This is a genomic window from Lelliottia sp. AC1 (assembly GCF_023278595.1).
Classification (GTDB): Bacteria; Pseudomonadota; Gammaproteobacteria; order Enterobacterales; family Enterobacteriaceae; genus Enterobacter; species Enterobacter nimipressuralis.
In genome coordinates this window covers 926,498-984,168 of the sequence record NZ_CP025699.1, presented here as the reverse complement: position 1 = coordinate 984,168, position 57,671 = coordinate 926,498, and the positions used below count along the sequence as shown (strand labels likewise).

The following is a 57,671-nucleotide window of genomic DNA, read 5'->3' as shown; positions in this document are numbered from 1 at the left end:
GGCGCTCGCCAGCATGGCGCGCGGCGATGAGAGACAGGCCGTGATTCTGCTCTACAGTAAGCCCTACGAGCAGGAGCTGGAGCGGGTGCAGAATCAGATCGACCATTTCCGCCTGATGCTGGATCGCCGCGCCCACAACGCCGTGGAAGAGGCGACAAAAAAGTCCCGCATTCTGCGCACCCTGTCAGAAGTGATGGTCGGCCTGACCGCCCTGCTCTTTTTGTTTGTAATGGGCTTTATTTTAAAGCGCCGCGTGCTGCGCCCGGTGGTGCGTCTGAGCGATGTCGTGCATCGCCTCGCGTCGCAGGATTACGCGGTGGAGACGCCAAACTTTAGCCAGATCGATGAGATCGGCGATATGGCCCAGGCGATCCGCATTTTCCGCGAGAACGGCCTGGTGCGGCAGCAGCTGGAAAAAGAGCGCGACGCGGACTGGGCAATTCGCGAACTGCTGGCGCGTATGACGCAGCGGCTGCAGGGCTGTGAGAATTTCACCGACGTGATTAACGTCGCCCAGCTGTTTGCGCCGAATATCGCGCCGGGCATTAGCGGGCAGCTGTATATCCTCGATCGCGATCCGTGGCAGATGCGCTGTGTCGCCCAGTGGCTGACGCCTGAGGAGAAACATCCCCCCTTCCATCCTGATGATTGCTGGGCCGTGCGTCGCGGCCAGAGCCATCCGCCGGTCAACGGTGAGCCGGATATCGCCTGCTATCACCTGCCGGAATCGGCGGCGGATCGGTCGCTCTGCGTGCCGCTGATCGCTCAGGGCGAGGCCATCGGTTTGCTCTCGTTCCAGAACATCACTCCGGAAACCGCCTCGTCACGCGCCTATCTTGAGCTGATGGCCGAAGCGCTCGGGCTGGCGCTCGCCAACCAGCGTCTGCGCGACGCCCTGCTGGAAAAAGCGCTCTACGATCCCTTAACTGGCCTGCGTAACCGCCATCACCTCGAAGATAAAATGCAGACGCTGATGAGCCAGGCAATGCGCAACAACGAGCCGTTGAGCTGCCTGATGATCGACATCGATCACTTCAAAAGTATTAACGATCGCTTTGGCCACGAGGCAGGCGATCAGGTGATTAAAAGCGTGGCGGCGATTGTGCAGCGTGCGGTGCATGACAACGGCATCGCCTTCCGTTACGGCGGCGAAGAGTTTCTGGCGCTGCTGACGGACACGGGAGAAGAAGGTGCTCACGCCTGCGCCACGGAGATTTACGAAGGCGTGCGCGCCCTGGCGCTGCGCTACGGTCTGGCGGAGATTGGCCCGGTCGATGTGTCGATCGGCATCGCCAGCTATCCGCAGCACGCCCAGAGCGACAACCTGCTGCGTGCGGCAGACGTGGCGCTGTATCGCGCCAAAGAGCTGGGGAGATCGCGGATTGTGAGCTTTGGGATGCTGGAGGCGGGGTGAGTCTTACCGGGCCTGGCACAGCCAGACCGAGTGCCCGCCGCACTCCGGATCCTCAAACATCACCTCAATCACCGCAAAACCGTTATCCGCCAGCCGTTGCCGGTATTCGTCAGGCGACAGGCTGGCGTGATACAGCGGCTCGCCTTCAAACTCCCCCATGGCGATCCCGTTGTCCGTACCGCTGGTGAACATCAGCACGCTGCCGGAGCGGCTGTGGCGGGCAAAAATGGGGAACATCTGACGCTGATCGTCAGGCGAGAGGTGGAAAAAACTGTCCCAGGCGAGCAGCCCGTCGAAGGTCTCATTGAGCGCCATCTGGCGCATATCCAGATGCAGCCAGCGCTGATCGGGAAACGCCTGTTGCGCCCGCGCCAGCATGCCGGGCGCACCATCAACGCCCGTCAGCCGATACCCCTGGCGGATAAAATGTTCCGCTATCGGCACCCCGTTGCCGCAGCCGATATCCAGAATCGCCCCCTTGCCGCCGATCAGCCGGGTAAACTTATCGAGCCAGCCTTTTTCCATCAAATGACGCGAACGTAACCGCGCAAATGCATCGGCATGGGTGTCGTAGATAGTCAGGATATGTTTGGCAGCGGCATCAGACATCGTGAGTCTCGTGTGCAGAAGTTTCTGGAACGGTTATACCTTACCCGGCGGGCTGAAAACAAAAAAACCGGCGTAGATGCGCCGGTTTGTAGGGACTCAATTCATCGCTTATCAGGCGTTGGTCACCGGTTTTGACTCTGTTTTGGTCTGCGCGTTTTCCAGCATCCGACGCACCGGCACAATCAGCACCGCCAGTACCGCGGCACAAATCAGCAATGCGATGGAGCAGCGTGCGAAGAGATCCGGCAGCATATCCAGCTGATCGGCTTTCACGTGACCTCCGATCAGGCCCGCCGCGAGGTTACCCAGAGCGCTGGCGCAGAACCACAGGCCCATCATCTGCCCGCGCATTCTTTCCGGGGCCAGCAGGGTCATGGTCGCCAGACCAATCGGGCTCAGGCACAGTTCGCCGAGGGTCAGCATCAGGATACTGCCCACCAGCCACATCGGAGAGACACCCGCGCCGCCGTTGCTGAGGACGTTCTGCGCCGCCAGCATCATCAGGCCAAAGCCCGCCGCTGCGCACAGAATACCGATAACAAACTTGGTCATGCTGCTTGGACGCACACCTTTTTGCGCCATCATCGGCCAGGCCCAGCTAAAGACCGGTGCCAGCAGGATGATAAACAGGGCGTTGATCGACTGGAACCACACGGCAGGGATTTCAAAATCGCCGATCATGCGGTTGGTGTAGTCGTTCGCAAACAGGTTGAATGAGGTCGGTTTCTGCTCAAACGCCGACCAGAAGAAGGCCGCCGAAACCAGCAGGATGAAACACACCAGCAGGCGCGCACGCTCTTTGCGGTTCAGACCGGCAAAGACAAACAGCCAAATAAAGTAGAGCGCGACCGAGATAGCAATCACGTACACCAGCATGCTGGCAACCGCGACCGGGTTGATCACAATGATGCCCTGGGCAATCAGCGTGACGATCACCGCCACACCCACCGCCAGTGCCAGCAGCCAGGCGCCGACGCCGTTTTTCTTTGACACCGGGCTGTTCCAGGTGGAGTCCAGACCGACTTCGCTGTCGTAGCGTTTCATCGAAGGAACGGCAAACAGACGGAAGATCACCAGCGCCACCAGCATCCCGATACCGCCGATGCCGAAGCCCCAGTGCCAGCCGTGGGTTTTAATCAGCCAGCCGGAGATCAGCGGCGCGATAAATGAACCCATGTTGATGCCCATATAGAACAGCGAGAAACCGCCGTCACGACGCGCATCGCCTTTCTTGTAGAGCGTCCCGACCATCACTGAGATACAGGTTTTGAACAAACCGGAACCGAGGACGATAAACATCAGGCCGATAAAGAACAGGTTGTTGCCCATGAAAGCCGAGAGCGCGATGGAGAGATGGCCGAGCGCAATCAGAATCGAACCGTACCAGACGGCGCGCTGCTGCCCGAGCCAGTTATCCGCAAGCCAGCCACCCGGCAGCGCGGCCAGATACATGCTGCCTGCGAAGATCCCGACAATCGCCGACGCATTTTCGCGCGCCAGCCCCATCCCACCGTCATAAACGGTCGCGGCCATAAACAGAATCAGTAACGGACGAATGCCGTAGAACGAGAAGCGCTCCCACATTTCCGTAAAGAAGAGCGAGCCAAGCGGATAAGGATGGCCGAAGAAAGTTCGGCTTTCTTTTTGATTAACAGTGGATTGCATAGTTCTCCCGAAAAGGTGTGTCGTGTTGCACGTCAACGCTGGATTGTTTGCTGGCCTTTCAGGTCCAGGGCCACTTCTTTACATCCAGCGAAATATTATTTAACCATTTGATAACCGGACGATGGTTTTGTCTAGTGCCCGGAGGGGGACTTTAAGATGAAAATTCGACAGATGTCTAGTTTTGTAGACTTTTTGTTTGATGGAAAGGGGGAAATATTGACATCGTTGCAGAAGATGCGGCCTGATTTGTGCCCTGAAATAAGCCGGAAAAACAGTGCATTTCCCCACTGATTTAGCCCGTCAATTCCTGGAGGAAAACGATCTGCATGAGTGCATCAGGAAGAGGAGGCATCGAGCCTTCATTATTGAGGGCTCAATACAAACATCCGTTGTATAAAGTGAACTGGCCTCAGCGGAAAACGGTTGAACGCGACTGGCCGCTTAGCGCGAGGAACGGTCGCGCGCAATGGGGATTATTCAGCCATGCGGGGCCTTTAACAGGGTAGAAGGATCGTTTGAGAATTCACCGTTTTTGATTTCTCCGGCGATAAACGGCAGAGGTTTACTGAACAGATAGCCTTGTGCGAAATCGCAGCCCAGCGCCTGAAGACTTTCCAGCTGTTCCTGGGTTTCAACACCCTCGGCAATCGTTTTCATACTGAGGGATTTCGCCATGCCGGTGATGAGTTTAATGATATTAAGGGCGTCTCCCTGTGTGGATATCGAATTCACAAAGGATTTGTCTATTTTGATTTTATCAAAGGCAAGTCGGCTCAGACGGGAAAGAGAGGAGTAGCCCGTACCAAAATCGTCGATGGAGATTTTCACGCCCAGGGCTCTGAGCTTATTAAGCGTATTCAGAGGCGTATTGTTGTCAGTAAAGAGAGAGGACTCCGTCACTTCCAGCTCAAGACGGTCAGCCGCAAGCCCTGTTTCTTTCAGGATAGACATCACTATTCCTGCAAAGGTTTTGCTGCTGAGCTGGACAGGAGAAACGTTTACTGAAATTTTAACCGGAACAGCCCAGGAAGCCGCTTCCCGACAGGCCATTTCAAGCACCGATTTGCCCATCTCGCTAATCATTCCGGTTTTTTCAGCAACAGGAATAAAGGTATCAGGCGACAAAAGCCCCTTTCGCGGATGCATCCAGCGAATAAGAGCTTCATAGCTGTAAATTTCCCGACTGTACGAATCCACAATCGGTTGATAATAAACCACGAATTCTTTATTCACTAAGGCCTGCGCCATATCATGCTCAAGCGTTCTGCTTTCCAGCAGCTTATCTAACATGCGCTGGCGGAAGACTTTAATTTTGCCAGCGCCTTCATTTTTGGCTTCATAAAGGGCCAGGTCAGCAAATTTATAGAGATAGTCGGAACGGCGCTCAGTTTCTGAGTTAACAATGCCCACACAGGTGGTTATGTTTATAACCGCGCTATAAATTGTGTAGGGCTGGTTAATACAATCGCATATCTTTTGCGCCATCGAAACAGCCTGACTTTCTGCCAGATCGCTCGTGAGGAATGCAAACTCATCGCCCCCTAAGCGATATAGCATATCCGAAGGAAGCCCCATCGAAATAAGTCGCTGAGCGATCAGACGCAATAACATATCACCGGCATCATGACCATAGGTGTCATTGACCTCTTTGAATCGGTCTAAATCAAACAACATCACGGTCACAGAGCTTTTATTAGCGTCTGCCAGCTTGATGGTTTTGTTTAAATTATCCCAGAAAAACAGTCTGTTACTCAGCTCCGTGAGCGGGTCATGGTAGACGTCATACTCCAGCTTGGTATTCTGGATTTGCAGTTTTTCTTTAGATTCCTGAAGCTCTCCAGCGAGGCTCTTAACCTGAATATGCGCTTTGAGAATATTTCTGTTTTGATAAAAAATCAGCACGCCCAGTATCGCACTCAGTATTATCAAAAGAACTGAAATCGCTGAATAAATAGAGTACAGCGTTTGAATTTTACTGTTGGCGTTGTTAATCAGATTCAGATCTTTGTTCAACGCACCGGATGAAAGGCGGCTTAATGGTCCATCAAGCGAATACATTACCCGTAGATATTTCTGAAGTTCTGGACGGGTCATTGTCTCAAGATGTGTATCCAGATAATTAAGGGTATTGTCGAGTTTTACAGCAAGTTCATGAAGTGATTCATTGCTATTTATATACTGCCCTAAATCTCCCTGCTTTAATAAATCACTCTGGCTGAGCATAATATCGAGGTGCAGGCGCACATCGTCGAGTGTCATCGACTCATCAATAGTGTAAAGACTGAGCCATGATTCGAACCGATAATACTCCGAGACCAGCTGTCCAGCAGACCATGAACTGGCGTAGTGCGTCAGTTTCTGCAATTCCTGCTGTCTTTCGTGCACAAGAAAAGAGATATATCCTGTAAATATAAAAAGAGAGAATATTATGGCAGCCAGTATTCTGTTCATGTTGTTCTTCTGAAATCCTACTCAATGCTCATTTTGCTGACCTGCCATGCTGACCTTGAATAAAACACCTGATTATTCAGCTCGGGTTCGCTGTCATAGGGATAGACGATGAATAGCGGACCTTTGTCGCGAACCCGCATGTATTCGCCATTAATTTTTAAGGCAAGGATCACATTGTATTTTTGGAAGTCACTGAGAGGGATAACGGTGGTGTAGTCATTAAGTGCAGTAACCTTAACGATAGAGCCTTTGGCGCCTACATAATCCATGAGTTTTTTCAGCGGAATACCCGTAAAGGTTGTACGCCCATTGTACCAGGGAGAGGCGGTCTGGAAACTGACCATACCCAGCTTTTCAAGGCTGGCGACATCAAAAACGGCTTTGCCCTCTTCGTTTGTATTTTCGATATTACCTGACATGGTTAAAAGGACTTTCCCGGTAGGTTTGGGAAGCTCCCCCGCCATAGCCTGCGACGCAATCACTAAGCTGAACAACATGACAATTAACTTCATTTTATCTACCCATCCGTCAAATATAAAAGAATTATAATTTAGTTATTATGCTATTTATACATGCTGTCTGGAGAATAACAATGCATTAAGAAAATTATAATTTAATGCATAAAATCAATGTGTTATGAAATTTTAGTTGTTTAGTGATGATTAATCAAGGTTGATACTGTTATTTTAAGTGCATTAAATCTAACCATGTCTGTACAAACAATAATCTATGTGTTTGGTTAGCGCAAATAAACCCACACAAATATTAATGCTTAGTGTTTGGTGCAGGCCCAGGGCCGTGTTGTGGTAAAGAGAGAGGGCTTTGATGCAAGCCTGACGTTTGTCAGTTTGTTGGATAAAATTCCACATTATTGAGAAAAAAATGTCTGGCTGACTTCTGACTCACTCGCAACAAAGCCTTCATCAACGGCAGTTCCGGTACTTTCCGGCTGAACGGCAGGTGCATTCAGTTACCTGTCCACGCAGGAGTAGCTGACACGCCCCTATCATGGCACAACGAAGGCTACTCCCAGGCGGAAATCCTGCGACATTTTTAGGGCAGGAGAGCACGACAAGATAGCGCAACCGGGGCTGATCTTCTGACATATTTCACCTTTATGTGCTCCTGTATAAGGAGGAACGACTGTGGCAAATGCGTTTGTTCTCTAAAGGCTTTAGGACTCATAATCATCATTCATAGACGAAAAATCTTATGCTAACATCTTATTTATAAATGCGAATCAAAGGTTAAAAGATGAAAAATACAACGCCACATTATACGTCTGTTGATTTATCTCGTTGGGCAAGGAGAGAGCATTTTGAGATATTTCAGACCTTCGCCCAATCGACATTTAATCAGACTGTTCAATTAGACATTACGGCGTTGCTAAAACATATTAAAAAGGCTGGCTGGAAATTTTATCCAACGATGATTTTCCTCATTTCCAAAATCGTAAACCGGCATCCGGAGTTCCGTATGGCGATGAAGGACAATGAGCTTATCGTGTGGGATGAGGTTCATCCAAACTATACCATTTTCCATAATGAAACAGAGACCTTTTCATCATTATGGAGCCATTACGATGGCAATATTCATCACTTCCAGAAAGTATATTCAGAAGACATGGCTCGCTACAGCAATAATACTGCTTATTGGCCTAAGGAAGAGTCGCGGGAAAATATATTTTTCATATCCGGTATTCCCTGGGTAACTTTTACCAGCTTTAACGTCAATGTGGCTAATATGCAGAACTTTTTTGCCCCTATGTTCACGCTTGGAAAATACTTCGAACAAGATGGCAAAGTATTGTTGCCTTTCGCCGTTCAGGTGCATCACTCCGTATGCGACGGTTTCCATGTAGCAAGACTGGTCAATGAGTTACAAGAACTCTGTGACGACTTGCAGCACCACCCAGAAAATTCAAGTGATTGATAGTAATGATATTTTCGCATTCGTCTTTATCCGAGATGGGCAGCAACTTTCAGGCCTGTGTAAAGCGAGGGGACAAATGTTCACAGGGTGTGAAGGCCCGTTAACGCTATGGCAGCAAATATAAGCGCAACACCCTCGCCTGCACCCGAACGGATACTTCGTGTCGCCTTGATAAGGAAAATGATTGCAGGACCGTGACAAATGAAAAATACGATCTAAGATTTTGGGGAAGAAAGCTGATTACATGGAGTTTCTGATGACTATTATTGTGGTGACAGTTCTGTTCTCCCTGCTCATTGTGCTGGGGCTAAAATACATCCTGGTGCAGTTAATGAATGCCTGGTGTGATCCTGATGGTCATTAAGCAGTAGTAACACACTGCCCCGGCGCGAACCTGTAATACCGTCTCATCCGTGGTTCGCGCCGGGAACGCATCCTCACTCACCTCCCCCTGCTCATCTCCCCTCCCCAGCAAATCTGGCTTGACGCACTGCGCGAACACAATTTTATGGCGTAAATCGACAGCACTTTCCGGCTTGACCTGAAGTTTACTTGAGCTTTTAAGATGCTTATCTGGAACTCAGACAGAAGGACTCGGTTTATGAAACAGGTGGACGTTGGATTTACCCACGTGGCGTTTGTCGTCAGGGATTTGGATAAGAGTATTGATTTCTATCACCGCTACGCCGGAATGGAGGTTGTTCACAGACGCGAGCCTGATGTACCAGAGGCACGCAAAGTGGCATGGCTCAGCGATCGAACGCGTCCATTTGCACTGGTCCTCGTACAGGCGGATGTCGTGACTGATACCCCTTTGGGAAGTTTTGGTCATCTTGGCGTCGCTTGCTCAAGCATCGAAGCGATCGACCAAAAAGTGGCGATGGCGCGAGCAGAGGGTGTGCTGCGAAAAGAGCCGGTTCAGGCTGGTGATCCCGTGGGATATTTTGTCTTTTTCGCTGACCCTGACGGCAATACGTTAGAACTTTCATACGGGCAAAGAGTTGGGCTGGAAGCTTCTGGAACGCATACTGAACCCAAAAGTAACCTGACAGGCCAGTAATTACAGCGCTAAACATCCTGGCTCCCGCATCGTTTAAACGCAAGATGACCGCTGGCTATCGATGCACCTCTCGTGCCGGATTAACGAGCAAGGCGCCAGGATGAATGATTGCCTTTAAAATGAAGGATAAACAGGGCGCTCATCAATTTTAGCGCACACGGACAGTTTCTCTTCGCCCGCATATTGAAACCCAAATGAGTCACTGGATATTGAGTGGAAAAGCGTATCGCCATTCGCAAAAGGGATGATTTCGGTATCACCAGCGCGTTTATGCCCGGCCCCCGTTTCGAAGTTTCCTCTCCACCTTTCCTGCGTGTGACCGTAGACGTGAAGAATGATCTCCACCAGACCCCGTTGTGGGCAATTAAGGCGTAAAAAGGTGGAGGAGAAATTTAAGGCATTTGCAAAGCAGGAGAATGACAGAAGGCAAAACAGTAAAGCTCTTAAAAACATAATACCGATATAGGCTCGTTCAAATTTGGATAACAATTTAGCTTAAGTTGCTAATGTTGACATTGCCCTGGATCAATATCACATAATTTTCAACAAGATAGATTATTTGGCGCGAGTGAATGTCTGTTTGTTCCTGGATTTTACTTATATGCGCTGGCTAATTTTGCCTCTGCTCCAGTAAACATGTTCGCATTCGGCTTTTCCAACCCAACCGTTTAAGGGAAAGGCCACACTTACTGTAATGTATTGAAATGCCCCTGCTGAGCTGTAGTTTGTTCAGATGTCGGATGCCGAACAGCAACACCGCGGGAGATTTGTCGCCGATGGGAAGACCGGCCGCAGAAGCCTGCCAACCCTTTGGCAGACTTCCTTTGGTGCCGTTCTTTCCTATCGTTTACTCATCGCCAGTTTGGCGGCGAACAGCAAAAACACCACGCCGGTGGTTCTGTCCATCCACTTCACCACGGCCGGCTTTTTCAGCACGCGAGACGCATAGCCCGTGGCGATAATCAGGGTTAATGACCAGAGCGTGCCTATCAACACATGAATGGAAACCAGCAAAAAGGTCCAGGCAAAGGGCGAATGCCCTGCGGGAATAAACTGGGGAAGGAATGAGACATAGAAAATGCCCATCTTCGGATTGAGCACGTTACCGAGCATTCCGCGCATAAAGCCGTTACCACTGCCCGCATTCTCCCCGGCGGTGAGCGTAAATTGCTGACGCGGACGAAGCAGCAGCTGAAGCCCCAGCCAGCAAAGATAGGCCGCACCGCACCATTTCAGTAGCGAGTAGGCCACGTCAGAAACAGCCAGTAACGCTCCCAGACCAAACGCCACCAGCGCGCCCCAGATAAAACAGCCCGTATCAATACCCAGCGCCACGTGCACGGCTTTTTTACTGCCATCTGCCGCGGCGGTTCGCAGGATCAAGGCGGTGTCGAGACCGGGGGTTAGCGTCAAAAGCGTGGCGGCAAGAGTATAGGCCAGAAGGGCATCGGTGACTGACATTGTGCTTCTCCGAAAACGAAGATCCTACTGAAGATTTAACAATGCTGCAACACCCCAAAGTTCGGTAGGGACTGTCAGGCTCTGTATCTTCTGATATGACCTGTCAGTCAGTAAGGGGGAATACGCATGGGTGGCCATGAGGTTAGAGTCCATCATCATTTCGGTGCTTAAGCGTTTATAAGACCCTTTATGAGAGAAAAATTTTGTCGCTACCTTTGCTGGTCAAAACGATTAACAAAGAACTATTAAACACAGTGACTATATAGCCGGTAATTGTATTTCCTGCTGTTACGCTCTTATAATCTTTTTGAAGGGAATTTGGCGGGCAAGAGAAATCAACCTGGTCATTTTGTTTCTTAAGTAATTATATTCTCTGCAAGGATATGCAATGCGCTATACACCCATTTTAATTGTTCCTTTTTTAACGGCCTGTAGTGTCGGTTTTATTAAGTTTGATAATGACCCTGTGGTGCAAGCAACCTATGCGGCTGATGCGACAAAATCTTCAGTTATTACGGCAGGTGGAAAACCAGACAGTGAGATAAATGTTCCAGAAATCAATGGGACTTGCATTAACTACACGCTAAAGAAAGGTGAAGAGACGATGCCTTTCTATGTGGCGTTCGATAAGAATGGAAAGCGAAAACATTATGGCTATATCTCCTGCCAACAGGCGAGAGCGAAGGGAGTTTTTAGTCAGTAAATTTGCTTAGAATACCATTCCTCTTCTGTTGAAAATACAAGAAGAGGAGTGTCTTAATCACCTTGATATCAGTAGCCTGCAGCCCTGTTGGCGTCTTTTATGCGCTGATTTCTTGTGTCTTTTTCGTGTTGATCGTTAGCCTGCATTATCCCACTTGCAGCATCAATCCAATCATTTGCGGTACAACCTGACAATACCATACTCAACATTAATGCAAACGCATACTTCATTTTGGCTCCATCACTCATTATTGTATAATTAGCGCCGGTTTACTACTCAATGTATTTGACGCTAATGCGGATAATTTAACAAATTATCACCTCTCGGGCAAGGTGAGGGTTTCGAACCCGTTCATAAATAATTTATAATGATTAGCTTAAAACTTAAGGTGCAAGATAGAAAATAGTGCGGTATGTAAAAAATATTATATTAATAAAAAGCGGATTATTTCCCTCAGCATATCGAGCCGATATCACTGTTATTAATGAGCGCCGTTGCTCCTTGAGTATCAGTGATGTTGATGGCCTGTGGCTGGCAAAAAGCGGACTACCCTCCCCATTCAATTAATGAATTCATCTAATAAACCCTAACTAATTATCCCTCTAATAGAATAAATACGTTTGCGTTATGCTTAACCAACACAACAGTTAAAGGATAACGTCATGCAAACAGTAAAACTCAATAACGGTATTGAAATGCCCCTGCTGGGCTTTGGTGTCTTCCAGATGACGGATGCCGCCGAGTGCGAAAGAGCCGTTATTGATGCCATCGATACGGGATACCACCTAATCGATACCGCCGCGTCTTACCAGAATGAAACCCAGGTCGGGAACGCGCTGAAACAGACCGGCATCGCCCGTAACGAACTCTTTGTCACGACCAAACTTTGGCTGCAGGATACCCATTACGAAGGCGCTAAAGCACAGTTCGAACGCTCCCTGAATCGACTACAACTTGATTACGTTGACCTCTACCTGATTCACCAGCCATACGGCGATGTGCATGGGGCCTGGCGTGCCATGGAAGAATTGCAACAGGCAGGCAAAATTCGCGCCATCGGCGTGAGTAACTTCCACCCTGACAGACTGGCCGACCTTATCGCCTTCAACAACGTGGCCCCGGCGGTAAACCAGGTTGAAGTTAACCCCTTCAACCAGCAGCTGCATGCCGTGCCTTGGATGCAAAGCCGTGGTATTCAGCCGGAAGCCTGGGCGCCGTTTGCTGAGGGTAAAAATGGTCTGTTCCAGCATCCTGTGTTAACGGCAGTTGGCCAGAAGTACGGCAAAAGCGTGGGTCAGGTTGTGCTGCGTTGGATCTTCCAGCGAGGCATCATTTCACTGGCGAAATCGGTGCGCAAAGAACGCATGGCAGAGAACATCAATATTCTCGATTTTGAACTCAGCTCTGAAGATATGCTGCAAGTTGCTGCCCTCGACACCGCAATCAGCGCCTTCTTCTCTCACCGCGACCCGGCGATGGTGGAATGGCTGACTGGCCGCAAACTTGATGTTTAAATGATTTTTTATATCAGCGGTAACATTTTGATATCGCTGATTTCTAGCTTGGGTTTAAAGCTCACAACGCTAGTCTTTTACTAATTGGGGTACGGGTGTTGTTCGTGGGCGTAAGGAGGCGTGGGGCTGGGTAGATACTTTTTCACCTGCAAACACACATAGAGCCATTAATCCTGTTTTGTTCTACTTATCTGGGATAACGACTTACATACTAACAACGTAGATCTGAATGTAGGAAAAGCCTTTGTCTACAGATTTGAAGGATATTTTGCTGACGAAGAAATGCCATGAAGTTCGTCCATCCGCAAAGAGAAGTGGTTACAGCAATTAGATTGAGATTTTGGAGGATGCTTGAATGGTGCGATAATAGGAACCAACAAACCAACTCAACATACTGATTTATTGTGAAAATTTAAATTCGATAAATAAAACTATACACACCCCTATACACATCAGCGATAGCGTTCATTTTTTGGACCTGATTCTGGGTAAGAAAAAGTTTTTTTACACTTAACTGTTCACACTGTTCACCTCGATTATTTATCATTTAATATCATGTGGTTAGATGGTGATGAATTGGTGAAGAGTGAACAGTCGACTCTTCACCATTGTGATTTTTGCTCGTTCTGGATGTGCCCGGTCAGGCGATGAGCGGGGGGATAAAAAGTTTTTTTGGGTTTGACTGTTCACACTGTTCACCTCTTTTTTTTTATCAATAATTTCATAGTGATAAAGGGTGAGCATATGGTGAAGGGTGAACAGTAGATTGTTCACCCTTCATGGCAGAAAATATAAATTGCAGGTAAGAAAGGTTATCCTGGCGCAGATGAATTAGTGTTGTGTTTTGATATTAAGCAAAGCCTTCTCAATTCTGGCTAGATTTTCAGCAATCTTTTTCTCATTACTGTTATCTGAGGCATCCACCCTAGCCAACGATAACAATTCAATATAACTTTCATTAGTAATATTTTTTGCGAAAGGGTTCTTGCTATTAGCTTTACGGAAAGTTGTAGTTACTCTAATTTTGTGGTCACCTAAAATCTTCTTCGAATCAGCGAAATTCCCAAGCCTCAATATCCTGCATGAACCAGGTGCAAGGAATGGTATGCCTGAAACCAATGCACCTTTCGTTAACGCACTATACTCACCATTAGGCAGTGAATTCTTAAAGGTATTTTCATTAAAACTGAAGGTTACATCTTTTGCAGCACTTTTACCTATATTCTTAATTACAATATTTAAAACAGTTTTGACTTCATTGTTTTGTTCAAGGTAAACAATGACGTCTGGGTAGGTGCTCTCTTTGTAAACAAGGTAACTAATACATGATGAGCCAACGGCAACTAACATTGTTAATATATTTATTAATAACCCACTAGTCTGAAAGTAATCCATTTCCTACCTCTCGAAAAACAGATGAAATATTCGACCATTATACACATCTCGTAAATCGTTATGTTGGTAGTTAAAGTAACAGACCGGCTATAGCCGGTCTGAGTTAGGTTATGTCGCTGCGGGTTCATCGCATTTCAGCAGCCAGTCGCCGTAGCTTTCCTCTTTCAGCGACAGGTTGGTCTGCATCCCCTGCTTTGTGTGTCGCTTCTCATAATTCAGGCCGTACTCTTTCAGCATCATGGGCAGCCCCAGCCCGAACATTTTCAGGCTGAGCACGTTCCTGTACCCGTTGGCCTCCATATAGGCCAGATACGCGTGATAGAGATACTTACGGTAATTACGCGGGACGATGCTGGCATTACCCATAAACATTCCGTTGGTCTGCGGCAGCATTTCCAGATAGCCGCAAAAATCAAACGTCGGGTCAGCATCGCGCTTGATGCTGAGTGCCTCGTCGGAGTTCTGCTGCGACTGGAGCAGTGCGCGGGCGGTCATTGGATCGCTGAATTTCTGCATGAGCTGGCGCACGATGACGGCCAGCTCGCGCGCAATTTTATCCCTGAGCTGCGGGTCGCGTTCTTCCGGGGCAATCTGCTCCGGGAAATGAATAATCACCCGTCGACGGGAGACGCCTCCGCTGCGGTCGGTGAAGCGCATCGGATTATTGTTCACAGCCAGAATCACCGCCGGAATATGTGTTGAGTACGGGTTCTGGTATTTCGGGTCAACCGAGACTGCATCGCCACCGGTGATGGCCTTAAGCCCTGCGCCGTCACCGCTCCATTTTTCCTGGTCTGGGAGACGTATCAGCGAGAAGCCAATCAGGGAGGCACGCTTGCGCGGGTCTTCCAGCGTGTCGATGTCGGCCGACGTGGCGTTATCCTCCCCGGCGAGCAGGGTCGCGATTTCGGCCAGAATACTTTTCCCGCTCCCGCCGGGACCGGTGACTTCGAGAAAGAGCTGCCAGTCGTAGCGGTTCGCCAGCACCATAAACAGCGCGGCCAGAATTACGTCGCGTTTTTCTGGTCTGCTACCGGCAGCACGGTCGAGCCAGCGCCAGAAATTCGGGGCATGGGTCTCCAGCGTTTCCCCCTCAACAGGCGGGGTAAAATCCACGTCGCACAGCGTGCGCAGCCAGTGCGATTTGCTGTGCGGGCTGAACAGGCCGCTCCGGGTATCGAGTACCCCGTTGCGAAAACCAATCAGACGGCGTGCCGGTGCGGCCTGCTGAGGAATAATCAGCTTCAGCGTCTCCACCACTGAGGTGATTCTCCCCGACGAGAACGGGGCGCGCAGGCGCTGGAAAAGCCCGGCTACGTCGCGTTCGAAATTAGACGGCTGAACGACTTTCCATATCCCTGCTTCATAACGGGACAGGAGCTGGCCGTTCGCATCCACCGCCAGCGCTTCGCCGTAATGCTCATGCACCCGCAGAGCCTTGTCGCTGGCGCTCATGGCGGTAAATTCCGCCTCGCTCATGGTGTCGAACGGACTTTGTGCCGGTGGCCGGATGGCATCATAAATGGCTTTCCGGGTGGCCTCCCCGCCGTGCTGCATAAAAGCATCATTCCAGTCACCGAACACCGGCGGCAGGGTAACAACGCCCTCACAGGCGTCTGCGGCCGCAGCGGCTTTGTTCTGGCCGTCGCCGTTCAGGTCACGGTCTGCGGCGAGCACAATCTGACAGGCCGGGTGCTTCTGACGGGCAAGGCTCGCCAGGGAAAGGAGGTTCACGGACGACAGTGCCACCATGACGGTTTCACCGGTGAGGTGATGCACGGTGAGCGCGGTCGCATAGCCCTCCGCAATCCACAGGCGTTTTCCTGCCTGTTTTTTCCCTTCGATGACATGACATGCCCCTTTAACCTGACCGCCCTTCAGGGTGCGTTTGAGACCCTCAGAATTGATGAGCTGAAGGTTTACCAGCGCGCCGGTATCGTCATACAACGGGACAACCACATCGCCGGCGCGGAACGTCACGCCGCCGGTTTTGTGTGTGGCCGTCAGCATGACACACTCATGACCGGGAAAACCCTTTCGGGTCAGATAGGCGTTGCCGGTTTCCGGTCGGGTTTTCTCCATGAGCCTGACGGCCAGCGCGGCCGTCGCTTTACGGTCAGCATCGGTTTCAGCTTCTGTGGCCGCAATCACTTCCGGGGCAATCGGCGGCATGTTGCCGGTCACAGCGCTCACCTTTCCGGCAGCCTCTGATGCGGTCACACCGAACACTTTCTCTACCAGCTTAAGACCATCACCCGCGCCACACTGGTTGCAGTACCACGTCCCGCGCCCCTCTTTATCGTCAAAGCGGAAACGGTCAGAGCCGCCGCACACCGGGCAGGCCTGATGCCGGTTTTTAATCACCTTAACACCCAGCGCCGGGAGAATGCGCGGCCAGTGGCCGCACGCCTGTTTTACGGTTTCCGTTACGTTCATTTTCATCGTTATTTTCTCCCTCAGTGCACAACCGGCGCGGCGATATGTCGGGCGCAGAGTTCATCCATTATGGCGAGCCCCAGAAAGGACAGTGACGGCGCGGCTTTCAGTGGACCGGCTTCCATTAAATCTTCCAGCAGCGCACAGGCAATCTGACGGCCTTTTTCCTCACCGTGCTGGCGCAGGTAGAAGCCCTCCAGCTCGTCGGCAATCGCACTTTCCAGCGCGTCGAGGGTGAGGTTTGGGTAGCGGCGCTGGCGTTCGCATACCGTCAGCCAGGCACAGGCCACGGCGCGACGATACAGCGCAGCGCGTAATACGGGGGGTAATGGCTTTTTCATACTTTGCTCTCCCCGGTCAGCCAGCGCTGATTGCAGCGCTCTACCACGCCGTCGAGCTGGGCGGTCATAAGGTAAATCACGGAGGTGAGTTGCGACTGCTGCGCCGGGTCACGACGAACGGTGGCGCAGTCCTGCACCTGCATCAGCTCATTGACGAGCTGGCCGACGTTGCGCATGTGCTCAAGGCATTCGAGGTCACGGGCGGTAATAGTGGTGTGTCTCATGCGCGCACCTCCGCAACCGGCAGACGACCGGCAAACGAGAGGACGTAATCGCGAACGAGTGAAAGGCGTGCGGCGTGTTCATCACCGGCAACGGTGCGGAGCATACAGATACGGGGTTTACGGTCTGCGCGACGAACGGCGGCAAACACAAAGACGAATTGCGGGTGTGACGGGGTGAGGATCGTAGCCATAAGGGCAACCTCCATTGAGTAGCGGTTATCGCCACCACCGGAGCTGCAAATCTCATGGGTGGTGGCCCGAACAGGGTTTGCAGTACCGGCCTCAATGGATACCGGCCAGCCCGAAGGCTGCCCCGCCCGAACCACCATTATCTGACAGAAGCCACGGTGTAAACACCACAGCCCGAAAAATGGGTGTGCCTGAGCTACGACGTAAAAAAAGACGCATGGCGCGTCTGGTGTCGCCATTGAGTTACACGGGCTGCAAATCCCGGCTGTCGATTTTGCGACAGCGGGAAAACTATACCTGGAAACGGCGAACGGAAGCAAGCCAGAAAAAGGAGCTTCCAGAAGAACGGCCATCATCATGCGTCACAGCTCCGGTTACGGTCGGCGATCCGCTCGGCCATCCATGCGGTAATTTCTGACTGCGCCCACGCCACATTTTTACCGCCAAGTGAGATCTGTTTCGGGAAAGCCTCCCGGCTGATGAGGTCATAAATCGTCGAACGGGACAAACCGCACAGGTGCATCACTTCGGGCAGGCGAATAAAGCGCTCCTGAACGGCGTCAGGAAACGGCACTGGTGGGGCGACTGGCGCAGAAGACGGGGAAGAAAAAGCGGTGTGCATCGGGCTACCTCATAAAGTCCATACAGTGCCGGTCGTGTCCGTCCGGCCTCGGGTAGCTCTCTATTTTGTGAATATTTTCTCTCAGGGCAACAAGTCATTTTGCACCGACTCACTACACAACAAATTGTTAACAGGTGAATGGCAAACACTGGCAAAGCTATTGTATATGCTGGCATTTGGTTGCACCTGATTGCACTATCTATTATTCATTTTTGTGGTTGTTTTAATTTTATTAATACAAAAAAAGTCTAAGTAAAAAACTCAGCTGAACAGGAAGCCGGTGAACAGTGGTGAACAGACGGTGAACAGTCAGCCCCTCAACTGTTCACCCTTTAACATACTGTATTACTTATATTTTTATTGAAGGTGAACAGTGGTGAATAGTTATCAGTAAAAAAACAAACAGAGAGAGGGTTTTCCTTCGACCTTTTTCTGGCCAGCCGGGTTTTACCCCCTTGCTTGTGCCAGAACTGCCACAACCGCAATGAATCGAGATGTTGTGTGATGAAGGGCAGAATCATTTCAGGTTGAACATACGGAGAGCCTGAACATGAAACCCGAAACAATCATTTCCGCCCTGCAGAACGTTGCCGCTAAACAGAACGCGGAAAGCGAGAAGCACATCACCGCTAAACTGACCGTATTCACTGCGGCCAGAGACACCCACGCAGCCAGCATGGAAAAGCTGAAAGAGATTGATACATCGATTGAACGCTGTAAGCAGGAGCGACAGACCGCCCTCGATGAGAGCGCAGAGGCGGAGCAGGACTGCCGCAGTCGCTTCCGTAACCTGCGCGGTAATCTCACTCCTGAAATGAAAGCGGAGCACAGCAAGCGCATCGCCAGTCGGGAGCTGGCCGACGAGTTCACCGGCCTGATTGCGGAGCTGGAGACTGACCGGAGTCGTGCCATGCTGAATGCCTGCTCCACCGGCAATAATTATCGCTCTGCGCATGGCGAAGCATTTACCGCTTACGCCGGGGCGGAATGGGTTAAGGCTATCAACGCTGTTCCCGCTGCGCTCATTCGCGCTTTCCTGCTGCGCATTCGTGCCCTGGAAATGAAGGGGGAAAGCGCACCGCAATCTGTCGCCATCGGTGAACTGCGTGATGCCCTCAACCGTCAGGGCAGTCTGTATCACTTCGATATGAAACAGGAGCCAGTTTTATCCGTGACGGGTATGCAGCGGCCGCAAATTACCGGCGTGGATATGGAGCTGTTACGCAGTCCACTTAAGCGAAACATGCTCGCCCAGAAGCTGGCTGAACATGACAAAACTAAGGCGGGGGCATAAGTATGTTTCACTGTCCGTTCTGCAAAACTGGTGCGCACGCCCGCACCAGTCGTTATCTGTCTGAGAACGTCAAACAGCGCTATCACCAGTGCGTGAATATCGAGTGCTCGGCAACCTTCCGCACGCTTGAATCCGTTGACGGGATTATCTGCTCACCGCCGACAGAGCCGGTCATTCCTGCACCCGCTCCGGCGGCCATCGTTAACCGTGCTGGCGCTTAAGCATGACCAGTCATCAGGAGAAACTTACGTGACCACACTGACGCTACAGAAAGCCTTTGAGGCCTGTCAGGCAAACAAATCCGCCTGGCTGCAACGCAGGGAAGAACTGACGCAGGCCGAACAGGCATACCGCGAACAGCTTGCCGGTGACGGCCACAGCGGCCAGAGTCTGCAAACTCTTCGCGATATTATTGGGGTAAAAAAATGGGAAATTAATCAGGCTGCCGGTCGCTATATCCGGTCGCATGAGGAGGTGCAGCGTATCAGCATCCGTAACCGGCTGAATGATTTTATGCAGGTGCACGGCGCGGAGCTGGTCGCAGCGCTCGCGCCTGAATTAATGGGCTATAGCAGTCAGCATCCCGCCGTCAGAAACTGCGCCATGCAGCACTCGGTCGACTATCTACGCGAGGCACTAAATGTCTGGCTGGCCGCCGGTGAAAAAATTAATTATTCTGCGCGGGATAATGACATTTTGACGGTGATCGGATTCAGGCCTGACGCGGCTTCACGAGATGATAATCGTGAAAAATTCACACCTGCACAAAACCAGAATTACATGAATAAACGCGCTGAACTGGCCGCGCAGTAGCCCGTCAAAAAATCCCCGCAAATCCCGCCCTTTTTCCCGAATTAAGCCATGCATGCATAAGGTGCATGGTTTTGCATGCCTTTTCACGTCCCGGCCTCCCCCGCCAGCGCCAGCTCTGGCGCGGTCTGAGGCTGCTCTTGCACCTGCATTAAAAGCGGTCCCTTAAGCGGGCAGGCGTGGCGGGGAGAGCATTGCGCGCCAGATGTCGTAACACATTCAATAGTTACTGTAATTTCAACGCGCCATAGCTCAAATGCTTCATAAGTTTATAAATTTTAATTAACTGATGAAGTTACAGAAGAAAAATATTTTTCTGCCACTAAGTTAACAAAGCCCTATAAGTTAATTAGGTCAATCGTGGCAATCCACTATTATATATCCAACTATTAACTCTGAGTTTAACCAGAGAATATCTCACAACATATTCCCAATCATAGTTTAGCTCATCATTTTTTTCTATGAAATTATTAAGAATGACATTATACACTGACCTATTAATTAACCCTTGCGTAAAAATCTTTCTATGACCAATTAAATCTTTAGCATTTCTCCAAAAGGAATTACTTATAGACTCATGATGCCAAATAGGAATTTTCACTGCCCTAATATGATAATTAATTTGCTTCTTTATAACAAAATCAAGATTATGATTAGCTGTTATCACATATTCCATATCAATCAATGGATTTGGCCTTTCTTTGAAAATAATATAAATTAAAGGCTCATTTCTTTCAAAGCGTGAATAATCATCATAAAAAGGATTGACAAATCTCCTCCATTTACTAAACGATTTTTTTGAACCTTTATCCTTATTGCAATCTCCACAGCATGGAATTAGATTCTCGGGAAGGAATGAGAATTGAGGGAGCAGAGCTTTGTTATAATAGTGATCTAACGTTCTACAAGGCGATACACCACAGTAAGGGCATAATGTCCCACTTTCCGCATATAGTTTTCGTATGGACTCTATGTAATCTGTTTTTCTTAACTTACTCGGATTGAGATAGAACCACTCAAGAAGTGTTTTGAATTTTGTTAGATTCTTTCTAGAATCATGTGATAGGAATCCATTCTGACTCATCTCATAATGATATTTCATCATTTCGCTGTAAAGTTCATCTTTTTTATTCCTTAAATCAACTATTCCTTTAGGTTCATTAAGAGCCAAGATAGCATCAAGGGAGGATTTCAAATCCAAATTATTAATTAAATCTTCAATACCTTTAGGTTTGGATAAAATCCTCATTTTAATTTTTTCTCCAAAATTATTTTATTTAAGATATCAGAAGGCAAATGAGCGTACTGAACTAATATCTCATTTATTGATTTCCCTTGAGCAATATTTCTTATCTCATCTCTGAATAGTGCATTTGAGTAAAGATCGCCAAAGACATCCATCATAATTTGGTGAGTGTCAGCACCAAAAGTTTCAATATTCGGTGATAAATGCATCGTGAAATCAGATCTTCGTTGCAATATAGTTATTTGCTCTGCAGGAATCTCCCGCAAGACTAAAGCTGAATGGGTTGCTACAATTGCAACTGAATTAGTATCGCGAAGTATTTTTGCCAGTAGATTTATAAAATGTGTTAAGAGACTAGGGTGCAAAAAATTTTCAGGTTCTTCAATCATGACTAAACTATTACTTTCAATAGTAGATATAATGGAAAACATGCTAATTAAAAACGATAACTGACCCGAACTTAAGGTAAATGGCTCACCATTTTTATAAAACTGTATATCTTCATCAGGGAGTGCGTATTCTACTTCAGAATTAGTTATTAAATCTCGATTAGAGGCTAAATTAATGAGTCCATAACGTCCAGTTAACTCTGAAAAATTATTATAGACATTCTCTCCAATATTGGTTTTTATTGAAAATGAAAATCCAGGAATCACATTTTCAGTAACAATATCAAGCAAGTATCCTTGTTCAAAACCACCGCGTTTTCGTGAATCTCTTTTCTGAACTTTTTCTAAAAGGGAGAATAAGGTTACTTTTTTCCCTCTTGGAAAGATTTTGTTATAATACTTTTCGGATGTCAATGAAACAAAATGATAGTTATTAAGCCTAGCTTTATATCTTGTTATATTTGCAGGCCTATAGCATTTATCATTAATTGTATTTGAGATCACTATCATTCGACTAAAAACAGCACCTAAATTATTATACTCCATCTCAGATGACAAAGACTGACTTATAAGTCGGTTCATTAGATACGTTTTACCACTTCCATTTTTCCCAATCAATGAGTGTATAGGGATATTTATATTAGCGGAATTTTCAAATCTTAGTTTATGGAACGAGTTTTTACCTGTATTAATTTTTAATGCATCTGGCGCTTGCATTTGATATACAACACCTTCATCTGCATTAAAGTATTTATACCCCGTATCAAATGCATACGTACTAAATGTACTATCCAATAATAACATAAAGAATATTTTATCTGAGTACTTTTCAAGAAATGTCTTACTTCTGATTATATTATAATTCACTCCAAAATCTTTCATAGACCTTAATAATGATAGTGCATCACCTAACTCTAGTTCATTATTGATATATCTATATCCGTCTTCCGACATTTGGCATATATAGTCAAACTTCAATTTACTCTTAACATCATGTAATGAAATATCATTCATAGATAGTTCATCAAACAACCTCGACTCACTAGTACCATTCCCTATAAATAACATTTTCAATGGACTTTTAATTTCTTCATCTACATGTTTATTGTTTTGTTCACCTCCAAATTGGATGAACATATCAACATCCAGTACATATACATGCTTCCCCATGTGTCCTTTGAGATATTTCCTGACATCATTAACATATAAAACAACATCTGCTTCTATATTATTTTTGCTAAATACTATTTTTTTTGTGGTTATCATAATCCACCTATTGTTATTTATTTGACTCGCCCATAAAATTCAAATGGATACCGATATATGCCTGTTACAGATGATATATTTAAAGAAGCTGATCAGAATACCATTGCATCATATTCCTCCGCTTTTCAAGATATTGAGCATGGTTGTATGTTCCACGAATGCTATTCTTATCTGAATGTGCTAATTGCATCTCAATCCAGTCCGTTGAATAATTATTATCATGCAGTACAGTCGACAGTGTATGCCTGAAGCCATGTCCTGTGACTCTACCTCCATAACCAATACGCTTGATAACTTGGTTAATACTTGCCTCACTCATAGGCTTATTTGGATCGTTTCGCCCCGGAAAAACATAACGATAGTTCCCTGTCATGATCTTGAGTTCATTGAGTAAATCTAACGCTTGAGTCGACAGTGGCACAAGGTGCGCCCTACGCATTTTCATCCTTTCTGCTGGAATTTCCCAAATAGCGTTATCTAGATCAAATTCTGACCATAATGCCGCACGTAATTCGATGGTTCTTACACCTGTAATCATCAGTAATTTCGTTGCAATCAGGACAAGCCGGCTTCCGGTGTAACCATCCAAAGCGCGCAGGAAATCGGGTATCTCATCAGCTTTTAGAAACGGGAAGTGATTTGATTGGTGTACATCTAGGGCGCTTGAAAGATCCGCAGCAGGGTTAAACTCTGCCCTTCCAGTAGCAATGGCATAACGAAAAACTTCTGAGCATCGCTGCCGAACTTTGCGCATTTTTTCTAATGCACCGCGCTTTTCGATTTTACGCAGCACATTAAGCAGTTCTAGCGGTTTGATTTCGCCTACTGGTCTCGAACCCACAAAAGGAAAAATATCGTTCTGAAACGCTTCCATGATGTCTGAAGCATAACCTGCCGACCATTTGGCAGACTTCATCTGATGCCACTCTGTCGCTATCTTTTCGAACGCGCTTTCAGACTCCGTTTGCAAAGCAATCTTCTGCTCTTTTCGAACCTCACTAGGGTTCTTTCCTTCCGCGACCAGTTTTCGGGCATCGTCACGACGGGAACGGGCATCTGCAAGTGTGATCGTCGGATACACACCCAGCGAGATCATCTTGGGTTTACCGGCAAAGCGATAGCGGAACCGCCAACTCTTGCTTCCATTGGGTTCTATAAGCAATGACAGCCCTTGCCCATCTCCAAGTGTATAGGCTTTAGCTTCAGGCTTAGCGCGGCGAATCTGCATATCATTTAAAGGCATGTGTATAGGAATCCAAGACCGAACAGGAACATATACACAATCCTATACACATTCTGTATCGGATTCTACTGGATGGTTACGGACGGCGAGGGACTAAAAAGCAGTATAATCGTTATAAATCAGGGTATTTATGGATGAATACGGACGTTTGGGGAAGTTGAGATGGTGCCGATAATAGGAGTCGAACCTACGACCTTCGCATTACGAATGCGCTGCTCTACCAACTGAGCTATATCGGCCCTGAGAGGCCGGTTACGAGTGTAACCACGGGGCAAAAGGTTAAAACTAACGGGGTGATGCGTCAATAGCCTTGCGAATCAAAAGCCTAATTTTGCATCACCCACGTTTATTTACGCACGAATCGTATCATCGCCGAAGCCGATCCATTTGTAGGTAGTCAGCGCTTCCAGCCCCATCGGGCCACGGGCGTGCAGTTTTTGCGTGCTCACCGCCACCTCTGCGCCCAGTCCAAACTGGCCGCCGTCGGTGAAGCGCGTTGAGGCATTCACGTAGACCGCAGAAGAATCCACTTCATTGATGAACCGATCGGCGTTGCGCAGGGTGCGGGTCAGAATCGCGTCAGAGTGCTGCGTGCCGTGGGTGCGAATGTGGGCGATAGCATCGTCCAAATCGGCGACCACTTTCACATTCAGATCCAGCGACAGATATTCGTCGTCATACTGCTGTGCTTTGACCACTTCTACTTTCGCTGGGCCATCTTTCAACAACGCCAGCGCATTCTCATCTGCATGCAGCGTCACGCCGCTCTCGGCCATCTGCTTGCTCAGCGCAGGTAAGAACGTCTGCGCGATACCTTGATGCACCAGCAGCGTTTCAACGGTGTTGCAGGTACTCGGGCGCTGGGTTTTGGCGTTGACGATAATCTTCAGCGCAGGCGCGATCTCTGCGCTGTCATCCACCACGATATGACACACGCCAATCCCGCCGGTGATCACCGGAATGGTCGACTGTTCGCGGCACAGCTTGTGCAGGCCCGCCCCACCGCGTGGGATCAGCATGTCGATGTATTTATCCATGCGCAGCATTTCATTCACCAGCGCACGCTCCGGGCTTTCGATAGCCTGTACCGCACCGGCTGGCAGGCCGCACTCTTCCAGCGCCTGCTGGATGACGTTAACGGTGGCCGCGTTGGTTCGCCACGTCTCTTTGCCCCCGCGCAGAATGGCGGCGTTACCGGTTTTCAGGCACAGGGAGGCGACGTCGACGGTCACGTTCGGGCGCGCTTCATAAATCACGCCGATCACACCGAGTGGGACGCGGCGACGCTCAATGCGCAGGCCGCTGTCGAGCAGCCCGCCGTCGATCACCTGCCCCACCGGATCGGCGAGGTTGCAGACCTGACGCACGTCATCCGCGATGCTTTTAAGACGTGCGGGCGTCAGAGCCAGGCGGTCGAGCATTGCCTCGCTCAGGCCATTGTTACGCGCGTCGGCCAAATCCTGTTCGTTGGCGAGTAGGATCTGCTGAGATTGTGCTTCCAGATAATCAGCGATTTTTTCCAGAACGCGGTTTTTCTCGCGGCTGGAAAGGAGCGCCAGTTTGTAAGAGGCGGCTTTGGCAGCGGCGCCCATTTGTTCCAGCATGATTGGCTCCTTAGCGAATGATCATATCGTCACGATGCACTGCAACCGGGCCGTATTCATAGCCCAGGATGGCGTCGATTTGCTGTGAGTGATGCCCGGCAATGCGGCGCAGCGCGTCGCTGTTGTAGCGGCTAACGCCGTGGGCAATATCGCGACCTTCAAGATTACAGATACGAATCACTTCACCACGGGAGAAGTTACCTGTCACGCTTTTAATTCCTTTTGGAAGCAATGAGCTGCCTCTTTCCAGAATCGCGGCGGTCGCCCCTTCATCGACGGTGATTTCACCGGCTGGCGGTGCGCCAAAAATCCAGCGTTTGCGGTTTTCCAGCGGAGAAGCCTGCGCGTGGAAACGGGTGCCGACGGAAATTCCTTCCATCACGTCGCCAATCACACCCGGACGGCTGCCCGCTGCGATGATGGTATCGATACCCGCGCGACAGGCCACGTCGGCGGCCTGCAGCTTGGTGCCCATTCCGCCGGTGCCCAGCCCGGAAACGCTGTCTCCGGCAATGGCGCGCAGCGCGTCATCAATGCCGTAAACGTCTTTAATCAGCTGCGCCTGCGGGTTATTGCGCGGGTCGGCAGTAAACAGCCCCTGCTGATCCGTGAGCAGCAGCAGCTTGTCTGCTCCGGCCAGAATCGCCGCCAGCGCAGAGAGATTATCGTTATCGCCGACTTTGATTTCAGCGGTTGCCACCGCATCGTTCTCGTTAATTACCGGAACGATGTTGTTATCCAGCAGCGCACGCAGGGTGTCTCGCGCGTTCAGGAAGCGTTCACGATCTTCCATGTCCGCGCGGGTCAGAAGCATCTGCCCGACGTGAATACCATAGATAGAGAACAGCTGTTCCCACAGTTGAATCAGTCGGCTTTGCCCGACCGCGGCCAGCAGCTGCTTAGAGGCGATGGTGGCGGGGAGTTCGGGGTAGCCAAGATGTTCGCGCCCGGCGGCAATCGCGCCTGACGTGACAATCACAATACGATGACCTGCGGCATGAAGCTGTGCGCACTGGCGGACAAGTTCAACAATGTGGGCGCGATTAAGGCGGCGCGATCCGCCTGTTAAAACACTGGTACCGAGTTTTACCACCAGCGTCTGGCTGTCACTCATGATTCTCTGCCATTCAACAATAAGGGAAAATGATGTCAATCAGACGTTTTAACAGGACTCAGCGCCGTTGCCAACTGCTGGCGCACAAAGCTCGCGGATTTGTTGCGCGGGATCAGGAAGCGTAGCGGCAGATTTTGACAGTTTTATGACTGAAAAATTAAAACTGACTTTTTTAAACATATTCTTACTTTGTCATAAAACGTTCACCCACAGACGATAAAACCCTTCCTGTTTTTCACGGGGTAATAAGCTGAATCTTATTGCTCAGCGAATATTAGCGCGTTTTATAAAACATCAGGATTGAAAATGAAAAAGAGCACTCTGGCATTAGTGGTAATGGGCGTTGTGGCTTCCGCATCTGTACACGCAGCTGAAGTTTATAATAAGAACGGAAATAAACTGGACGTGTACGGCAAAGTAAAAGCAATGCACTACCTGAGTGATGATGATACCAAAGACGGCGACCAGACGTATGTCCGTTTCGGCTTTAAAGGCGAAACACAAATTAACGATCAGCTGACCGGTTACGGTCGCTGGGAAGCAGAATTCTCCGGCAACAAAGCCGAGAGTGATTCCACGCAGAAAACCCGTCTGGCCTTTGCCGGTCTGAAGCTGAAAGATATCGGCTCCTTCGACTACGGTCGTAACCTTGGCGCGCTGTATGATGTGGAAGCCTGGACTGATATGTTCCCGGAATTCGGCGGCGACTCTTCGGCACAGACCGATAACTTCATGACCAAACGTGCCACCGGCCTCGCCACCTACCGTAACACCGACTTCTTCGGCGTGATTGATGGCCTGGACATGACCCTGCAGTATCAGGGCAAAAACGAAGGCCGTGATGCGAAAAAACAGAACGGCGACGGCTTCGGCACCTCGTTAACCTATGATTTCGGTGGCAGCGATTTCGCCGTCAGCGGGGCGTACACCAACTCTGACCGTACCAACGCGCAGAACCTGCTGGCACGCGGTGAAGGCGAAAAAGCGGAAGCCTGGGCAACCGGTCTGAAATATGACGCCAATGATATCTACCTGGCGGCGATGTATTCTGAAACCCGTAATATGACGCCAATTTCCGGTGGTTTCGCGAATAAAGCGCAGAACTTTGAAGTGGTCGCGCAATATCAGTTCGATTTCGGTCTTCGTCCGTCCCTGGGCTATGTCCAGTCGAAAGGCAAGGATATTGAAGGCATCGGCGATGAAGATCTGGTGAAATATATCGACGTCGGCGCGACCTATTATTTCAACAAAAACATGTCTGCGTTTGTTGATTATAAAATTAACCAGATTGATGACGATAATAAACTGGGCGTGAGCAGCGATGATATCGTCGCTCTGGGTATGACCTACCAGTTCTGATATCGATGAATGAAAAAAAACCCGGCGCGAGAGCAGCCGGGTTTTTATTGTCTGTCGCTTTTTTGCAGGTAAGGCGTTAAGCGGAGAGTTTGACCTGCTGGTTAGTAAAATTATCAGCCGGTTCGAGCTTTAAATCTAAGGTCGCCAGCAGATCGCGCGCTCGGTCGTGGAATCCACGCAGCGTTAGCTCCAGGCGGTCGATCACTTCCTGGTCCTTGATAGTTGTCGCTTCCCAGTGGCCATCTTTGTTAAACAGGCCAAAGTGATAGCTATACGTAAAACGCTTCTCTTCCGCGTTCATTTCCATCCACCAGCCCCAGAACTCCCGTTTTTCGGGTGCAGGCTTCACGTTGACGCAAACAGCCAGGCAGTCGAAAAAAAAGCGATTCTCTTCACACTGCTCTTCTCGAATATACGGGCCAAGAGCCATGAACTTCTTAATCAGTCTACTTTTCGGGTGTCCACTCGGTAACGTCATTGCGATCTCCTTTTGTGAAGCCACTGTTTTACCAAACCGTCAAAATTTAGCAATCTCTTAACACAATCTCTTGGTGATCCAGCGTGTAATCTCGTTCAATGCTTTGTCAAAATTCTGATACACCGGACTGAAGGGTATCTCGAGCAGCTTGCCATCGGAAGATGACGAGGTGATTAAACGCGACTCTTCTTCCGGGCTGAAAGGATCGTTTTTCCAGAAACCTGACAGCATTGGCGTCGGACAGCGGCGTCCGAGCAGGCCCTGGGTCTTTAATGAATAACGGTTCAGTTCCACACGCAGCGCTTCGTCTGATGCATCATGCATGCCAAGGCGGCTCGCCAGCACGTCTAAATACATCTCAGGCACGCTCCCCTGACGGGTGGGATCGCTGAGCAGCGCATGAACCACCGGCCCAAGACAGGCCACCGCTTTCAGGCGCGACGATTCCAGATAAGCCAGGCGTACCGCGACGTTGGCGCCAAACCGGAAGCCAAATGCCGCCACGCGGGTATGGTCCACCCAGGGAATATTTTCGAGCGATTTTAACGCATGCTGGTGCAATAAGCTGGAGTCCTGCGTCAGCTTCCACTTCGAGGAAAACCCGATCGACGGCATATCGAGCGTCAGCATCGCGATCCCTTTTGGTGCAAAGTAGCGCTCAAACAGGCTGAAATAATCAATCTGCAGGGAGTCCAGCCCGCCGCACATCATCACCGTCGGGAACGGGCCGTCGCCGGGAGGCATGTGCAAAAAGCCGGTGACCGGCGCACCGCCGGGAATGGTGAACTCCAGTTCACGCACGTTGCACGGCAAACGCTGGGCTGCTTCTTCGTAGGCACGGTTTGCCAGCGCCTGCGCCTGTTCCGCCAGATCGTCGCCCTTAAGATGCGGATAGGCGGCGATGCTGTAAAGGTTGGCGGCGTGGAGCCAGTGCTTTCCGCTGAGGGTCTGGTCCTGCTCCTGGTTAGCCTTCTGCTGCCAGAGCATCGCCTGCGTCGCCCATTCGTAAATCCAGTTGCCACCGCGATAGCCGACGACCGTATCGTAGAGATCGCTGTCGGTGCGGTCGGCCTCGCTCATGACGATGCGCGCCTGGACGTCGAGAATTTCACGGGCATCAATGCCGCGCCAGATCCACATCAGACGGTTAATCATGCGATACCAGTGCGGCACGTTTTTGCCGTCCAGAGCGGACTGCACAGCAGGCTGAGTGCCAGGGTTGAAGCGACGAACAAGAGTCGACGTTTCCGGGTGTTTGAAACGAGGTTTGAACAGGGTTTCGCTGAGATTCGCCTGGGTCATTGCGCGCTGCCTCCATGATTACGTCACATAGAGGCATTGTAACGCGCTGGAGGCTAAAAAAAACAACGCCCGGCATCACCGGGCGTTAAAAATAATTTCGTTCTGTAATTAACGGCCAGAAATCGGCGGTACGAAGACCACGCCCATGTCCCACGGCTGTTCAATCCAGGTATCCTGCGGGATGTCGATAACATAGTCGTTGACCAGCGGACGACCAGCTGGTTTGGCGAAGATGGTGACGAAATGCGCTTTTGGATACATTTCACGGATCGCAACGGCAGTGCCGCCGGTATCGACCAGATCGTCGATGACGATAAAGCCTTCGCCGTCGCCTTCAGCGCGTTTCAGCACGGTCAGCTCGCGCTGGTTATCGTGGTCATAGCTGGAGATGCAGACGGTATCGACATGGCGAATACCCAGTTCACGAGCCAGCAATGCGCCCGGTACCAGACCGCCACGGCTCACGGCAATAATGCCTTTCCACTGTTCAGAAGGCATCAGGCGTGCAGCCAGTTTGCGCGCGTGAATCTGCAACATGTCCCAGGTGACGACGTATTTTTCGCTCATGTGAAGTGTCCCAGCCTGTTTATATACGGCTTAAAAAGTGTTCGAGGGGGAAATAGGTTGCGCGAGATTATAGAGATCTGACGCACTAAAAACCAGTGTTTAGCGGCGCGGGGCGGAGTTTTTACGTGCTTAATGCTAGCAGCGAACGGAGAAAGTGGTATTCTCAACCTCATCTCGCAAGCCCGACTTGTGCTGACTATCACTCTGCTAACCCTGTGACCTGCAAGCTTGTTTGCAGCGCCACGACAAGGAGACTTATCGTGTCTGAACTGTCTCAATTATCGCCACAGCCGCTGTGGGATATTTTTGCCAAAATCTGTTCCATTCCTCACCCTTCCTATCACGAAGAACAGCTTGCCGAACATATTATGGGCTGGGCGAAGGAAAAAGGCCTGCACGCAGAGCGTGACCAGGTTGGCAATATTCTGATTCGTAAAGCGGCCACCGCAGGTATGGAAAACCGCAAACCGGTTGTGCTGCAGGCGCACCTGGATATGGTGCCGCAGAAAAACAACGATACCGATCACGACTTCACGAAAGATCCGATTCAGCCGTACATCGACGGCGAATGGGTTAAAGCACGCGGCACCACGCTGGGCGCCGATAACGGCATCGGTATGGCCTCCGCGCTGGCGGTGCTGGCTGACGATCGCGTTGAGCACGGCCCGCTGGAAGTGCTGCTGACCATGACCGAAGAAGCCGGTATGGACGGTGCTTTTGGTCTGCAGGCCAACTGGCTGCAGGCAGATATCCTGATCAACACCGACTCTGAAGAAGAGGGTGAGATCTACATGGGTTGCGCGGGGGGGATTGATTTCATCTCTACCCTGCCTCTGACCCGTGAAGCGGTTCCGGCTGGCTTCCAGACCTTCAAGCTGACGCTGAAAGGGCTGAAAGGCGGTCACTCAGGCGGCGATATCCATTTAGGTCTGGGCAATGCCAACAAACTGCTGGCGCGCTTCCTGGCAGGCCACGCGGCTGAGCTGGATCTGCGTCTGGTGGATTTCAACGGCGGTACCCTGCGTAACGCGATCCCTCGTGAAGCCTTCGCCACCGTTGCCGTTGCAGCAAACAAAGCCGACGAGCTGAAAAACCTGGCGAACGTCTACCTGGATATCCTGAAAAACGAACTGTCAGTGAAAGAGAAAAACCTGACCGTGGTTCTGGAAGCCGTATCCAGCGATAAAGCCGCGCTGACGACCGAGTCACGCGACCGCTTTGTGCAGCTGCTGAACGCCACGCCAAACGGCGTGATCCGCAACTCTGACGTGGCGAAAGGCGTGGTGGAAACCTCCCTGAACGTCGGCGTTGTCACCATGAGCGACGACAGCGCGGAAATCATCTGCCTGATCCGTTCTCTTATCGACAGCGGTAAAGAGTACGTCGTGAGCATGCTGGAATCACTGGGCAAACTCTCTGGTGCGAAAACCTCCGCCAAGGGCAGCTACCCAGGCTGGCAGCCAGATGCGACCTCTCCGGTCATGGCGCTGGTGCGTGAAACCTATCAGCGTCTGTTCAACAGCACGCCGAACATTCAGGTGATCCACGCGGGTCTGGAGTGCGGTCTGTTCAAGAAACCGTATCCGGATATGGATATGGTCTCCATTGGGCCGACCATTACCGGGCCACACTCTCCGGACGAGCAGGTGCATATCGAAAGCGTGGGCCACTACTGGACGCTGCTGACAGAACTGCTGAAAGCGATTCCGGCTAAGTAAGACGCTGTACGTGCCCGGCGGCAGTGCGTTGTCGGGGCAGCAGAATCAGTGCCATAGCGATATGTGACAAAGGCCCGGTAAGCGAAACGCTACCGGGCTTTTTTATACATTTTATAACCCCAGCACCAGCTGTCGCTCCAGCTGCGGGTCCAGCAGCGTGACGTGCAAACCCACCAGCCTCACTCCCCTTCCCCCACGGCGCTCCTGCCAGGCTTTTTTCGCCGTTGCGATCAGGTCGTCTTTATTGAGCCGCGGCCAGACATGCTCCTGGGTTGTTTGCTGGAAGTCATTGAACTTGAGTTTCACCCCCTGCCGGGCAATCAGCAGATCGGGTTTCACCTTTGCCAGACGCCGCTCCAGCTCGGGATAGAGCTGCTCGTTAATAATGGTTTCGCAGTCACTCCACTCGTGGATATCTTCCGCCAGCGTGCGCTCGACCCCCACCGATTTACGCAGCCGCTCGCTGTTAATGCTGCGCTCATCAATCCCCTGACTGCGCTCCCACAGCACCCGGCCAAATTTGCCAAAGCGTTTGAGCAGCATTGCCAGATCGCTGTTCTGTACGTCTTCGCAAGTGCGCAGCCCCAGCGTTTCCAGCTTCGCGGCCGAGACTTTGCCGACGCCGGGGATTTTGCCCAGCGGCAGAGTTTTCAAAAAGGCAGGAACCTCATCAGGCGTGATGACATATTGCCCGTCCGGTTTATTCAGATCCGAGGCGATTTTGGCGAGGAATTTGACCGGCGCAATCCCGGCGGAGGCCGTTAAATTTAGCTCTTTAAAAATGGTCTGGCGGATCTCCTGCGCCATCAGCGTGGCGGAGCCGTGGCAGTGCAGACTGTCCGTGACGTCGAGATAGGCTTCGTCGAGAGAAAGGGGTTCGATGAGCGACGTGTAGCGGGAGAAGATTTCCCGGATATGGGCCGAGGCTTCTTTGTAAGCATCAAAGCGGCCGGGCAACAGAATGAGATGAGGGCAGAGTTTGAGTGCCATCGCCGTGGGCATGGCGCTGCGCACGCCAAATTTGCGCGCCGGATAGTTGGCAGTGCTGATCACACCACGCTTAACGCGGCTGCCGCCAATGGCGATGGGGACATCCCGCAGCGCCGGATTATCACGCATCTCGACGGCGGCAAAAAAGCAGTCCATATCGACATGGATTATTTTGCGCATACTTAACCCTCACCCTTTCACTGGATAAGTATACAGTTAAAAATTCAGAATTGAAAAGTATCAGCGTCTTCACATCCTCCACAATTACGCAAAGTTCCTGGTTTCAAACGCGGCCTGATAAGCTATAAATGCCAACTAATTTGTAAACTCATTAGTTCACTCTTGCGAAAAAATGCAGCGATGCTAATGTGAGCGCTCCTAATCCAGAAAATTCTGATTTCGGGTCTCTTTTGCCGTCCTGGCAAGTTGGTTTGGCTTTATCAAGGAACTTGTAGTATGCGTAAAATCGCATTGTTCATTGCGATGCTTCTGATCCCGTGTGTCTCGTTCGCAGGGCTGCTTGGCAGCAACAGTTCAACCACACCGGTCAGCAAAGAATATAAACAACAATTAATGGGATCACCGGTTTATATTCAGATCTTCAAGGAAGAACGCACGCTCGATCTATTTGTCAAAATGGGCGAGACATATCAACTGCTTGATAGCTACAAAATCTGTAACTATTCCGGCGGATTAGGTCCGAAACAACGTCAGGGTGATTTCAAAAGTCCTGAAGGGTTTTATACCGTTCAGCGCAATCAGCTCAAACCCGACAGCCGCTTCTATAAAGCCATCAATATCGGTTTCCCGAACGCCTACGATCGTGCCCATGGTTACGAAGGTAAATACCTGATGATTCACGGTGCCTGCGTGTCTATCGGCTGCTACGCCATGACAGACAGCGGTATTGATGAGATTTTCCAGTTTGTGACCGGCGCGTTAGTCTTCGGCCAGGCGGGCGTGCAGGTGAGCATCTATCCGTTCCGCATGACCGATGCCAACATGCAGCGCCACAAGTATTCGACCTACGCGGATTTCTGGAAACAGCTGAAACCGGGTTACGACTACTTCCAGCAGACGCACAAGCCACCGACCGTCTCGGTCGCGGATGGCCGATACATTGTCAGCAAACCGCTGAGTCATGAAGTCGTCCACCCGCAGCTGGCGTCAAACTACACGGTTCCCGAGACAAAATAGTGCCCACTCGCCTGGCATAATCTTTTGCCAGGTTTCATTGCCCGTCAGGGGCTGAGTGGCAATCACCGTGACCACATCGTTGGGTGTGGTCTCGGTTTGAAAATCAATTTCCACATCCTGATCCAGCAGTTTTGCCACGCCAAAGGGCGCGCGACGCGTGATCCAGAAAAGATTGGTCGAGCAGAACGCCATCACATAGCGCCCATCTGACAGCAGCATGTTAAACACACCCTTCTCACGCAGCTCACAGGCCAGCGTGCCGATGTATTTAAACACTGCTTCCATATTTCCCGGTGTGCGCGGATAGCGCTCTGTCAGCTTGTGCAGTAACCAGCAAAACGCTTTCTCACTGTCGGTTTCACCCACCGGACGGAAATTGCCCGTCTCCAGCGATTTATAGCCGGTCAGTTGCCCGTTATGGGCGTAAGTCCAGTTGCGGCCCCACAGTTCACGGGTAAACGGATGGGTATTTTCCAGCGCCACTTCACCCCGATTCGCCTGACGAATATGGGCAATGACCGAGCAGGATTTTATCGGGTAATCCTGGACCAGTCGGGCGATGGGAGAGTTGAAGCTGGGTTGCGGGTCTTTGAACGTGCGACAGCCTTTGCCTTCGTAGAAGGTAATGCCCCAGCCGTCTTTATGCGGCCCGGTTCCTCCACCGCGCTGCACCAGCCCGGTGAAACTAAAGCAGATATCGGTTGGCACATTGGCGCTCATCCCGAGCAATTCGCACATACATCACCTCCACAACAGCGGGGGCAAGAGTGCCCCCAGCGAAGTCTTACTTAACCATCTCTTTTTCGATCAGCTGGATCAGGATATGAATCACTTTGATGTGAATTTCCTGAATACGGTCAGCATAACCAAAATGCGGCACGCGGATTTCGATATCCGACGAACCTGCCATTTTACCGCCATCTTTGCCGGTCAGAGTGATGACTTTCATCCCCTTCTCACGCGCAGCGTCAATGGCTTTGATGACGTTGCCGGAATTACCCGACGTGGAGATCCCCAGCAGCACATCGCCTTCACGCCCTACCGCTTCAACATAGCGCGAGAAAATATGATCGTAACCGAAGTCGTTACCCACGCAGGAGATGTGGCTAACGTCAGAAATCGCGATCGCCGGGTATCCCGGACGGTTTTCACGGTAGCGCCCGGTCAGCTCTTCAGCGAAGTGCATCGCATCGCAATGTGAACCGCCGTTACCGCAGGAAAGCACTTTGCCGCCGGCTTTGAAACTGTCTGCCAGCAGAACCGCCGCGCGCTGAATCGCGTGAATATTGGCTTCATCTTTCAGAAAGTTGGCCAGCGTTTCCGCCGCTTCGTTCAGTTCGTTACGAATAAGATCCTGGTACATGAGGATAATCCTTCAGTATTGATGAAATAACACAGGGAGTGTACCGGATCGCGAGAAAAGCGAGAAGCTATACCCGTCATACTTGACGTGGTCTTTGCGCTGGCAGTGCATGCTCTCCCCCTCTCACTGACTTAAGTCTGCACCTGGTCATGGCGATGCAGATCCCTCGGCGTTTTGATTATTCGTGCCTGTCAAAACCTGAACAATGTGAACCAGGTTGTAATTATTTTGTGAATGCATTGCTAAAAGAAATAACATCCACTACAACCATATCATCACAAGTGGTCAGACCTCCTACAAGCAAGGGAGCTTTTCTTTATGATGATTTTGAGCATTATCGCAACCGTTGTTCTGCTCGGTGTGTTGTTCTATCACCGTGTCAGTTTATTACTGAGTAGCCTGATTCTGTTGGCCTGGACGGCTGCGCTTGGCCTGTCTGGTCTGTGGAATATCTGGGTTGTGCTGCCGCTGGCGATTATCCTGCTGCCGCTCAACGTGCCTTCGATGCGTAAGTCGATGATTTCCGCCCCGGTGTTCCGCGGCTTCCGTAAAGTGATTCCACCGATGTCACGCACGGAGAAAGAAGCCATCGACGCGGGTACCACCTGGTGGGAAGGCGATCTGTTCCAGGGCAACCCGGACTGGAAGAAGCTGCACAACTACCCGCAGCCACGGCTGACAGCAGAAGAACAAGCCTTTATTGATGGTCCGGTAGAAGAAGCGTGCCGCATGGCGAACGACTTCCAGATCACCCATGAAATGGCCGATCTGCCTCCGGAACTGTGGGCCTATCTGAAAGAGCATCGCTTCTTCGCGATGATCATCAAGAAAGAGTACGGCGGCCTGGAGTTCTCCGCTTACGCTCAGGCTCGCGTGCTGCAAAAACTGGCGGGTGTGTCAGGGATCCTGGCGATCACCGTCGGCGTACCAAACTCCTTAGGCCCGGGCGAACTGCTGCAGCATTACGGCACCGAAGAGCAAAAAGATCACTATCTGCCGCGTCTGGCGCGTGGTCAGGAAATCCCTTGCTTCGCGCTGACCAGCCCGGAAGCTGGCTCTGATGCGGGTGCTATCCCGGATACCGGCGTAGTCTGCATGGGCGAGTGGCAGGGCCAGCAGGTGCTGGGTATGCGCCTGACCTGGAACAAGCGTTACATTACGCTGGCACCGATTGCCACCGTACTGGGCCTGGCGTTCAAACTCTCTGACCCGGACAGACTGTTGGGCGACGAGGAAGATCTGGGCATCACCTGTGCGCTGATCCCAACCTCTACGCCTGGCGTCGAAATTGGTCGTCGTCACTTCCCGCTGAACGTACCGTTCCAGAACGGTCCGACCCGTGGCGAAGATATCTTTGTACCGATTGATTACATCATCGGCGGTCCGAAAATGGCCGGACAGGGCTGGCGTATGCTGGTGGAATGTCTGTCGGTCGGTCGCGGTATCACCCTGCCGTCGAACTCTACCGGTGGCCTGAAATCCGTCGCGATGGGGATTGGTGCTTACGCCCACATCCGCCGTCAGTTCAAAATCTCCATCGGTAAGATGGAGGGTATCGAAGAGCCACTGGCGCGTATCGCGGGCAACGCTTACGTGATGGATGCGGCGGCGTCGCTGATCACCTACGGCATCATGCTGGGCGAAAAACCGGCTGTGCTGTCGGCTATCGTGAAGTATCACTGTACCCATCGTGCGCAGCAGTCAATTATTGATGCGATGGATATTGCTGGCGGTAAAGGCATTATGCTCGGCGAAGGCAACTTCCTGGCGCGCGGCTATCAGGGCGCACCGATTGCCATCACCGTGGAAGGCGCCAACATCCTCACCCGCAGCATGATGATCTTCGGTCAGGGCGCGATTCGCTGCCATCCGTATGTACTGGAAGAGATGGCTGCGGCGCAAAACAACGACGTGAATGCGTTCGACAAGCTGCTGTTTAAACACATCGGCCATGTCGGCAGCAACAAAATGCGTAGCTTCTGGCTGGGCCTGACGCGCGGTCTCACCAGCGCCACACCAACGGGTGATGCGACCAAACGTTACTACCAGCATCTCAACCGCCTGAGCGCGAACCTGGCGCTGCTGTCAGACGTGTCGATGGCAGTCCTCGGCGGCAGCCTGAAGCGTCGCGAGCGTATCTCTGCGCGTCTGGGCGATGTCCTGAGCCAGGTGTTCCTTGCCTCTGCGGTCCTGAAACGTTACGACGATGAAGGCCGTCATGAAGCGGATCTGCCATTAGTCCACTGGGGCGTGCAGGATGCGCTCTATCAGGCAGAGCAGGCGATTGACGATCTGCTGGCAAACTTCCCGAACCGCTTTGTGGCAGGCGCGCTGCGCGTGGTGATCTTCCCAACCGGACGTCATCATCTGGCACCGTCCGATATTCTGGATCACAAAGTGGCGAAGATCCTGCAGGTTCCAAGTGCAACCCGCTCCCGTATCGGTCGCGGTCAGTACCTGAAGCCTACCGAGCACAACCCGGTTGGTCTGCTGGAAGAGGCGCTGCTGGACGTGATGGCGGCCGATCCTGTTCACCAGAAAATCTGTAAACAGCTGGGCAAAAACCTGCCGTTTACTCGCCTGGATGAACTGGCTAAACAGGCGCTGGCGGGTGGCATCATCGATCAGAATGAAGCCGCAGTACTGGTGAAAGCGGAAGAGAGCCGTCTGCGCAGCATTAACGTGGATGATTTCGAGCACGACGAGCTGGCGACCCGGCCGGTAAAGCTGCCGGAGAAGGTCCGCAAACCTGAAGCGGCCTAACCCGCATCGCTTCCACAAACCCCGCCGCGTGCGGGGTTTTTTATTGCCACATTTTCTCTTTTTCCCGTGCTACAGTGTCAAAAAGCCGTCTTTCGAGGAGTCATGATTGTGCCTGGTTTGAAGATTACCCTTTTACAACAGCCCCTGGTGTGGATGGACGGTCCCGCCAACCTGCGCCATTTTGATCGTCAGCTCGAAGAGATCACCGGACGCGATGTGATCGTGCTGCCGGAGATGTTCACTACCGGGTTCGCCATGGAGGCGGCAAAGCAGTCTCTGGCGCAGGATGACGTCGTCGCGTGGATGCACAGCAAGGCCCGGCAGACGAACGCTCTCGTCGCGGGGAGCGCCGCGCTGCAGACCGAGCGCGGGCCGGTGAACCGCTTCCTGCTGGTGGAGCCAGACGGCACGCTGCATTTTTACGATAAACGCCACCTGTTCCGCATGGCCGATGAGCATCATCACTACGAGGCGGGTAACGAGCGGGTGGTGTTTGAGTGGCGCGGCTGGCGCATTCTGCCGCTGGTCTGTTACGACCTGCGCTTCCCGGTCTGGTCACGCAACCATAATGATTACGATCTGGCGCTGTACGTTGCCAACTGGCCTGCGCCGCGCTCGCTGCACTGGCAAGCGCTGTTGGTGGCGCGCGCCATTGAGAATCAGGCGTATGTGGTGGGCTGTAACCGCGTAGGCACCGATGGCAACGGGCATCACTACCGCGGCGATAGCCGGGTGGTGAATCCGCAGGGGGAAATTATTGCCACCGCCGAACCGCATCAGGCGACGCGTATCGACGCCGAGCTTTCGCTGACGGCACTGAAAGAGTACCGGGAGAAGTTTCCGGCATGGCAGGACGCCGATCCCTTTAGCATTGGATGAAAAAAAGCCGGGTGCGGCAGCGCCTCACCCGGCTTACACATGCTGATAGCGGCGTGTTAACTCACTAACGCCTGCCCGTCTTTGCGGCTTTCGGTTGCGGCGACGTAGTGCCCCTCCGGCATGCGGTAAATCACCTGTGCGCCGCCAAAGTTATAATCCTGCAGCGGATCTTCCACCGTAATCTGATGCCCGCGTTCGCGCAGTGCCGCAATGGTATTACGATCGAAGCTCGATTCAACGATCACTTCCCGGCCCTTCACCACGCGCCAGCGCGGCGCATCGATCGCCGCCTGGGGGTTTTGCCCGTGCAGCATAATACGCAGCGCCATCTGCATGTGCCCCTGCGCCTGCATTGGCCCGCCCATCACGCCAAACGACATCAGCGGTTTACCCTGCCCGTCCATCGCGAAACCTGGAATAATGGTATGGAACGGACGTTTACTGCCCGCCAGGGCATTAGGATGTTTAGGATCCAGCACAAAGCCGCAGCCGCGGTTTTGCAGGCTAATGCCCGTGTCCGGCACCACGACGCCTGAGCCAAAGCCCATAAAGTTGGACTGGATAAAGGAGATCATCATCCCGCTGGAATCGGCGGCAGAGAGGTAAACCGTACCGCTTTGCGTCGGCGCGCCGTAGGTGAAATCAGAGGCGTTATCCTGATCGATCAGCGCCGCGCGCGATTTCAGATAGTGGTCGCTTAACAGCTCTTTCGCGGCAAACTCCATGTGCTCTTCGTCGGCCACGTAGCGATCGAGATCCGCCAGCGCCAGCTTCATCGCCTCGATCGACAGATGCAGAGATTGCACAGAGTCCGGATGATGTTTTTCGATCCCGCACTGCTCCAGAATCCCCAGCGCAATAAGCGTGGCGATCCCCTGACCGTTTGGCGGCAGCTCCTGCACCGATCCACCGGCGAAATCGCGCGACAGCAGTTCCACCCAGTCGACGCGATGATTCGCCAGATCGTCTGCCGTCAGATGCGCGCCGTGCTCTTTGGCGAAGGCAGCGATTTTCTGCGCCAGCTCACCGCGATAGAAGGCTTCGCCGTTGGTTTTGGCAATCAGCTCAAGAGAGTTCGCCTGCGCCGGGTTGCGGAAAATCTCACCGATGCGCGGCGCGCGGCCCTCTGGCGCAAAGCAGGCGCTAAAGCCCGGCTGATCTTTCAGTTTGTTAAAGCCGCGCTGCCACAGGTGACCAATCAGCGGCGACACCGGGAAACCGTTACGCGCGTACTCAATGGCCGGTTGCGCCAGGGTCGTCAGCGGCAGCGTGCCAAAACGCTCGGCCAGTGCTACCCAGCCGGAGACGGCGCCCGGCACCGTCACCGCGTCCCAGCCAAGCTCTGGCACGTCGGTTTTGCCCGCGTACAGATCCGCATGCCAGCTGGCAGGCGAACGGCCTGACGCGTTCAGACCATGCAGCTTTTCGCCGTCCCAGACGATGGCAAAGGCGTCGCTGCCAATGCCGCAGCCCGTCGGTTCAACCACCGTCAGGGCCATGGCTGTGGCTATTGCGGCATCAACGGCGTTACCGCCAAGCTGTAACATCCGCATCCCGGCCTGCGCCGCCAGCGGCTGCGAAGTGGCGACCGCGTTGTGCCCCATCATTGGCGGGCGTCGTGAATCGTAACCGGTCGTAAAATCAAGCGCTTTGGTCATCATGACTCCTTAGTCGTGGCGCGGATCGAGCGCATCGCGCAGCCCGTCACCGAGTAAATTAAAGCCCTGTACCGCAAGGAAAATGGCGATACCAGGGAAAACAGACATCCATGGCGCCTGTTCCAGAAAACCTTTTGCCGTGTTGAGCATCGAGCCCCAGGACGGATTCGGCGGCTGCTGACCAAGGCCAAGAAACGACAGGCTGGCCTCGGCGATAATGGCGGAGGCAATCGCCAGCGTGGCCTGCACCAGAATTGGTGACATCACATTGGGCAGCACATATTTCACGATGATCCAGCGATCCGGCAGGCCAATCGCCTTCGCGCCATCGATGTACTCTTCGTTGCGAATGGCGATCACCTGGCCGCGCGTCAGACGGGCAAAGATCGGCATGGCCGACAGCCCGATGGCGATCATCGCGTTCGTCAGGCTTGGGCCTAAAAACGCCCCCAGGGCGATCGCCATGATCAGGAACGGGCATGCCAGCAGCGCTTCGATAAAGCGTGAGATCACGCCGTCCCAGATCCCCTGGAAGTAACCGGCCACCAGCCCGAGCGGTACCCCGATCACCACGGCAATGACCACCGACATACAGCCCGCCATCAGGGACGTTCGCGCGCCCCAGACGATACGCGAGAGAATGTCGCGGCCCAGCTCATCGGTGCCAAACCAATACAGCTCAGACGGCGGCTTACGCACCGCCAGGAAGTTGGCTTTGACCGGATCAAAGGGCGCAAGCCAGGGGGCAATTAGGGCGATGAGCACAAAGATGCCGACAATCACCGCGCCAATCACGGCGCTTTTATTGGCGAGGAATTTCTTCAGCACCCGATTCTGCGCGCGCGGCAATGCAGGTACTACGGTTTGAGTTGTCAGTTCAGCCACGATTAACCTCGCATTTTCGGGTTGATGAGGACGTAGAGCACGTCAGCCAGCAGGTTCAGCATCAGGAAGCCAATCGCCACGATCAGCACCACGCCCTGCACCACCGCATAATCACGGTTAAACACCGAATCGACGATCATTTTGCCAAAGCCTGGAATTGTGAAGACCTGCTCGGTCAGCACCGCGCCGCCCAGCAGTTCACCAAACAGCAGCGTGGTGAGGGTGATCACCGGCACCAGCGCATTGCGAAACGCGTGCTTGAGGATCACCGCTTTCGGCAGCAGCCCCTTTGCCCGGGCGGTACGGATGTAATCGGCCTTCAGCACGGCGATCATCGAGGCGCGCGTGTGGCGCATCAGCGTCGCCGCCAGGCCGGTGCCGAGCACCGACGCAGGCAGCAGCAGCGTGCGCAGGTTTTGCAGCGGATCTTCGCTGAACGGCACATAGCCAGAGGCGGGCAGCCACTGCAAATTGACCGAGAAGACCAGAATCAACAGGATCCCCAGCCAAAAGTGCGGTATCGAGATCCCCGAGATCGCCACAAAGTTGGCACTGTGATCGACCCAGCTGTTTTTGTTAACCGCCGCGAGGATCCCCATGCTGATGCCGAACACCAGCGCAATGATCATCGCCAGCAGCGACAGCTCCATCGTGACCGGCAGTTTGCTGGCAATCAGTGACGTCACAGGCTCGTGAGTGCGTAAAGAGACCCCCAGATCGCCCTGCAGCGCACGCGTCAGCCAGTCAAAATATTGCACCGGCAGCGGCGCATCGAGATTCAGTTCTGCGCGCAGCTGAGCAATCACCGCCGGATCGCGCTCTTCGCCCGCCATCGCAATCAGCGGGTCGCCGGGCAGCAGTTTTTGCAGCCCGAAGACCATCATGCTCACCAGCAGTAAGGTCGGGATCGCCAGCAGCAGGCGTTTGCAAATCAGTTCCAGCATGGTTTCTCCTCACGCCCTCAGTTACTTAGCAAGCGACAAGCCCGCCAGACGCACGATGCCGTCCGGGTACGGTTTGAAGCCCTGCACGCTCTTATTCAGGCCAAAAATGCGCGGCTCAAAGTAGAGATAAGCAATCGGCATGTCCGTTTGCAGCTGTTTTACGACCTTGTCGTACAGCGGCTGGCGGGCGGCGGGATCGGTGCTCAGACGCGCCTGGGTCAGCCACTCGTCGACCTGCGCGTTGCTGTATCGGCCATCGTTGAGGTTGCCTTTGCTGTTGATGAAACCAAAGATGCTGCCGTCTGGATCCGGACGACCGGACCAGCCGGAGAAGCTCAGCTGATAGTCACCGCTCTGCTGACGATCGAGCAGCGTGGCGAATTCCGTCATTTGCAGATTCAGGTTAAAGCCCGCTTCCGCCGTCATCGCTTGCAGAACCTGGCCCACCTGCTGTGACGTTGGGTTGTTTGGCACCAGCAGATTGACGTTCAGCGGCCCGTTAATGCCCGCCGCTTTTAGCAGGGCTTTCGCTTTTTCCACATCGCGGGCCGGAACCGGCACCTTGACGTGGTAAGGGCTGACCGGCGAAAACGCCTGGTTTGCCGGGGTATACAACCCTTCAAACACCACCTGGTTCAGCGCATCGCGGTCGATGGCCAGTGAGAACGCTTCACGGACGCGCGCATCTTTGAACGGATCGTTGGCCGGAACTTTGCCGTTATTGATGTTGAAAGTGATCCCCTGATAACCGAGACCGGTCACTTTCGCCAACGCCAGTTTGCTGTCGGCTTCAACGGTTTTTACGTCGCTGGCGGCGATACCTTCTGTCAGATCGAGGTCACCTGCGCGCAGGTTTGCCAGACGCACCGAGGCATCCGGGATCGGCAGATAGATGATTTTGTCGAAGTGATAGGCGTCTTTGTTCCAGTAGTTGTCGAAACGGCTCAGAACGATGCGGTCCTGAGAGACGCGGCTGTCAAATTTGTATGGGCCAGAGCAGACAGGATGGGCGGCAAAATCCGGCTTTTTGGCCGCTTCCGGCGCCATCATCGCGCCTGCGCGGTCGGTCAACTGCATCAGCAGTGCGGCATCCGGCGTTTTCAGGTGAATGGCAATTTGGGTCGGGCTTTTCACTTCCACCGATTCGACAGAAGAGATTTCACTTTTACGCAGCGAGCCTTTTAAGGTCAGGGCGCGTTCGAGGTTATATTTCGCCGCTTCAGCGTCAAATTTTTCGCCATCGTGGAAGGTCACCCCCTCACGCAAATTCATGGTCAGAGTTTTGTTGTCGTCGCTCCAGGACCAGTCTTTTGCCAGGCCCGGCACGACCTTCAGATTTTCATCCACGTCCACCAGCCTGTCGCACAGAGAGGCGAAGACGAAGCGGCCATAGTAGGTGCGCGCCAGATGAGGATCGAGCATATCCGGGTCTGCGCCCAGACCAATTCGCAGAACGCTTTCCGAGTGCGCAGGGAGTGCTGCGCCCAACAACATAACACTTCCCAGTACGGTCAAAAGAGAATTACGCATTGTCATTATCATGAGTTCCTTGCTGGAAGAGACGAGAGTGATGCCGCATGTTCAAACAGCGCGCGGCGGCGCAAAAAGGCAGCGGATGGCGGTGCTATCTGAATAACACTGCGATCGCGGTTAATTTCCTGCCAGCGATGGCAGGCCACCTGGCGCCCGCCCTCCAGAACCTGTGCGATGGGTTCGACCTGGCGGCATTCATCCGTGACATACGGGCAGCGGGTGTGGAACCGACACCCGGAAGGGGGATTCGCCGGATTCGGTAAATCGCCCTGCAACAGCGGCGCGTCGCGCTCTATGCCCGGCTGCATCTGGGGCGCAGAGGCAATCAGCGCCTGCGTGTACGGGTGCAGCGGCGCGTCAAAGATTTCATCGACGGTAGCCAGCTCAACAATCTGGCCGAGATACATCACCGCCACGCGATCGCTCATGTGGCGAATGACCGCCAGGCCGTGAGCGACAATCACCATTGTCAGCCCCAGCTGATGTTTCAGGCTTTCGAGCAGGTTCACTACCTGCGCCTGCACGGAGACATCCAGCGCGGAAACCGGCTCATCGCCCAGCAGCAGTTTTGGCCCGGAGGCTAATGCGCGCGCAATGCCGATACGCTGACGCTGTCCGCCGGAAAACTCGTGCGGATAACGTCCGGCCCAGGCGGCAGGCAGCCCGACGGTTTTCAGCAGCTCCGCGACGCGATACTGGCGGTCGGCTTTTTTCATATTCTGGTGCAGCCACAGGGGTTCACCGACGATCTGCTCTACCGTCATGCGCGGATTGAGCGAGGCGAACGGGTCCTGAAAGATGATTTGCAGTTCACGACGAAGCTGGTTGAGGCGCGAACCCGACGCGTGGGTAATCTCTTCGCCCTGATAGAACACGCGCCCTTCGCTGGCCGCCAGCAGGCGAAGCAGCAGTCGGCCGAGGGTGGATTTCCCGGAACCGGACTCACCGACAATGGCCAGCGTTTCGCCCGGCATCACGGCGAGTGAAACCCGGTCGACGGCGGTGACAAAACGGGCCGGCGCAAAGAGTTTTTTCGGGCCGGGGAAGAGTTTGCTCAGATCGCGAGCTTCGAGGATCGGGGCAGTCATGCGATTTCTCCCAGCGCAATGTGTTGCTCAAGGGGCACACGGAAACAGGCCACCTGATGGCCAGCTCCAAGGGGGTGAAGCTGCGGTTTTTCATCGTGGCAGCGCGTCTGGGCAAACGGACAACGGGTGGCGAAACGGCAGCCCTTCGGCATCGATTCGGGCAACGGCACGCTGCCCGGGATGGTCGAAAGCTGGCCTTGACGCGCACCGAGGGACGGAATCGACCCCATCAGACCGATGGTGTAGGGGTGCTGCGGATCGGCAAAAATACTCTCGACGCTGCCCTGCTCCACGACCTGTCCGGCATACATCACCGCCACCTGCTGCGCGACTTCCGCCACCACACCCAGATCGTGGGTGATCATCAGCACGGCGGTGCCGGTTTCGGCTTTTAAGGTATTCAGCAACGTCAGGATTTGCGCCTGGATTGTTACGTCCAGCGCGGTGGTCGGTTCGTCGGCAATCAGCAGGCGCGGATGGTTAATGAGCGCCATCGCGATCATCACACGCTGGCGCATCCCGCCGGAAAGCTGATGAGGATAAGATTTAAGACGCATTTCCGGTGCCGGGATCTGCACCTTTTCCAGAATTTGCAGCGCCACGTTCATGGCGTCGGATTTCGACATTTTCTGGTGGCGGATCACCGCTTCACTAAGTTGATCGCCGAGAGTAAAGGCCGGGTTGAGGGAGGTCATCGGCTCCTGAAAGATCATCGCCAGTTCACTGCCGCGCAGATCGGCGTATTCACGCGGGGAGAGCTTGCGCAAATCGTGGCGACGGAACTGCATTTCACCGCTGACAATTTGCGCACTGGCAGGCAGCAGCCCCATCAGTGCCAGCGACGTGATACTTTTTCCGCAGCCGGACTCCCCCACCAGCGCCAGCGTTTCACCGGATTTCACGGTCAGGGAGATGCCGTCGAGCACGCTGACCGGCGATCCAGCGAATTTCACATTGAGATTGTGCAGGCGAAGGACCGGCGCTGCCTCCTTAAAAGGGATCGTCGTCATAACAGGGAATCATCCTCAAGGTTGATGGCCTGAATCAGGGCAGTTTGCAGGGTGAGCAGGTGTTCGCGCATTGCGGCGGCTGCTTCATTGGGCTGGCGGTGGATAATCGCCGTCATGATTTTGTGGTGGTGATCGTTATAGCTGTCGACGCGCTCCGGCGTACGCGCCAGCTCACGCAGGTGCTGCCAGCTAGGCTCGCGCCGGACTGCATCAATAGCATCGAACAACCCCAGCATCAGGCGATTACCCGCAGCCTCAGCAATGGCGCGGTGAAAGGCGCTGTCCCACAGTTCGTTAAGATCGCGGTCATCCGGGCTGACCTTGTCGATGCGTTCCAGCATGCGCTGCATCAGCGCGAGGTTTTCCCTGGTGGCACGCAGTGCCGCAAGACGGGCTAAGCCGGGTTCGAGCTGCAGGCGGGCTTCCATCACTTCCAGCAGATTGGTTTGCTGCACCAGCCCCTGAAGCGCAAGAGGTTCAACCGGTGCGGCAGGGCCAATGAAAGTGCCTTTGCCCTGCTTGCGCCAGATGCGTCCCTCTTCTTCCAGCACGTCCAGCGCACGACGAACTTCGCGTCGCCCTACGCCGAGTGTTTCCGACAGCTCACGTTCGGTGGGCAGCGGAATGCCTGGTGTTGACTCGTGCTGGTTGATCAGACCGCGCAACTGCTCAAGTGCGGTGCTGGAATTAGCCAGAAACCGTGACGATTTTTCCATATTGGTTCGCCTGCTCTCATCATTGCTTTATTTTTATTAACAATAAGTTATTGATATAGATAACGTCTTATTGCACACAGAGTTAAGCAATTAATGAACCAATAAATCATTGGTTCAGGAACTTTCTGGAAAACCGTAAGTAAGCTAATGATTATTTGAGACTTATTTTTACAGGATTGTTACAAGAGGAAATGTTTGGAGCGAAGGGATGAGACGAAATTGCACACTAAAAGTGCAACCATCGCACCAATATCGAACAATTGTTAATAAATTGCACTGCTGATATTAACTTTTTGTTAACTAACATCAGAGAGGAGATAAGAAAGATAAGGCCCTGAAATGACGAAAGCCTGAATCATTTCTGATTCAGGCTTTCTAATGTGGCGGAACGGACGGGACTCGAACCCGCGACCCCCTGCGTGACAGGCAGGTATTCTAACCGACTGAACTACCGCTCCGCATTGTTCCCTTGGGAACGAGGCGAATATTACGGTTTGGTTCCGATCCCGTCAACGCTTTTTCTCAACTTTTGAATCAGTTGCTGCAAAATTCGCCCACACGGTGCTTTTTACAGCATAACGGCATCTGTTATGCGCGCCAGAGGCAGCTGCCGCCCTTCTTTTGCACGATATCGAGACGCGATTCATGGGCGGCGATCTCTTCGTCACTGGCTAAAATCACCCGCAGACGGCTCGCCTGACGCACCACGCGCTGAATTCCGGTGTCACCCGCCTGACGGGAGTCGTTTTCGGTGCTAAACGCCATCGAAGTCTGGCCGCCCGTCATGGTCAGATAGACATCCGCCAGAATCTGGGCATCGAGCAGTGCGCCGTGAAGCGTACGCTTGGTGTTATCTATTTCGTAGCGCGAGCAGAGGGCATCGAGGCTGTTACGCTTGCCCGGAAACATCTTCCTCGCCAGCGCCAGGCTGTCGGTGACTTTGCAGAAGGTATTGGTTTTCGGGATATTGCGGTTGAGCTTACTGAACTCATAGTCCATAAAGCCGATATCGAACGAAGCGTTATGGATGACGAGCTCAGCCCCGCGGATGTAGTCCATAAACTCATCGGCAACGTCGGCGAAGGTCGGTTTATCCAGCAGAAACTCATCGGCAATTCCGTGAACGCCGAACGCTTCCGGGTCTACCAGACGGTCGGGCTTCAGGTACACGTGGAAGTTGTTGCCGGTGAGACGACGGTTCACCACTTCGACGGCACCGATCTCAATGATCTTATGGCCTTCGTAATGTGCGCCAATCTGGTTCATACCGGTGGTTTCGGTATCGAGGACGATCTGTCGTGTAATTGCAGTGCTCATATCGGTCATTTATGTCAGACTCGTCGTTTTACTGATCGTTTCAAATACAGGAAGTCTACCAGAGATGATTAAGCAGGTAGAAATTTTCACCGATGGATCTTGCCTCGGGAATCCAGGACCGGGCGGCTACGGCGCCATTTTGCGTTACCGTGAGCATGAGAAGACCTTTAATGAAGGTTTTCGTCTGACCACCAATAACCGCATGGAGTTGATGGCCGCGATCGTCGCGCTGGAAGCATTAAAAGAAGATTGCGATGTGGTTATCAGTACCGACAGCCAGTATGTGCGCCAGGGGATTACCCAGTGGATCCATAACTGGAAAAAGCGTGGCTGGAAAACGGCCGATAAGAAACCGGTTAAGAATGTCGATCTCTGGAAGCGCCTGGACGCTGCACTGAGCCATCACACCATTAAGTGGGAATGGGTCAAAGGGCATGCGGGGCATCCGGAAAACGAACGTTGCGACGTTCTGGCGCGCGAAGCGGCGATGAATCCGATCCACGATGACGTGGGCTATCAGCCGGAATCCTGATCAGGGTTTTCGGTACTGTCGCGTCGCCCCGACGGTCTGTCGGATTTGTGCTTTTGATTTGCTCTGCTTCATCGGGTTCAGCGTAAGTGGAACCGTTCGCTTACGCGCCACGATAAGCTGCATGCAGCCAAGTGCTGGCAGATGGGTTGTCAGCATTTTACCGCCCTTCCCCGCCCAGGGTAACACCTGGAAGCCGCTGTAGTACATCACTTCAAAATTCAGTAATGACAGCCAGTCGAGCTGACGTGTAAAGGTAAACATGCGGCTGTTATAGGGCGGCGTGCGGCGCAAAACGGGCACCAGCTTGCGCAATCCCATCAGGCTCATCGGATTGAAACCGCTGAGGACCAGCCAGCCGTCATCGATTAGCACGCGGTCGGCTTCACGCAGTAAACGGTGCGGGTCGCTGCACCAGGGGAGCGTGTGGGCCATCAGGCAGGCGTCGACGGATTTCTCGGCGAATGGCAAATGGAGCGGATCGGCTTTAACCTGAAGGGGGTGACCGTTAAGAGAGACATTCACCTGATGGGAGATGGCGCAGCTTTCGGAGTTGATTTCCGCGCTCAAATTGCCAATCTTAAGCAGATGAAAACCATACATTTTTGCAAACCAGGGATTGAGCTGACGCTCAAGCGCCTCGCGATAGTATTCACCCCACCGCAACTGGGACCAGTGCTCTGGTGCTGAGACAATCTGAGGTATCCTTGCCGGCTTCATCAACACACCCGTTACGTAATGAGAGGTAATTTATGAATCTTATCAGCATTCCCGCGTTTCAGGACAACTACATCTGGGTTTTAGTCGGCGATGATAAGCGTTGCATTATTGTCGACCCAGGCGATGCGGCACCGGTATTGCAGGCTATCGAGGAAAACGGCTGGCAGCCAGAGGCCATTTTGCTGACTCACCATCATCACGATCATGTCGGCGGTGTCCCTGCTTTGCGGGCGAAATTTCCCCATTTAGTGGTTTATGGTCCGCAGGAGACACAAGATAAGGGCACGACTCGGGTAGTCGAAGATGGCGAAAAAATCCTCATACTGGGATACGATTTTTCTGTATTTGCTACACCCGGTCACACTTCCGGACACATTTCTTTCTTCAGTTTCCCTTATCTTTTCTGCGGTGACACGATGTTCTCCGGCGGGTGCGGAAGATTGTTCGAAGGGACACCAACCCAGATGTACCAATCCTTCCAGAGGATAAATGCTCTCCCGGATGATACCCTCGTTTGCTGCGCCCACGAATATACATTAGCAAATATGAAGTTTGCATTGAGCATCTTGCCTGACGATCCTGCGATTCAGGATTATTACCACAAAGTGAATGAGTTACGGGTAAAAAAACAAAATACACTGCCCGTAATTCTGAAAAATGAGCGCAAAATAAATTTATTTTTGAGAACCGATGATATTGATTTAATTAACAAAATTAACCAAGAAACAAATTTGCAACAACCTGAAGAGCGTTTTGCATGGTTACGGTCAAAGAAAGATGACTTCTGACAATTGCGGGTTGCCTTTTGAAAGTTTCGCCGTTATTATCGCTCGTCTTTTAAGCAACTATTGACACACACATGAAGGCAAAAGCGATATTACTCGCCTCTGTCCTGCTTGCTGGGTGCCAGAACACTGGCAACATACAGCAGCACGCACAGAGCCTTTCTGCAGCTGGTCAAGGGGAAGCAGGGAAGTTTACAAGTCAGGCGCGTTGGATGGACGATGGGACATCATTCGCGCAGGAACAGGACTTGTGGGCCTCTATTAGCGACGAGCTGAAGATGGGGATTCCGGAAAACAACCGGATTCGCGATCAGAAACAGAAGTATTTAAGTAATAAGAGCTATCTCCACGATGTAACTTTACGGGCAGAGCCGTATATGTACTGGATAGCAGGGCAAGTTAAGAAACGTAACATGCCTATGGAACTGGTACTACTACCCATAGTGGAGAGCGCTTTTGACCCGCACGCGACGTCTGGTGCCAATGCCGCAGGCATTTGGCAGATCATTCCGAGCACAGGGCGCAATTATGGTTTGAAACAGACTCGCGGCTACGATGCGCGTCGGGATGTGGTCGCTTCAACGACTGCCGCTCTCGACATGATGCAACGTCTGAATAAGATGTTTGACGGTGACTGGTTGTTAACGGTCGCAGCGTATAACAGCGGTGAAGGTCGGGTAATGAAGGCAATGAAAGCGAACAAGGCGCGTGGTAAACCCACCGATTTTTGGTCCCTCTCATTGCCACAGGAAACCAAGCTTTACGTACCGAAGATGCTGGCTTTGAGCGATATTCTCAAAAACAGTAAACGTTATGGTGTAAATCTGCCAACGTCTGACGAAAGTCGCGCGCTGGCCAGAGTGAGCCTCAGCAGCCCGGTTGATATGAAACAGGTTGCTGATATGACGGGAATGTCGGTGACAAAGCTGAAGACCTTTAACGCAGGCGTGAAAGGCTCAACGCTGGGTGCCAATGGGCCTCAGTACGTACTGGTGCCGCAGAAGCATGCAGCACAGTTACGTGAGTCTCTCGCATCAGGTGAAATTGCTGCCGTTCAGTCAACGCTGATTGCAGATGTTTCATCCGTCAGCAGCCGTAGCTATAAGGTTCGTTCCGGCGATACCATTTCAGGCATTGCATCACGTCTTGGCGTGAGCACGAAGGATCTGCAGCAGTGGAACAATCTGCGCGGTTCAAACCTGAAAGTTGGCCAGAACCTGACGGTTGGCGCTGGCAGCAGCGCACAGCGTCTCGCCCGCAACAGCGATAGCATTACTTATCGCGTACGCAAAGGCGATTCACTGTCCAGTATCGCGAAAACGCACGGCGTGAACATCAAAGATGTGATGCGCTGGAATGACGATACGGCCAATCTGCAGCCAGGCGATCAGCTGACACTGTTTGTTAAAAACAGCACGACGCCAGACTCCTGACAGCCAGACCTATAGAAAAAGGCACCGATTCCCCCGGTGCCTTTTTTGTTTTTTCTTATCCGGCTTTTTGCGCTTCCGCCAGGATCGTATCGCTGGTAAACGACCCTTCTTCCTGCAATTCAAAGTACGCTTTCACTTCCGCCGAGGCACTCTCCTGGTACAAACGAATCGCCTGGCTTAACGTGTCGGGTGTGCGCATACGCGCAATCCATGAGGAGAACTCCAGAGGCAGGCGGTCCGTCACCAGAGAGCGGGAAACTAAACCGGCTTCGGTGATCATCGCGAACCATTCACCGCTCGAATAGTTTCGCACGTGCGAGGTATCGCGCAGGGCTTCAACGGTCTGCAGCCAGATATCGCGAACCGGGTTTCCGGGTGACATGATATCCATAATGATAAAAATCCCGCCCGGCTTCAGCACGCGTTTGATTTCGCGCAGTGCCTGGCCGACATCGTGCCAGTGATGGGCGGAGTAGCGGCTGATCACCACGTCATAGGTTTCGTCGTCAAAAGGAAGTGATTCAGCGTAGCCCTGGCGGGTCGAAATATTATTCAGCCCTTTGTCTTTCGCAGCGTGGGCGACAACCTCGAGCATCTGGCCAGACAAATCGTAAGCGGTAACGTGCGCGACATGCTGTGCAGCGACAAAGCTGGCATGCCCTGCTCCACAGCCTAAATCAAGAACCTGCGCCTGCGGAAATGCAGACAGGCGCTCGCCGAGACGCACCAGGTCACGGCCAGAGGCGTGTACCGCACTGGTCAGATAGGCGCTTGCCTGGGAACCGAACTGTTTTTCTACATTGTCATGATGGGATTGTGTTGTCATCGTACTGTCCTTTGGTTGTGAGAAAAATAAAGGGCAGTACCTGCACAGGCCTGCCCGACGGCAGACCTGACGCACCATTACTTCTCAGGTTTGCCGGGACTGAATTCAACAAGTAGTGGATTGTGATCGGAGGCGCGCGTCACCAGTACAGAGGCTTCGTGCACATTCAGACCACGATAGAAGACAAAATCAAGCGGACGACCAAACGCTTTGCGCCGCTGATCGTCGGTGAAACGCACTTCGCGCAAGGACATTTCGCGCGCAAAGCGATACAACGCATTCATGCGTGGACGACTCCAGGCATTGAAATCCCCCGCCATAATAATCGGCCCACTGTGATGCGCGATCTGATCGCCAATGGGAAGTAACTGCTTACTATACACATCGACACCCAGGCTAAAATTCACGGCGTGAATGTTTACCACCATCAGCAGACGAGTATCGGGCAGAGGATAGACGGTGACTAATGCCGATTTTGCCAGACGCAGAATAGGCTCGCGCTCACGCAGTGGGCAGCAGTAAACCGGGTGCGCAGCAGAGAGCGTCATAACGCCCGAGGGGTGTTGGGGCAAGACAAAAGCGGGAACCTGGTCTGCGGCGAGGTAGTTGGTAGTTGCAAATCGAACCAGTTCAGGTGTGGTTTGAGCCTCCTGCAACAGCACCAGATGCGCATCCTTACCGAAATTCTTCAGCACGGATAACCACTCTGCACGCTGCTGTTTGAAGATATTCCACACCAGTACGCGAATTTTGTCATCGCTGCTCAAGGGGGCGCCAGCGGGCAATGCCTGGCCAAGACTCGCAAACGACCCCGGAGGCAAAATTCTCTCCGCAGGTTGTCCGGCAATATAGCGCATGGCATAGGTATTTTTTCGCACTTTTGGAAACGACCTCTATAGCATTGAACCAGCCCGGAAAACGGACTGGTTCTACTGTTATAGGGATTTTAGGTCACACTTTCAACGCAATTACTCATAAACCTCTGTCTGGTTTTGTAAGCAAGCGCTTACTGATACTTATCCCAGTGCTACACGAGCCGTTTTATCGAGGCGACCACTCAGGCCAATCAGCAGGAAAGCAGCGAGGACGATCACGGCACCAATCCACGGCGTCTGCGCTAAACCAAAGTGCTCAACCGTTTGCCCACCAATGATGGAACCCAGCGCGATCCCTACGTTAAAGGCGGCGATGTTAAGGCCTGAGGCGACATCTACGGCGTTAGGTGTATACAGTTCGGCCTTCTGCACTACATAGACCTGCAGGCCGGGTACGTTGCCGAAGGCGAAGATCCCCATCACCAGAATCGTGCCCAGCGCCGCGTACTGCATGGAGGCGGTAAACTGGAACACCATCAGCAGCACAACCAGAGCCGCGAAGATGAATTTCAGCGCCGGTACAGCACCGTGTTTATCGGCAAGTTTGCCGCCCCAGATATTACCGATCGCGACAGAGACCCCGTATCCCAGCAAGATCCAACTCACTGCACTCGGCGAGAAGCCGGCCAGATCCTGCATCATTGGCGCCAGGAAGGTGAACGCCGTAAAGACACCGCCGTAGCCCAGAGCTGTGATGGCATAGATAATCAGCAATCGAGGGTGCGTCAGCACTTTCACCTGATCGCGAAGACTGGCACTCGCACGACCAGGAATATTTGACGGTATAAGAATCAAGCTGGCAATTAGTGCAATGACCCCCAGCAGTGAGACGGCGAGGAAAGTTTCACGCCAGCCAAAATGCTGTCCGATAAAGGTGCCCAGTGGTACGCCTGTCACCAGTGCAACCGTTAAACCGCCGAACATAATGGCGATGGCAGATGCCGCTTTCTCTTTGGGTACCAGGCTGGTCGCGATGGTTGAGCCAATCGAGAAGAACACGCCATGCGCGAGGCCAGTCAGCAGGCGGGCAATCACCAGCGTGGTGTAGTCCGGTGCCTGCCAGGCCAGGATGTTCCCGGCGGTAAAGAGCACCATCAGCGCCATTAACAGCTGTTTACGTGGGAAACGTCCGGTTAACGCAGTCAGAACAGGTGCGCCAATCGCAACGCCCAGCGCGTAGATGGAGACCAGCAAACCGGCAGAAGGTAGAGAGATAGAAAGTTGATCGGCAATCGTAGGAACCAGCCCTACGATAACAAATTCGGTCGTGCCAATTGCGAAGGCACTGATCGTCAGGGCAAGAAGCGCCAGTGGCATAAAATACTCCGTATCATCAGGATTAAGATGACACGAAGTATGCGCCAGTGTTTAAATAACAAAAATGGTCAAAATATCAATAGAATTTTGCGGGTGGTGCAATAATGAAAGCAACCTCAGAAGAGCTGTCAATCTTCGTGGCTGTCGTGGAAAGCGGGAGTTTTAGCCGGGCTGCAGAGCAGCTGGGACAGGCAAATTCGGCGATTAGCCGTTCCGTCAAAAAGCTGGAAATGAAGCTTGGGGTGAGTTTGCTGAACCGGACGACGCGGCAGCTGAGCCTGACCGAAGAAGGTGAGCGTTATTTTCGCCGGGTGCAGTCGATTTTGCAGGAGATGGCCGCAGCAGAAACAGAGATCATGGAAACGCGGAGTACACCGCGCGGGCTTTTGCGCATCGATGCGGCCACTCCCGTCGTGCTGCATTTTCTGATGCCATTAGTTAAACCCTTCCGCGAACGTTACCCAGAGATGACCTTGTCGCTTGTATCCTCTGAGACGTTTATCAACCTGATTGAGCGCAAAGTGGATGTGGCCATTCGCGCCGGAACGCTGACGGACTCGAGCCTGCGCGCCCGCCCGCTGTTTACCAGCTATCGCAAAATCATCGCCTCACCCGACTATATTGCGCAATATGGTAAACCTGAGACGGTAGAGGAGTTAAAAAACCATCTCTGTCTGGGATTTACAGAGCCGTTATCGCTGAATACCTGGCCGATTGCCTGCAGCGACGGTCAACTTCATGAGATTACCAGCGGATTGTCCTCTAATAGTGGGGAGACATTGAAACAGCTCTGCCTTAGCGGGAATGGGATAGCCTGTCTGTCTGACTATATGATTAATAAAGAGATAGCCCGGGGTGAGCTGGTCGAGTTGATGGAGGACAAACGTCTGCCGGTGGAGATGCCCTTCAGTGCAGTTTATTACAGCGACCGCGCAGTCAGTACCCGTATCCGGGCATTTATCGACTTTCTGAGTGAGCATATAAAACAGCTCCCGAAGGAGCTGTGAGAGGGTTTGAGGCTACAGAGGGTGAGTTAAATTAATCCCAGTTTGGGGCCAGACCTTCCGGGCTGACCAGGCGGTCGTTGCAATCAAGCGCCGCGATCGCTTTTTGATCTTCAGCGTCCAGCTTGAGATCCCGCGCCAGAAGGTTGCTCGCCAGGTTCTCACGTTTCGTTGAAGAAGGGATCACGGCATAACCTTCTCCCATCGCCCACGCAAGGATAACCTGTGCCGCCGTTGCATTGTGCTTATCAGCAATACGCGCTATGACTTCATCTTTCAACGCTTTACCATACGCCAGCGTCATGTACGACGTGATGTGAATGCCTTTCTCTTTCGCCCAGTTCACCACTTTACGGTTTTGCAGGTACGGAGACAGCTCAATCTGATTGGTGGCAATATTCTCTGCGCCAACGGCCGCAATCGCCTTTTCCATCAATGGAATAGTGAAATTCGAGATCCCGATGTTGCGAGTCAAACCTAACTTTTTAGCTTCCAGAAGTGCCAGCATAGTTTCTTCAACAGAAACAGCATCACCTGGTGAAGGCCAGTGGATGAGCGTCAGATCGACATAATCGGTACGCAGCTTTTCCAGGCTCTCTTTCAGGCTTGGGATCAGCTTGTCTTTGCTGAGGTTTTCCGTCCAGATCTTCGTCGTAATAAATAATTCTTCACGTGGTACACCGCTTTCTTCAATGGCCTGGCCTACAGCCGCTTCATTGCCATAAATTTGTGCCGTATCGACGGTACGATAACCTAATTCGAGAGCGGTTTTAACAGATGCGATGACGACGTCGTCTTTCAGGCGGAAGGTGCCAAGACCGAATGCAGGGATAGTCATGTAAATCCTCTTTAATCATTATGTTCGTTAACTGAGGATGATTATCGCGTGGTATAGGTATGTTGAAAAAGAGTAAAATATGCAGAGGATTTTTGCGTTTATAGCAATAATTAAATTTCAGACAAGAAAAAGCCCTGAGCGTTAGCTCAGGGCTTTTAATAAGTGGCGGAACGGACGGGACTCGAACCCGCGACCCCCTGCGTGACAGGCAGGTATTCTAACCGACTGAACTACCGCTCCACCGAAGACTTCTGTAACCACCGGATCATGCACCGGTTTACTACTTAATTTGATGCCTGGCAGTTCCCTACTCTCACATGGGGAGACCCCACACTACCATCGGCGCTACGGCGTTTCACTTCTGAGTTCGGCATGGGGTCAGGTGGGACCACCGCGCTAAAGCCGCCAGGCAAATTCTGTTATCAACACGCATTCCTGCGTATCAAGTAATCTGTATCAGCTGAAAATCGACTGTCTCTGCTTCGCCAAAACATCTTCGGCGTTGTAAGGTTAAGCCTCACGGTTCATTAGTACTGGTTAGCTCAATACATCGCTGCACTTACACACCCAGCCTATCAACGTCGTAGTCTTCAAC

53 protein-coding genes, 3 tRNA genes, 1 rRNA gene, 1 pseudogene and 1 other annotated feature (1 of these 59 cut by a window edge) are annotated in these 57,671 nt (G+C 52.2%); of the genes and pseudogenes, 18 read left to right on the top strand and 40 right to left on the bottom strand.

What is annotated here, in order from left to right; all coding sequences use genetic code 11:
- Positions 1-1,414: the 3' portion of a diguanylate cyclase gene (locus C0560_RS04610; RefSeq protein WP_248859727.1), read on the top strand. 371 nt of this gene lie to the left of the window's left edge; 1,414 of the gene's 1,785 nt are visible here — the last part of the coding sequence; the start codon falls outside the window, past its left edge; it ends in the stop codon at positions 1,412-1,414.
- 3 nt (positions 1,415-1,417) lie between these two features.
- On the opposite strand, the gene C0560_RS04605 is transcribed toward C0560_RS04610, so the two are convergent.
- From C0560_RS04605 to C0560_RS04590, 4 genes are all read right to left on the bottom strand, one after another.
- A complete protein-coding gene (locus C0560_RS04605; RefSeq protein ID WP_248859725.1) occupies positions 1,418-2,023 on the bottom strand; it encodes a class I SAM-dependent methyltransferase in 606 nt (201 codons plus the stop codon).
- A gap of 111 nt (positions 2,024-2,134) precedes the next feature.
- Positions 2,135-3,688: a peptide MFS transporter gene (locus C0560_RS04600; RefSeq protein WP_107704186.1), complete on the bottom strand. Its 1,554-nt coding sequence runs from the start codon at positions 3,686-3,688 to the stop codon at positions 2,135-2,137.
- Positions 3,689-4,165: 477 nt separating this feature from the next.
- Positions 4,166-6,139, bottom strand: coding sequence for a bifunctional diguanylate cyclase/phosphodiesterase (locus C0560_RS04595; RefSeq protein ID WP_248859724.1), 1,974 nt, complete (start codon positions 6,137-6,139; stop codon positions 4,166-4,168).
- Positions 6,140-6,156: 17 nt separating this feature from the next.
- Complete coding sequence (locus C0560_RS04590) at positions 6,157-6,651, bottom strand: molybdopterin-dependent oxidoreductase (protein WP_100777496.1); 495 nt, start codon at positions 6,649-6,651, stop codon at positions 6,157-6,159.
- Between the two features lie 742 nt (positions 6,652-7,393).
- Here C0560_RS04590 and catA point away from each other — a divergent pair.
- The 3 genes from catA (at position 7,394) to C0560_RS04575 (ending at position 9,506) form a co-directional block, all read left to right on the top strand.
- Positions 7,394-8,071, top strand: coding sequence for a type A chloramphenicol O-acetyltransferase (catA, locus tag C0560_RS04585; RefSeq protein ID WP_248859723.1), 678 nt, complete (start codon positions 7,394-7,396; stop codon positions 8,069-8,071).
- Positions 8,072-8,672: 601 nt separating this feature from the next.
- Entirely contained in the window at positions 8,673-9,131 is a 459-nt protein-coding gene (locus C0560_RS04580; protein ID WP_248859722.1) for a VOC family protein, read from the top strand.
- 213 nt (positions 9,132-9,344) lie between these two features.
- Positions 9,345-9,506, top strand: a complete 162-nt coding sequence (locus C0560_RS04575) for a hypothetical protein (protein ID WP_231276882.1) — start codon at positions 9,345-9,347, stop codon at positions 9,504-9,506.
- A 465-nt stretch (positions 9,507-9,971) separates the two neighbouring features.
- On the opposite strand, the gene C0560_RS04570 is transcribed toward C0560_RS04575, so the two are convergent.
- Positions 9,972-10,592, bottom strand: a complete 621-nt coding sequence (locus C0560_RS04570; protein ID WP_102104357.1) for a LysE family translocator — start codon at positions 10,590-10,592, stop codon at positions 9,972-9,974.
- Between the two features lie 388 nt (positions 10,593-10,980).
- On the opposite strand from C0560_RS04570, the gene C0560_RS04565 reads away from it, so the two are divergent.
- A complete protein-coding gene (locus tag C0560_RS04565; protein ID WP_123429422.1) occupies positions 10,981-11,295 on the top strand; it encodes a hypothetical protein in 315 nt (104 codons plus the stop codon).
- Positions 11,296-11,363: 68 nt separating this feature from the next.
- On the opposite strand, the gene C0560_RS04560 is transcribed toward C0560_RS04565, so the two are convergent.
- The gene (locus tag C0560_RS04560; RefSeq protein ID WP_181827376.1) at positions 11,364-11,525 is read right to left on the bottom strand and encodes a hypothetical protein; all 162 of its coding nucleotides are present in this window, start codon (positions 11,523-11,525) and stop codon (positions 11,364-11,366) included.
- A gap of 432 nt (positions 11,526-11,957) precedes the next feature.
- Here C0560_RS04560 and C0560_RS04555 point away from each other — a divergent pair, with 432 nt between their 5' ends.
- Positions 11,958-12,809: an aldo/keto reductase gene (locus C0560_RS04555; protein ID WP_248859721.1), complete on the top strand. Its 852-nt coding sequence runs from the start codon at positions 11,958-11,960 to the stop codon at positions 12,807-12,809.
- An 831-nt stretch (positions 12,810-13,640) separates the two neighbouring features.
- Here C0560_RS04555 and C0560_RS04550 read toward each other — a convergent pair.
- The 6 genes from C0560_RS04550 to C0560_RS04525 form a co-directional block, all read right to left on the bottom strand.
- Positions 13,641-14,204, bottom strand: coding sequence for a hypothetical protein (locus C0560_RS04550; RefSeq protein WP_180251396.1), 564 nt, complete (start codon positions 14,202-14,204; stop codon positions 13,641-13,643).
- Between the two features lie 108 nt (positions 14,205-14,312).
- The gene (locus tag C0560_RS04545; RefSeq protein WP_248859720.1) at positions 14,313-16,646 is read right to left on the bottom strand and encodes a primase-helicase zinc-binding domain-containing protein; all 2,334 of its coding nucleotides are present in this window, start codon (positions 16,644-16,646) and stop codon (positions 14,313-14,315) included.
- 14 nt (positions 16,647-16,660) lie between these two features.
- On the bottom strand, positions 16,661-16,981 hold the full coding sequence (locus tag C0560_RS04540) for a DUF5375 domain-containing protein (protein WP_248859719.1): 321 nt from the start codon (positions 16,979-16,981) through the stop codon (positions 16,661-16,663).
- Positions 16,978-17,205 carry a hypothetical protein gene (locus C0560_RS04535; protein ID WP_248859718.1) on the bottom strand — a complete coding sequence of 76 codons (228 nt, stop codon included), beginning with the start codon at positions 17,203-17,205 and terminating at the stop codon, positions 16,978-16,980. Before C0560_RS04535 ends, C0560_RS04540 begins: the two co-directional genes overlap by 4 nt.
- Entirely contained in the window at positions 17,202-17,753 is a 552-nt protein-coding gene (locus C0560_RS04530) for a host cell division inhibitor Icd-like protein (RefSeq protein WP_248859717.1), read from the bottom strand. Before C0560_RS04530 ends, C0560_RS04535 begins: the two co-directional genes overlap by 4 nt.
- On the bottom strand, positions 17,750-18,016 hold the full coding sequence (locus C0560_RS04525; RefSeq protein WP_248859716.1) for an AlpA family transcriptional regulator: 267 nt from the start codon (positions 18,014-18,016) through the stop codon (positions 17,750-17,752). The genes C0560_RS04530 and C0560_RS04525 overlap by 4 nt, the downstream gene beginning before the upstream one ends.
- 550 nt (positions 18,017-18,566) lie before the next feature.
- Between C0560_RS04525 and C0560_RS04520 the strand changes: the two genes are divergently transcribed.
- The 3 genes from C0560_RS04520 to C0560_RS04510 are packed head-to-tail and all read left to right on the top strand — an operon-like array spanning position 18,567 to position 20,123.
- Entirely contained in the window at positions 18,567-19,310 is a 744-nt protein-coding gene (locus tag C0560_RS04520; RefSeq protein WP_248859714.1) for a capsid protein, read from the top strand.
- Positions 19,311-19,312: 2 nt separating this feature from the next.
- Positions 19,313-19,531 carry an ogr/Delta-like zinc finger family protein gene (locus C0560_RS04515; protein WP_248859712.1) on the top strand — a complete coding sequence of 73 codons (219 nt, stop codon included), beginning with the start codon at positions 19,313-19,315 and terminating at the stop codon, positions 19,529-19,531.
- A 28-nt stretch (positions 19,532-19,559) separates the two neighbouring features.
- The gene (locus tag C0560_RS04510; RefSeq protein ID WP_248860253.1) at positions 19,560-20,123 is read left to right on the top strand and encodes a phage polarity suppression protein; all 564 of its coding nucleotides are present in this window, start codon (positions 19,560-19,562) and stop codon (positions 20,121-20,123) included.
- Positions 20,124-20,469: 346 nt separating this feature from the next.
- Here the strand turns inward: C0560_RS04510 and C0560_RS04505 are convergent, their stop codons facing one another.
- The 6 genes from C0560_RS04505 to proB all read right to left on the bottom strand — a co-directional run bounded on the left by C0560_RS04505 (position 20,470) and on the right by proB (position 26,982).
- Entirely contained in the window at positions 20,470-21,369 is a 900-nt protein-coding gene (locus C0560_RS04505) for an HNH endonuclease (RefSeq protein ID WP_248859711.1), read from the bottom strand.
- A complete protein-coding gene (locus C0560_RS04500; protein WP_248859709.1) occupies positions 21,366-23,021 on the bottom strand; it encodes an AAA family ATPase in 1,656 nt (551 codons plus the stop codon). The genes C0560_RS04505 and C0560_RS04500 overlap by 4 nt, the downstream gene beginning before the upstream one ends.
- 79 nt (positions 23,022-23,100) lie before the next feature.
- Positions 23,101-24,264 (bottom strand): integrase arm-type DNA-binding domain-containing protein, encoded by a 1,164-nt coding sequence (locus C0560_RS04495; protein WP_248859708.1) that lies wholly within the window; start codon positions 24,262-24,264, stop codon positions 23,101-23,103.
- A 163-nt stretch (positions 24,265-24,427) separates the two neighbouring features.
- Positions 24,428-24,503 (bottom strand) — tRNA-Thr (locus C0560_RS04490).
- A gap of 111 nt (positions 24,504-24,614) precedes the next feature.
- Positions 24,615-25,868: a glutamate-5-semialdehyde dehydrogenase gene (proA, locus tag C0560_RS04485; protein WP_248859707.1), complete on the bottom strand. Its 1,254-nt coding sequence runs from the start codon at positions 25,866-25,868 to the stop codon at positions 24,615-24,617.
- Positions 25,869-25,878: 10 nt separating this feature from the next.
- Complete coding sequence (gene proB / locus C0560_RS04480; protein ID WP_100777506.1) at positions 25,879-26,982, bottom strand: glutamate 5-kinase; 1,104 nt, start codon at positions 26,980-26,982, stop codon at positions 25,879-25,881.
- A gap of 306 nt (positions 26,983-27,288) precedes the next feature.
- Between proB and phoE the strand changes: the two genes are divergently transcribed.
- The gene (gene phoE, locus C0560_RS04475; protein WP_100777507.1) at positions 27,289-28,341 is read left to right on the top strand and encodes a phosphoporin PhoE; all 1,053 of its coding nucleotides are present in this window, start codon (positions 27,289-27,291) and stop codon (positions 28,339-28,341) included.
- A gap of 76 nt (positions 28,342-28,417) precedes the next feature.
- On the opposite strand, the gene crl is transcribed toward phoE, so the two are convergent.
- The 3 genes from crl to gpt form a co-directional block, all read right to left on the bottom strand.
- Complete coding sequence (gene crl / locus C0560_RS04470) at positions 28,418-28,819, bottom strand: sigma factor-binding protein Crl (RefSeq protein WP_100777508.1); 402 nt, start codon at positions 28,817-28,819, stop codon at positions 28,418-28,420.
- A gap of 57 nt (positions 28,820-28,876) precedes the next feature.
- A complete protein-coding gene (gene frsA / locus C0560_RS04465) occupies positions 28,877-30,121 on the bottom strand; it encodes an esterase FrsA (RefSeq protein ID WP_123430010.1) in 1,245 nt (414 codons plus the stop codon).
- Between the two features lie 108 nt (positions 30,122-30,229).
- Entirely contained in the window at positions 30,230-30,688 is a 459-nt protein-coding gene (gpt, locus tag C0560_RS04460) for a xanthine phosphoribosyltransferase (RefSeq protein ID WP_047174674.1), read from the bottom strand.
- Between the two features lie 260 nt (positions 30,689-30,948).
- Between gpt and pepD the strand changes: the two genes are divergently transcribed.
- Positions 30,949-32,406: a cytosol nonspecific dipeptidase gene (gene pepD, locus C0560_RS04455; RefSeq protein ID WP_100777510.1), complete on the top strand. Its 1,458-nt coding sequence runs from the start codon at positions 30,949-30,951 to the stop codon at positions 32,404-32,406.
- 111 nt (positions 32,407-32,517) lie between these two features.
- On the opposite strand, the gene dinB is transcribed toward pepD, so the two are convergent.
- Positions 32,518-33,576, bottom strand: a complete 1,059-nt coding sequence (dinB, locus tag C0560_RS04450; protein ID WP_102104390.1) for a DNA polymerase IV — start codon at positions 33,574-33,576, stop codon at positions 32,518-32,520.
- A 276-nt stretch (positions 33,577-33,852) separates the two neighbouring features.
- Between dinB and dpaA the strand changes: the two genes are divergently transcribed.
- On the top strand, positions 33,853-34,593 hold the full coding sequence (gene dpaA, locus C0560_RS04445) for a peptidoglycan meso-diaminopimelic acid protein amidase (RefSeq protein ID WP_100777512.1): 741 nt from the start codon (positions 33,853-33,855) through the stop codon (positions 34,591-34,593).
- Here dpaA and C0560_RS04440 read toward each other — a convergent pair.
- Entirely contained in the window at positions 34,564-35,331 is a 768-nt protein-coding gene (locus tag C0560_RS04440) for a class II glutamine amidotransferase (RefSeq protein ID WP_100777513.1), read from the bottom strand. The two genes, dpaA and C0560_RS04440, sit on opposite strands and share 30 nt — an antisense overlap.
- A 46-nt stretch (positions 35,332-35,377) precedes the next feature.
- Positions 35,378-35,956, bottom strand: coding sequence for a D-sedoheptulose 7-phosphate isomerase (gene lpcA, locus C0560_RS04435; RefSeq protein WP_100777514.1), 579 nt, complete (start codon positions 35,954-35,956; stop codon positions 35,378-35,380).
- 318 nt (positions 35,957-36,274) lie between these two features.
- Between lpcA and fadE the strand changes: the two genes are divergently transcribed.
- Entirely contained in the window at positions 36,275-38,719 is a 2,445-nt protein-coding gene (gene fadE, locus C0560_RS04430) for an acyl-CoA dehydrogenase FadE (protein WP_248859706.1), read from the top strand.
- Positions 38,720-38,827: 108 nt separating this feature from the next.
- The gene (locus tag C0560_RS04425) at positions 38,828-39,598 is read left to right on the top strand and encodes an amidohydrolase (RefSeq protein WP_248859705.1); all 771 of its coding nucleotides are present in this window, start codon (positions 38,828-38,830) and stop codon (positions 39,596-39,598) included.
- 56 nt (positions 39,599-39,654) lie between these two features.
- Here C0560_RS04425 and C0560_RS04420 read toward each other — a convergent pair whose 3' ends face one another.
- The 9 genes from C0560_RS04420 to dnaQ all read right to left on the bottom strand — a co-directional run bounded on the left by C0560_RS04420 (position 39,655) and on the right by dnaQ (position 48,749).
- The gene (locus C0560_RS04420) at positions 39,655-41,256 is read right to left on the bottom strand and encodes a gamma-glutamyltransferase family protein (protein WP_100777516.1); all 1,602 of its coding nucleotides are present in this window, start codon (positions 41,254-41,256) and stop codon (positions 39,655-39,657) included.
- Between the two features lie 9 nt (positions 41,257-41,265).
- Complete coding sequence (locus tag C0560_RS04415; RefSeq protein WP_100777517.1) at positions 41,266-42,141, bottom strand: ABC transporter permease; 876 nt, start codon at positions 42,139-42,141, stop codon at positions 41,266-41,268.
- 2 nt (positions 42,142-42,143) lie between these two features.
- On the bottom strand, positions 42,144-43,085 hold the full coding sequence (locus tag C0560_RS04410; RefSeq protein ID WP_095280881.1) for an ABC transporter permease: 942 nt from the start codon (positions 43,083-43,085) through the stop codon (positions 42,144-42,146).
- 21 nt (positions 43,086-43,106) lie between these two features.
- Entirely contained in the window at positions 43,107-44,621 is a 1,515-nt protein-coding gene (locus C0560_RS04405; protein WP_181827370.1) for an ABC transporter substrate-binding protein, read from the bottom strand.
- A 2-nt stretch (positions 44,622-44,623) separates the two neighbouring features.
- Positions 44,624-45,706, bottom strand: coding sequence for an ABC transporter ATP-binding protein (locus C0560_RS04400; protein WP_181827369.1), 1,083 nt, complete (start codon positions 45,704-45,706; stop codon positions 44,624-44,626).
- The gene (locus C0560_RS04395) at positions 45,703-46,716 is read right to left on the bottom strand and encodes an ABC transporter ATP-binding protein (RefSeq protein ID WP_248859704.1); all 1,014 of its coding nucleotides are present in this window, start codon (positions 46,714-46,716) and stop codon (positions 45,703-45,705) included. The genes C0560_RS04400 and C0560_RS04395 overlap by 4 nt, the downstream gene beginning before the upstream one ends.
- Positions 46,713-47,432, bottom strand: coding sequence for a FadR/GntR family transcriptional regulator (locus C0560_RS04390; RefSeq protein ID WP_100777521.1), 720 nt, complete (start codon positions 47,430-47,432; stop codon positions 46,713-46,715). The genes C0560_RS04395 and C0560_RS04390 overlap by 4 nt, the downstream gene beginning before the upstream one ends.
- A gap of 381 nt (positions 47,433-47,813) precedes the next feature.
- A tRNA-Asp gene (locus tag C0560_RS04385) sits at positions 47,814-47,890 on the bottom strand.
- A gap of 130 nt (positions 47,891-48,020) precedes the next feature.
- A complete protein-coding gene (gene dnaQ / locus C0560_RS04380; RefSeq protein ID WP_164971798.1) occupies positions 48,021-48,749 on the bottom strand; it encodes a DNA polymerase III subunit epsilon in 729 nt (242 codons plus the stop codon).
- On the opposite strand from dnaQ, the gene rnhA reads away from it, so the two are divergent.
- Positions 48,703-49,281 carry a ribonuclease HI gene (gene rnhA, locus C0560_RS04375; protein WP_164971799.1) on the top strand — a complete coding sequence of 193 codons (579 nt, stop codon included), beginning with the start codon at positions 48,703-48,705 and terminating at the stop codon, positions 49,279-49,281. The two genes, dnaQ and rnhA, sit on opposite strands and share 47 nt — an antisense overlap.
- Here the strand turns inward: rnhA and C0560_RS04370 are convergent, their stop codons facing one another.
- The gene (locus C0560_RS04370; protein WP_100777525.1) at positions 49,282-49,998 is read right to left on the bottom strand and encodes a class I SAM-dependent methyltransferase; all 717 of its coding nucleotides are present in this window, start codon (positions 49,996-49,998) and stop codon (positions 49,282-49,284) included.
- Positions 49,999-50,030: 32 nt separating this feature from the next.
- Here C0560_RS04370 and gloB point away from each other — a divergent pair, with 32 nt between their 5' ends.
- Both gloB and mltD read left to right on the top strand, forming a co-directional pair.
- Positions 50,031-50,786 carry a hydroxyacylglutathione hydrolase gene (gene gloB, locus C0560_RS04365; protein WP_231276401.1) on the top strand — a complete coding sequence of 252 codons (756 nt, stop codon included), beginning with the start codon at positions 50,031-50,033 and terminating at the stop codon, positions 50,784-50,786.
- A gap of 71 nt (positions 50,787-50,857) precedes the next feature.
- Complete coding sequence (gene mltD / locus C0560_RS04360) at positions 50,858-52,216, top strand: murein transglycosylase D (protein ID WP_102104398.1); 1,359 nt, start codon at positions 50,858-50,860, stop codon at positions 52,214-52,216.
- A gap of 55 nt (positions 52,217-52,271) precedes the next feature.
- On the opposite strand, the gene C0560_RS04355 is transcribed toward mltD, so the two are convergent.
- The 3 genes from C0560_RS04355 to C0560_RS04345 form a co-directional block, all read right to left on the bottom strand.
- Positions 52,272-53,042: a class I SAM-dependent methyltransferase gene (locus tag C0560_RS04355; protein WP_181827365.1), complete on the bottom strand. Its 771-nt coding sequence runs from the start codon at positions 53,040-53,042 to the stop codon at positions 52,272-52,274.
- Positions 53,043-53,119: 77 nt separating this feature from the next.
- Complete coding sequence (locus C0560_RS04350; RefSeq protein WP_100777529.1) at positions 53,120-53,920, bottom strand: endonuclease/exonuclease/phosphatase family protein; 801 nt, start codon at positions 53,918-53,920, stop codon at positions 53,120-53,122.
- A 138-nt stretch (positions 53,921-54,058) separates the two neighbouring features.
- The gene (locus tag C0560_RS04345) at positions 54,059-55,234 is read right to left on the bottom strand and encodes an MFS transporter (protein ID WP_248859703.1); all 1,176 of its coding nucleotides are present in this window, start codon (positions 55,232-55,234) and stop codon (positions 54,059-54,061) included.
- Positions 55,235-55,338: 104 nt separating this feature from the next.
- On the opposite strand from C0560_RS04345, the pseudogene yafC reads away from it, so the two are divergent.
- Positions 55,339-56,276: pseudogene (yafC, locus tag C0560_RS04340) on the top strand (DNA-binding transcriptional regulator YafC).
- Here the strand turns inward: yafC and dkgB are convergent.
- From dkgB to rrf, 3 genes are all read right to left on the bottom strand, one after another.
- Positions 56,273-57,076, bottom strand: a complete 804-nt coding sequence (gene dkgB, locus C0560_RS04335; RefSeq protein ID WP_248859701.1) for a 2,5-didehydrogluconate reductase DkgB — start codon at positions 57,074-57,076, stop codon at positions 56,273-56,275. The pseudogene yafC and the gene dkgB sit on opposite strands and share 4 nt — an antisense overlap.
- A gap of 163 nt (positions 57,077-57,239) precedes the next feature.
- A tRNA-Asp gene (locus C0560_RS04330) sits at positions 57,240-57,316 on the bottom strand.
- A gap of 54 nt (positions 57,317-57,370) precedes the next feature.
- Positions 57,371-57,486: ribosomal RNA gene (gene rrf / locus C0560_RS04325) — 5S ribosomal RNA — on the bottom strand.
- Positions 57,487-57,602: 116 nt separating this feature from the next.
- Positions 57,603-57,671, bottom strand: a sequence feature (23S ribosomal RNA rRNA prediction is too short).

Coding starts and splice junctions, on each gene's coding strand:
- C0560_RS04605 (WP_248859725.1), bottom strand. CDS start 2,023: ATGTCTGATGCCGCTGCCAAACATATCCTGACTATCTACGACACCCAT.
- C0560_RS04600 (WP_107704186.1), bottom strand. CDS start 3,688: ATGCAATCCACTGTTAATCAAAAAGAAAGCCGAACTTTCTTCGGCCAT.
- C0560_RS04595 (WP_248859724.1), bottom strand. CDS start 6,139: ATGAACAGAATACTGGCTGCCATAATATTCTCTCTTTTTATATTTACA.
- C0560_RS04590 (WP_100777496.1), bottom strand. CDS start 6,651: ATGAAGTTAATTGTCATGTTGTTCAGCTTAGTGATTGCGTCGCAGGCT.
- catA (WP_248859723.1), top strand. CDS start 7,394: ATGAAAAATACAACGCCACATTATACGTCTGTTGATTTATCTCGTTGG.
- C0560_RS04580 (WP_248859722.1), top strand. CDS start 8,673: ATGAAACAGGTGGACGTTGGATTTACCCACGTGGCGTTTGTCGTCAGG.
- C0560_RS04570 (WP_102104357.1), bottom strand. CDS start 10,592: ATGTCAGTCACCGATGCCCTTCTGGCCTATACTCTTGCCGCCACGCTT.
- C0560_RS04565 (WP_123429422.1), top strand. CDS start 10,981: ATGCGCTATACACCCATTTTAATTGTTCCTTTTTTAACGGCCTGTAGT.
- C0560_RS04560 (WP_181827376.1), bottom strand. CDS start 11,525: ATGAAGTATGCGTTTGCATTAATGTTGAGTATGGTATTGTCAGGTTGT.
- C0560_RS04555 (WP_248859721.1), top strand. CDS start 11,958: ATGCAAACAGTAAAACTCAATAACGGTATTGAAATGCCCCTGCTGGGC.
- C0560_RS04550 (WP_180251396.1), bottom strand. CDS start 14,204: ATGGATTACTTTCAGACTAGTGGGTTATTAATAAATATATTAACAATG.
- C0560_RS04545 (WP_248859720.1), bottom strand. CDS start 16,646: ATGAAAATGAACGTAACGGAAACCGTAAAACAGGCGTGCGGCCACTGG.
- C0560_RS04540 (WP_248859719.1), bottom strand. CDS start 16,981: ATGAAAAAGCCATTACCCCCCGTATTACGCGCTGCGCTGTATCGTCGC.
- C0560_RS04535 (WP_248859718.1), bottom strand. CDS start 17,205: ATGAGACACACCACTATTACCGCCCGTGACCTCGAATGCCTTGAGCAC.
- C0560_RS04530 (WP_248859717.1), bottom strand. CDS start 17,753: ATGATGATGGCCGTTCTTCTGGAAGCTCCTTTTTCTGGCTTGCTTCCG.
- C0560_RS04525 (WP_248859716.1), bottom strand. CDS start 18,016: ATGCACACCGCTTTTTCTTCCCCGTCTTCTGCGCCAGTCGCCCCACCA.
- C0560_RS04520 (WP_248859714.1), top strand. CDS start 18,567: ATGAAACCCGAAACAATCATTTCCGCCCTGCAGAACGTTGCCGCTAAA.
- C0560_RS04515 (WP_248859712.1), top strand. CDS start 19,313: ATGTTTCACTGTCCGTTCTGCAAAACTGGTGCGCACGCCCGCACCAGT.
- C0560_RS04505 (WP_248859711.1), bottom strand. CDS start 21,369: ATGAGGATTTTATCCAAACCTAAAGGTATTGAAGATTTAATTAATAAT.
- C0560_RS04500 (WP_248859709.1), bottom strand. CDS start 23,021: ATGATAACCACAAAAAAAATAGTATTTAGCAAAAATAATATAGAAGCA.
- C0560_RS04495 (WP_248859708.1), bottom strand. CDS start 24,264: ATGCCTTTAAATGATATGCAGATTCGCCGCGCTAAGCCTGAAGCTAAA.
- proA (WP_248859707.1), bottom strand. CDS start 25,868: ATGCTGGAACAAATGGGCGCCGCTGCCAAAGCCGCCTCTTACAAACTG.
- proB (WP_100777506.1), bottom strand. CDS start 26,982: ATGAGTGACAGCCAGACGCTGGTGGTAAAACTCGGTACCAGTGTTTTA.
- phoE (WP_100777507.1), top strand. CDS start 27,289: ATGAAAAAGAGCACTCTGGCATTAGTGGTAATGGGCGTTGTGGCTTCC.
- crl (WP_100777508.1), bottom strand. CDS start 28,819: ATGACGTTACCGAGTGGACACCCGAAAAGTAGACTGATTAAGAAGTTC.
- frsA (WP_123430010.1), bottom strand. CDS start 30,121: ATGACCCAGGCGAATCTCAGCGAAACCCTGTTCAAACCTCGTTTCAAA.
- gpt (WP_047174674.1), bottom strand. CDS start 30,688: ATGAGCGAAAAATACGTCGTCACCTGGGACATGTTGCAGATTCACGCG.
- dinB (WP_102104390.1), bottom strand. CDS start 33,576: ATGCGCAAAATAATCCATGTCGATATGGACTGCTTTTTTGCCGCCGTC.
- dpaA (WP_100777512.1), top strand. CDS start 33,853: ATGCGTAAAATCGCATTGTTCATTGCGATGCTTCTGATCCCGTGTGTC.
- C0560_RS04440 (WP_100777513.1), bottom strand. CDS start 35,331: ATGTGCGAATTGCTCGGGATGAGCGCCAATGTGCCAACCGATATCTGC.
- lpcA (WP_100777514.1), bottom strand. CDS start 35,956: ATGTACCAGGATCTTATTCGTAACGAACTGAACGAAGCGGCGGAAACG.
- fadE (WP_248859706.1), top strand. CDS start 36,275: ATGATGATTTTGAGCATTATCGCAACCGTTGTTCTGCTCGGTGTGTTG.
- C0560_RS04420 (WP_100777516.1), bottom strand. CDS start 41,256: ATGACCAAAGCGCTTGATTTTACGACCGGTTACGATTCACGACGCCCG.
- C0560_RS04410 (WP_095280881.1), bottom strand. CDS start 43,085: ATGCTGGAACTGATTTGCAAACGCCTGCTGCTGGCGATCCCGACCTTA.
- C0560_RS04405 (WP_181827370.1), bottom strand. CDS start 44,621: ATGACAATGCGTAATTCTCTTTTGACCGTACTGGGAAGTGTTATGTTG.
- C0560_RS04400 (WP_181827369.1), bottom strand. CDS start 45,706: ATGACTGCCCCGATCCTCGAAGCTCGCGATCTGAGCAAACTCTTCCCC.
- C0560_RS04395 (WP_248859704.1), bottom strand. CDS start 46,716: ATGACGACGATCCCTTTTAAGGAGGCAGCGCCGGTCCTTCGCCTGCAC.
- C0560_RS04390 (WP_100777521.1), bottom strand. CDS start 47,432: ATGGAAAAATCGTCACGGTTTCTGGCTAATTCCAGCACCGCACTTGAG.
- dnaQ (WP_164971798.1), bottom strand. CDS start 48,749: ATGAGCACTGCAATTACACGACAGATCGTCCTCGATACCGAAACCACC.
- C0560_RS04370 (WP_100777525.1), bottom strand. CDS start 49,998: ATGAAGCCGGCAAGGATACCTCAGATTGTCTCAGCACCAGAGCACTGG.
- gloB (WP_231276401.1), top strand. CDS start 50,031: ATGAATCTTATCAGCATTCCCGCGTTTCAGGACAACTACATCTGGGTT.
- mltD (WP_102104398.1), top strand. CDS start 50,858: ATGAAGGCAAAAGCGATATTACTCGCCTCTGTCCTGCTTGCTGGGTGC.
- C0560_RS04355 (WP_181827365.1), bottom strand. CDS start 53,042: ATGACAACACAATCCCATCATGACAATGTAGAAAAACAGTTCGGTTCC.
- C0560_RS04345 (WP_248859703.1), bottom strand. CDS start 55,234: ATGCCACTGGCGCTTCTTGCCCTGACGATCAGTGCCTTCGCAATTGGC.
- dkgB (WP_248859701.1), bottom strand. CDS start 57,076: ATGACTATCCCTGCATTCGGTCTTGGCACCTTCCGCCTGAAAGACGAC.